The 43,084-nt window shown below is 71.9% G+C and carries 43 protein-coding genes (1 of these 43 running past the window's edge); 22 read left to right on the top strand and 21 right to left on the bottom strand.

Going from position 1 to position 43,084, the window contains the following annotated elements; translation table 11 throughout:
* Window positions 1-357: 357 nt before the first annotated feature.
* On the bottom strand, window positions 358-999 hold the full coding sequence (locus tag ACZ4M5_RS33190; RefSeq protein ID WP_467742526.1) for a DNA-3-methyladenine glycosylase: 642 nt from the start codon (window positions 997-999) through the stop codon (window positions 358-360).
* Window positions 1,000-1,144: 145 nt separating this feature from the next.
* Here ACZ4M5_RS33190 and ACZ4M5_RS33185 point away from each other — a divergent pair, with 145 nt between their 5' ends.
* The 3 genes from ACZ4M5_RS33185 to ACZ4M5_RS33175 all read left to right on the top strand — a co-directional run bounded on the left by ACZ4M5_RS33185 (window position 1,145) and on the right by ACZ4M5_RS33175 (window position 3,239).
* Window positions 1,145-1,927, top strand: a complete 783-nt coding sequence (locus ACZ4M5_RS33185) for a sporulation protein (protein WP_369197653.1) — start codon at window positions 1,145-1,147, stop codon at window positions 1,925-1,927.
* Window positions 1,928-1,980: 53 nt separating this feature from the next.
* Window positions 1,981-2,520 carry a YbhB/YbcL family Raf kinase inhibitor-like protein gene (locus tag ACZ4M5_RS33180; RefSeq protein ID WP_467742523.1) on the top strand — a complete coding sequence of 180 codons (540 nt, stop codon included), beginning with the start codon at window positions 1,981-1,983 and terminating at the stop codon, window positions 2,518-2,520.
* 212 nt (window positions 2,521-2,732) lie between these two features.
* Entirely contained in the window at window positions 2,733-3,239 is a 507-nt protein-coding gene (locus ACZ4M5_RS33175; protein WP_398111721.1) for an HNH endonuclease, read from the top strand.
* A gap of 116 nt (window positions 3,240-3,355) precedes the next feature.
* Here the strand turns inward: ACZ4M5_RS33175 and ACZ4M5_RS33170 are convergent, their stop codons facing one another.
* The 3 genes from ACZ4M5_RS33170 to ACZ4M5_RS33160 form a co-directional block, all read right to left on the bottom strand.
* Window positions 3,356-4,324: an SPFH domain-containing protein gene (locus tag ACZ4M5_RS33170; protein WP_467742521.1), complete on the bottom strand. Its 969-nt coding sequence runs from the start codon at window positions 4,322-4,324 to the stop codon at window positions 3,356-3,358.
* A 125-nt stretch (window positions 4,325-4,449) separates the two neighbouring features.
* Complete coding sequence (locus tag ACZ4M5_RS33165) at window positions 4,450-4,881, bottom strand: NfeD family protein (protein ID WP_467742519.1); 432 nt, start codon at window positions 4,879-4,881, stop codon at window positions 4,450-4,452.
* A gap of 93 nt (window positions 4,882-4,974) precedes the next feature.
* The gene (locus ACZ4M5_RS33160; protein WP_398111718.1) at window positions 4,975-5,772 is read right to left on the bottom strand and encodes an ABC transporter ATP-binding protein; all 798 of its coding nucleotides are present in this window, start codon (window positions 5,770-5,772) and stop codon (window positions 4,975-4,977) included.
* 161 nt (window positions 5,773-5,933) lie between these two features.
* Here ACZ4M5_RS33160 and ACZ4M5_RS33155 point away from each other — a divergent pair, with 161 nt between their 5' ends.
* Window positions 5,934-6,719, top strand: a complete 786-nt coding sequence (locus tag ACZ4M5_RS33155; protein WP_467742516.1) for a hypothetical protein — start codon at window positions 5,934-5,936, stop codon at window positions 6,717-6,719.
* A gap of 123 nt (window positions 6,720-6,842) precedes the next feature.
* Here ACZ4M5_RS33155 and ACZ4M5_RS33150 read toward each other — a convergent pair whose 3' ends face one another.
* The 3 genes from ACZ4M5_RS33150 to ACZ4M5_RS33140 form a co-directional block, all read right to left on the bottom strand.
* Window positions 6,843-7,085, bottom strand: a complete 243-nt coding sequence (locus tag ACZ4M5_RS33150) for a chaplin (RefSeq protein ID WP_030852293.1) — start codon at window positions 7,083-7,085, stop codon at window positions 6,843-6,845.
* Window positions 7,086-7,242: 157 nt separating this feature from the next.
* Window positions 7,243-7,884 carry a response regulator gene (locus ACZ4M5_RS33145; protein WP_376333241.1) on the bottom strand — a complete coding sequence of 214 codons (642 nt, stop codon included), beginning with the start codon at window positions 7,882-7,884 and terminating at the stop codon, window positions 7,243-7,245.
* Window positions 7,877-9,022 (bottom strand): GAF domain-containing sensor histidine kinase, encoded by a 1,146-nt coding sequence (locus ACZ4M5_RS33140; RefSeq protein WP_467742513.1) that lies wholly within the window; start codon window positions 9,020-9,022, stop codon window positions 7,877-7,879. The genes ACZ4M5_RS33145 and ACZ4M5_RS33140 overlap by 8 nt, the downstream gene beginning before the upstream one ends.
* A 337-nt stretch (window positions 9,023-9,359) precedes the next feature.
* On the opposite strand from ACZ4M5_RS33140, the gene ACZ4M5_RS33135 reads away from it, so the two are divergent.
* The 3 genes from ACZ4M5_RS33135 to ACZ4M5_RS33125 all read left to right on the top strand — a co-directional run bounded on the left by ACZ4M5_RS33135 (window position 9,360) and on the right by ACZ4M5_RS33125 (window position 12,237).
* The gene (locus ACZ4M5_RS33135) at window positions 9,360-10,058 is read left to right on the top strand and encodes an SDR family NAD(P)-dependent oxidoreductase (protein ID WP_467742511.1); all 699 of its coding nucleotides are present in this window, start codon (window positions 9,360-9,362) and stop codon (window positions 10,056-10,058) included.
* Complete coding sequence (locus ACZ4M5_RS33130) at window positions 10,055-11,155, top strand: S-adenosylmethionine:tRNA ribosyltransferase-isomerase (RefSeq protein WP_467742509.1); 1,101 nt, start codon at window positions 10,055-10,057, stop codon at window positions 11,153-11,155. Before ACZ4M5_RS33135 ends, ACZ4M5_RS33130 begins: the two co-directional genes overlap by 4 nt.
* Window positions 11,156-11,520: 365 nt before the next feature.
* A complete protein-coding gene (locus ACZ4M5_RS33125) occupies window positions 11,521-12,237 on the top strand; it encodes a transglycosylase SLT domain-containing protein (protein WP_467742508.1) in 717 nt (238 codons plus the stop codon).
* Window positions 12,238-12,331: 94 nt separating this feature from the next.
* Here the strand turns inward: ACZ4M5_RS33125 and ACZ4M5_RS33120 are convergent, their stop codons facing one another.
* Entirely contained in the window at window positions 12,332-14,881 is a 2,550-nt protein-coding gene (locus tag ACZ4M5_RS33120; protein WP_467742506.1) for an ABC transporter ATP-binding protein/permease, read from the bottom strand.
* A 242-nt stretch (window positions 14,882-15,123) separates the two neighbouring features.
* On the opposite strand from ACZ4M5_RS33120, the gene ACZ4M5_RS33115 reads away from it, so the two are divergent.
* Window positions 15,124-17,493, top strand: a complete 2,370-nt coding sequence (locus tag ACZ4M5_RS33115) for a streptophobe family protein (protein WP_467742505.1) — start codon at window positions 15,124-15,126, stop codon at window positions 17,491-17,493.
* Between the two features lie 160 nt (window positions 17,494-17,653).
* Window positions 17,654-18,880, top strand: a complete 1,227-nt coding sequence (gene serB, locus ACZ4M5_RS33110; protein ID WP_467742504.1) for a phosphoserine phosphatase SerB — start codon at window positions 17,654-17,656, stop codon at window positions 18,878-18,880.
* A gap of 212 nt (window positions 18,881-19,092) precedes the next feature.
* Here serB and ACZ4M5_RS33105 read toward each other — a convergent pair whose 3' ends face one another.
* From ACZ4M5_RS33105 to ACZ4M5_RS33090, 4 genes are all read right to left on the bottom strand, one after another.
* Complete coding sequence (locus ACZ4M5_RS33105; RefSeq protein WP_467742502.1) at window positions 19,093-19,611, bottom strand: SixA phosphatase family protein; 519 nt, start codon at window positions 19,609-19,611, stop codon at window positions 19,093-19,095.
* Between the two features lie 65 nt (window positions 19,612-19,676).
* The gene (locus ACZ4M5_RS33100; protein ID WP_467742500.1) at window positions 19,677-19,883 is read right to left on the bottom strand and encodes a hypothetical protein; all 207 of its coding nucleotides are present in this window, start codon (window positions 19,881-19,883) and stop codon (window positions 19,677-19,679) included.
* A 163-nt stretch (window positions 19,884-20,046) separates the two neighbouring features.
* Window positions 20,047-20,163, bottom strand: coding sequence for an SGM_5486 family transporter-associated protein (locus tag ACZ4M5_RS33095; protein ID WP_097215821.1), 117 nt, complete (start codon window positions 20,161-20,163; stop codon window positions 20,047-20,049).
* A 60-nt stretch (window positions 20,164-20,223) separates the two neighbouring features.
* The gene (locus tag ACZ4M5_RS33090) at window positions 20,224-21,657 is read right to left on the bottom strand and encodes a CynX/NimT family MFS transporter (protein WP_467742498.1); all 1,434 of its coding nucleotides are present in this window, start codon (window positions 21,655-21,657) and stop codon (window positions 20,224-20,226) included.
* Window positions 21,658-21,727: 70 nt separating this feature from the next.
* Between ACZ4M5_RS33090 and ACZ4M5_RS33085 the strand changes: the two genes are divergently transcribed.
* Window positions 21,728-22,420: a FadR/GntR family transcriptional regulator gene (locus tag ACZ4M5_RS33085; protein WP_467742496.1), complete on the top strand. Its 693-nt coding sequence runs from the start codon at window positions 21,728-21,730 to the stop codon at window positions 22,418-22,420.
* On the opposite strand, the gene ACZ4M5_RS33080 is transcribed toward ACZ4M5_RS33085, so the two are convergent.
* The 3 genes from ACZ4M5_RS33080 to fabG form a co-directional block, all read right to left on the bottom strand.
* Entirely contained in the window at window positions 22,398-22,766 is a 369-nt protein-coding gene (locus ACZ4M5_RS33080; protein ID WP_467742494.1) for a hypothetical protein, read from the bottom strand. The genes ACZ4M5_RS33085 and ACZ4M5_RS33080 overlap by 23 nt on opposite strands.
* Window positions 22,767-22,926: 160 nt before the next feature.
* On the bottom strand, window positions 22,927-23,694 hold the full coding sequence (gene fabI, locus ACZ4M5_RS33075) for an enoyl-ACP reductase FabI (protein WP_398111705.1): 768 nt from the start codon (window positions 23,692-23,694) through the stop codon (window positions 22,927-22,929).
* A gap of 5 nt (window positions 23,695-23,699) precedes the next feature.
* Window positions 23,700-24,419: a 3-oxoacyl-[acyl-carrier-protein] reductase gene (gene fabG, locus ACZ4M5_RS33070; RefSeq protein WP_467742491.1), complete on the bottom strand. Its 720-nt coding sequence runs from the start codon at window positions 24,417-24,419 to the stop codon at window positions 23,700-23,702.
* Between the two features lie 273 nt (window positions 24,420-24,692).
* Between fabG and ACZ4M5_RS33065 the strand changes: the two genes are divergently transcribed.
* From ACZ4M5_RS33065 to tyrS, 3 genes are read left to right on the top strand one after another with little or no spacing between them, the layout of a single operon-like run.
* Window positions 24,693-26,216, top strand: a complete 1,524-nt coding sequence (locus tag ACZ4M5_RS33065; RefSeq protein WP_467742489.1) for a TldD/PmbA family protein — start codon at window positions 24,693-24,695, stop codon at window positions 26,214-26,216.
* On the top strand, window positions 26,213-27,607 hold the full coding sequence (locus ACZ4M5_RS33060) for a metallopeptidase TldD-related protein (RefSeq protein WP_467742487.1): 1,395 nt from the start codon (window positions 26,213-26,215) through the stop codon (window positions 27,605-27,607). Before ACZ4M5_RS33065 ends, ACZ4M5_RS33060 begins: the two co-directional genes overlap by 4 nt.
* Before the next feature lie 57 nt (window positions 27,608-27,664).
* Window positions 27,665-28,933, top strand: coding sequence for a tyrosine--tRNA ligase (gene tyrS, locus ACZ4M5_RS33055; protein WP_467742485.1), 1,269 nt, complete (start codon window positions 27,665-27,667; stop codon window positions 28,931-28,933).
* A gap of 64 nt (window positions 28,934-28,997) precedes the next feature.
* Here the strand turns inward: tyrS and ACZ4M5_RS33050 are convergent, their stop codons facing one another.
* Window positions 28,998-29,273 carry a GlsB/YeaQ/YmgE family stress response membrane protein gene (locus ACZ4M5_RS33050; protein WP_369197678.1) on the bottom strand — a complete coding sequence of 92 codons (276 nt, stop codon included), beginning with the start codon at window positions 29,271-29,273 and terminating at the stop codon, window positions 28,998-29,000.
* A 244-nt stretch (window positions 29,274-29,517) separates the two neighbouring features.
* Between ACZ4M5_RS33050 and ACZ4M5_RS33045 the strand changes: the two genes are divergently transcribed.
* Both ACZ4M5_RS33045 and ACZ4M5_RS33040 read left to right on the top strand, forming a co-directional pair.
* Complete coding sequence (locus tag ACZ4M5_RS33045; protein ID WP_467742482.1) at window positions 29,518-29,913, top strand: DUF3099 domain-containing protein; 396 nt, start codon at window positions 29,518-29,520, stop codon at window positions 29,911-29,913.
* A gap of 238 nt (window positions 29,914-30,151) precedes the next feature.
* Window positions 30,152-30,376: a hypothetical protein gene (locus tag ACZ4M5_RS33040; protein ID WP_467742480.1), complete on the top strand. Its 225-nt coding sequence runs from the start codon at window positions 30,152-30,154 to the stop codon at window positions 30,374-30,376.
* Here ACZ4M5_RS33040 and moaA read toward each other — a convergent pair.
* The 3 genes from moaA to ACZ4M5_RS33025 all read right to left on the bottom strand — a co-directional run bounded on the left by moaA (window position 30,373) and on the right by ACZ4M5_RS33025 (window position 33,531).
* Window positions 30,373-31,362 (bottom strand): GTP 3',8-cyclase MoaA, encoded by a 990-nt coding sequence (moaA, locus tag ACZ4M5_RS33035; RefSeq protein ID WP_467742478.1) that lies wholly within the window; start codon window positions 31,360-31,362, stop codon window positions 30,373-30,375. The genes ACZ4M5_RS33040 and moaA overlap by 4 nt on opposite strands.
* Before the next feature lie 172 nt (window positions 31,363-31,534).
* Window positions 31,535-33,178, bottom strand: a complete 1,644-nt coding sequence (locus ACZ4M5_RS33030; protein WP_467742476.1) for a solute symporter family protein — start codon at window positions 33,176-33,178, stop codon at window positions 31,535-31,537.
* Entirely contained in the window at window positions 33,175-33,531 is a 357-nt protein-coding gene (locus ACZ4M5_RS33025) for a DUF485 domain-containing protein (protein ID WP_467742474.1), read from the bottom strand. The genes ACZ4M5_RS33030 and ACZ4M5_RS33025 overlap by 4 nt, the downstream gene beginning before the upstream one ends.
* 273 nt (window positions 33,532-33,804) lie before the next feature.
* Between ACZ4M5_RS33025 and ACZ4M5_RS33020 the strand changes: the two genes are divergently transcribed.
* On the top strand, window positions 33,805-35,334 hold the full coding sequence (locus ACZ4M5_RS33020) for a S8 family peptidase (RefSeq protein WP_467742472.1): 1,530 nt from the start codon (window positions 33,805-33,807) through the stop codon (window positions 35,332-35,334).
* Window positions 35,335-35,402: 68 nt separating this feature from the next.
* A complete protein-coding gene (locus tag ACZ4M5_RS33015; protein ID WP_467742470.1) occupies window positions 35,403-36,923 on the top strand; it encodes a S8 family peptidase in 1,521 nt (506 codons plus the stop codon).
* Window positions 36,924-37,014: 91 nt separating this feature from the next.
* Here ACZ4M5_RS33015 and ACZ4M5_RS33010 read toward each other — a convergent pair whose 3' ends face one another.
* Together ACZ4M5_RS33010 and ACZ4M5_RS33005 are read right to left on the bottom strand one after the other, a co-directional pair.
* Window positions 37,015-37,695 (bottom strand): lysoplasmalogenase, encoded by a 681-nt coding sequence (locus ACZ4M5_RS33010; RefSeq protein ID WP_467742468.1) that lies wholly within the window; start codon window positions 37,693-37,695, stop codon window positions 37,015-37,017.
* Entirely contained in the window at window positions 37,692-38,633 is a 942-nt protein-coding gene (locus ACZ4M5_RS33005; RefSeq protein ID WP_467742466.1) for a sterol desaturase family protein, read from the bottom strand. Before ACZ4M5_RS33005 ends, ACZ4M5_RS33010 begins: the two co-directional genes overlap by 4 nt.
* A gap of 293 nt (window positions 38,634-38,926) precedes the next feature.
* On the opposite strand from ACZ4M5_RS33005, the gene ACZ4M5_RS33000 reads away from it, so the two are divergent.
* From ACZ4M5_RS33000 to ACZ4M5_RS32980, 5 genes are all read left to right on the top strand, one after another.
* Window positions 38,927-39,919, top strand: a complete 993-nt coding sequence (locus ACZ4M5_RS33000) for a DEDDh family exonuclease (RefSeq protein ID WP_467742463.1) — start codon at window positions 38,927-38,929, stop codon at window positions 39,917-39,919.
* A gap of 101 nt (window positions 39,920-40,020) precedes the next feature.
* A complete protein-coding gene (locus ACZ4M5_RS32995) occupies window positions 40,021-40,254 on the top strand; it encodes a hypothetical protein (RefSeq protein ID WP_279545926.1) in 234 nt (77 codons plus the stop codon).
* Between the two features lie 49 nt (window positions 40,255-40,303).
* Window positions 40,304-41,098, top strand: coding sequence for an SURF1 family cytochrome oxidase biogenesis protein (locus ACZ4M5_RS32990; protein WP_467742461.1), 795 nt, complete (start codon window positions 40,304-40,306; stop codon window positions 41,096-41,098).
* Between the two features lie 108 nt (window positions 41,099-41,206).
* On the top strand, window positions 41,207-43,003 hold the full coding sequence (locus ACZ4M5_RS32985) for a glycoside hydrolase family 15 protein (RefSeq protein ID WP_467742459.1): 1,797 nt from the start codon (window positions 41,207-41,209) through the stop codon (window positions 43,001-43,003).
* A 5-nt stretch (window positions 43,004-43,008) separates the two neighbouring features.
* Window positions 43,009-43,084 carry the beginning of an SDR family oxidoreductase gene (locus tag ACZ4M5_RS32980; protein WP_467742457.1) on the top strand. 680 nt of this gene lie beyond the right edge of the window, so only the first 76 of its 756 coding nucleotides appear in the window; the start codon lies at window positions 43,009-43,011; its stop codon lies beyond the right edge, outside the window.

The raw sequence follows: 43,084 nt of genomic DNA, 5'->3' as shown, positions 1-43,084 counted from the left end.
TCTCAAGGAACGGTCGCTTCCTTTGTACTCACCCTCTCGGGCTTTCCTCCGGGCGCTTCCCTTCGGTCTTGCGTTTCCGACTCTATCAGACCTTTTCGGGCCCGATTCCCTGTCGGCGGGATTTGCCGTCGGGCTCCGGGCTTTCGCCCGTCGGCCTTTCGACATTCACTACGTTAGCCGATTCCCTGTCCAACTCATAATCGAGTCTTTCGGCGTCGAATTCAGACATGCGGGCACGTCGAATTCGCCTCTGCTGAGGGGAGTCGCTGGGTAGTGGTTTGGCCGCCTCCGGCTGCGGGCGAACGCCCTGTCCGGCTCAAGCGGCTCGGACTACCTTACGCACCCCCGGAGGGCGAGTCAACTTCGGCGGCGCCTCGGGACATGGGCCCGGTACGGGCTCACTGTCGGATCGTCCGCGACCCAGAACCGCCAGGGGTGGACGGCCCCTTCACCGGAGACACCGGTGCGCGGCCCGTTGCGTACCTGGTCGGAGGGGACGGGGGTGCCGGTCAGTATGCGGAGCGGGGTGTCCTCGGCGGTGCAGGCGTCCGTGCCGTCGAGGGAGCGGTCCACGTCCAGGGCCGTCGCGAGGCGGGCGGGGCCTTTGGCCAGTTCCTTGTCGTTTCGGGCCGAGAGTCGACGGGTGCGGGTCAGTTCGGCGCCCTCGATGATCTCCCCGGCGCGCAGCAGGACCGCGCTGGACCTGCCCTCGGGGCCGCACACCAGGTTCATGCAGAACCACATGCCGTAGGTGAAGTAGACGTACACATGACCGGGCGGACCGAACATCACCGCGTTGCGGGCCGTGCGGCCGCGGTAGGCGTGGGAGCCCGGGTCGTTCTCACCGTCGTACGCCTCCACCTCCGTGAGGCGGAGGGCGATCGGGCCGTCCGGGGTGCTGCGGACCAGGATGCGGCCGAGGAGGTCGGGGGCGACCTCGAGGACGGGCCGGTCGAAGAACTCCCTGGGCAGGGGCGTACGGTCGGGGCTCGCGATCATGCCGTCCGAGGGTACTGGAGGCGGGGTGCGGCCACGGGGTGGCCGCCGGCACCGGCTCTTGCCAGGGTGGGGCATGGAACCGGCCGCGGCCGGAGTGCGTTTGTAGGGATCAAGGATCCACCCGTAGTGGGCGAGAGGGAGAGACATGGCGTTCAAGAAGCTGCTCGCGAGCCTGGGGGCCGGCGGGGCTTCGGTCGAGACGGTGCTGCACGAGGTCAACGTCGTCCCGGGCGGTGTCGTCCAGGGTGAGGTGCGTATCCAGGGCGGGTCCGTCAACCAGCAGATCGAGGGGCTCTCGGTCGGGCTGCAGGCCAAGGTCGAGGTGGAGAGCGGCGACCAGGAGTACAAGCAGGACATCGAGTTCACCAAGTCGCGGCTGGGCGGCGCGTTCGAGCTCCAGGCGAACGCGGTGCACGCGGTGCAGTTCGGGCTGGAGATCCCGTGGGAGACGCCGATCACGACGATCGACGGGCAGACGCTGCGGGGCATGAACATCGGTGTCACCACCGAGCTGGAGATCGCGCGGGCCGTGGACTCCGGTGACCTGGACCCGATCAACGTGCACCCGCTGCCGGCGCAGAAGGCGATCCTGGACGCCTTCATCCAGCTCGGCTTCCGCTTCAAGAACGCGGACATGGAGCGCGGTGTCATCCGGGGGACGCGGCAGAAGCTGCCGTTCTACCAGGAGATCGAGTTCTTCCCGCCGCAGCAGTACCGCGGGCTGAACCAGGTCGAGCTGAGCTTCGTGGCCGACCAGCACGCCATGGACGTGGTGCTCGAGATGGACAAGAAGCCGGGGCTGTTCAGTGAGGGCAGCGACACCTTCCGCTCCTTCCAGGTGGGTCTGAACGACTACCAGGGGACCGATTGGACGGCGTACCTCAACCAGTGGCTCTCCGAGGTGGGCAGCAAGCGCAACTGGTTCTAGGGCAGGTTCTAGTCTCGGAAGGGCATGCACCAACCGATCCAGGAGGTACCGAGGTGACCGAGCTCAAGCGGCGGCCGCTCCCCCACGACTTCCATCCGCCCGTGCCGTCGTTCACGGTGACGAGCGAGGACGTCCGTGAGGGCGCCACGCTCCAGGATGCTCAGGTCCAAGCGGCCGGCAACACCTCGCCGCAGCTGCGGTGGGAGGGCTTCCCGCCCGAGACCAAGAGCTTCGCCGTGACCTGTTACGACCCCGACGCCCCGACGGGCAGTGGGTTCTGGCACTGGGTGTTGTTCGACATCCCGGCGTCGGTGACCGAGCTGCCGGCGGGTGCGGGCGGCGGCACGTTCGACGGGCTCCCGGAGGGGGCCGTCCACGCCCGTAACGACTACGGGAGCAAGGACTTCGGCGGGGCCGCGCCGCCGCCCGGGGACGGGCCGCACCGGTACGTGTTCACGGTCTACGCCGTGGACCAGGAGAAGCTGGGTCCGGACGCGGACGCGTCACCGGCCGTGGTCGGCTTCAACCTGCGGTTCCACACGATCGGGCGGGCCCAGCTCGTCGGCGAGTACGAGGTGCCCGCCGAGGGCTGAGCCGCCTTCCGCGCCGTCCCGGCGTTCATACGACGTTTGCCCGCTCCTGGTATTGGAATTGATCAGGAGCGGGCATTTTCTTGTTGCCGGGGGTCGCGGGGGTCACCCCCCATGGGAGCAGCAGATATTGCGTTGTCCATCTCGGCGTGCCCGGCCAGAGTTGATCCCAGCCCGCCAGGGGGTGGGCCGGTGCACACGGGAGGTGGGCTGGTATGCGGGACACGCTGGTACTGAACGCGAGCTTCGAGCCGTTGTCGACGGTGACGCTGAACCGAGCCGTCGTTCTGGTGCTTCAGGACAAGGCCGTCGTCGAGCAGGCCCACCCCGAACTGCGGATGCGGGGAGCCGCGGTCGACATACCGGCGCCGCGGGTGATCCGGCTCTGCCAGTACGTACGGGTGCCGTTCCGAAGACGTGCTCCGTGGTCGCGGCGGGGTGTGCTGGTGCGGGACCGGCACAGGTGCGCGTACTGCGGGCGGCGGGCGACGACCGTGGACCATGTGGTGCCGCGTTCGCAGGGCGGGCAGGACAGCTGGCTGAACACGGTGGCCTCGTGCGCGGTGGACAACCACCGCAAGGCGAACCGGACTCCGGAGGAGGCGGGGATGCCGCTGCTGCGGCAGCCGTTCGAGCCGACGCCGGCGGATGCGATGCTCTTGGCTCTGACACAGGGGGACTTTGCCGCGCTGCCGGATTGGCTGACGCTGGACGCGGCGTGACCGGTCGCCGCGGGGCCTCGGTGGCTCGTCGGCCGTGGGTGGGGCGTGGCGGTTCGCGCAGTTCCCCGCGCCCCTGACAGGAAGGGGTCGCGGGGAACGTCGCGTGGCTGGTGCTGTCAGTCGATGTACGGCTTCTCGCGGCGTTCCTGGGCGGGGACGCCGCCGCCGGACCCGCCGCCGTTGCCGCCGGAGCCGCCCGAGCCGCCGCCGATATTGCCGAAGTTGCCCATGGCGCCGGACAGGCCCTTGAGGGCGTCGCCGATCTCGCTGGGGACGATCCAGAGCTTGTTGGCGTCTCCCTCGGCGATCTTCGGGAGCATCTGCAGGTACTGGTAGGACAGGAGCTTTTGGTCCGGGTCGCCGGCGTGGATGGCCTCGAAGACCGTGCGGACGGCTTGGGCCTCGCCCTCGGCGCGCAGGGCCGCTGCCTTGGCCTCGCCCTCGGCGCGCAGGATCTGGGACTGCTTCTCGCCCTCGGCGCGCAGGATCTCGGACTGGCGGACACCTTCCGCCTGGAGGATCGCGGCGCGCTTGTCGCGGTCGGCGCGCATCTGCTTCTCCATCGAGTCCTGGATGGAGGTGGGCGGTTCGATCGCCTTGAGTTCGACGCGGTTGACGCGGATGCCCCACTTGCCGGTGGCCTCGTCGAGGACGCCGCGCAGGGCGGCGTTGATCTCCTCGCGGGAGGTCAGGGTCCGCTCCAGGTCCATGCCGCCGATGATGTTGCGGAGTGTGGTGACGGTGAGCTGCTCGATCGCCTGGATGTAGCTGGCGACCTCGTAGGTCGCGGCGCGGGCGTCGGTCACCTGGTAGTAGATGACGGTGTCGATGTTGACGACCAGGTTGTCCTGGGTGATCACCGGCTGGGGCGGGAAGGGGACGACCTGTTCGCGCAGGTCGATGCGGTTGCGGATGGTGTCGATGAACGGGACGACGATGTTGAGGCCCGCGTTGAGTGTCCGCGTGTAGCGGCCGAAGCGCTCGACGATGGCCGCGCTGGCCTGCGGGATGACTTGGATCGTCTTGATCAGGGCGATGAAGACCAACACCACCAGAATGATCAGGACGATGATGACCGGTTCCATCGTCGTTCCCCGTGTCCCTTCTCCGCTTCGGCGCCTTCGGAAGATCCTTGGTTGATCTTGCTGGTCGAGTCTGACAGACCGTCGCCTACCTCGCGAGGAGTTCTCACCAGTTGCGTCGTGCGAGGTCACATGACGACGGCGGTGGCTCCCTCGATGTCCACGACGTCCACTTCCTGGCCCACTTCGTAGGCGCGGCCGGTGTCGAGGGCGCGGGCCGACCAGATCTCGCCGGCGAGCTTGATGCGGCCGCCGGAGGCGTCGACGCGTTCCAGGACAACGGCTTGCCGGCCCTTCAACCCGTCCACGCCGGAGGCGAATTGGGGCCGTTGGGCGCGGTGCCGGTTCGCGATGGGGCGTACGACGGCGATGCCCGCGGTCGAGACGACGGCGAAGACGACGACCTGGGCGACGGCTCCGCCGCCGAAGACGCCGGTGGTCACGGCGGCGGCGACGGCGCCCACCGCGAGCATGCCGAGTTCGGGCATCGCGGTGACCACGAGCGCGATCCCGAGCGCCGTCGCGCCGATGAGCCACCACAGCCATGCGTCGATGTCCACATGGTCATGGTAGGTCCGCGGACCCGGTCGCCGACAGGGCGCCCGTGGTGAATTCCCGTTCCCGCCCGGGGATTTGTGCGGTGCGGGGGCGGGTCAGGACAGCGGGAGGCCCTGGGCGGTCCAGCGTTCGCCCGACTGCTCGACGACGAGCGGGAGGCCGAAGCAGAGGGACAGGTTGCGGGAGGTGAGCTCCAGCTCCAGCGGGCCGGCGGCGAGGACCTTGCCCTGGCGGATCATGAGGACGTGCGTGAAGCCCGGGGGGATCTCCTCGACGTGGTGGGTCACCATGAGCATCGAGGGGGCGATCGGGTCGAGGGCGAGGCGGCCGAGGCGGCGGACGAGGTCCTCGCGGCCGCCGAGGTCGAGGCCGGCGGCGGGCTCGTCGAGCAGGAGCAGTTCGGGGTCGGTCATCAGGGCGCGCGCGATGAGGGTGCGCTTGCGCTCGCCCTCGGAGAGGGTGCCGAACCGGCGCTGCAGGTAGTCGCTCATGCCGAGCCGGTCGAGGAAGGCGCGGGCGCGCTGCTCGTCGACCTCCTCGTAGTCCTCGTTCCAGGTGGCGGTCATGCCGTAGGCGGCGGTGAGGACCGTCTGCAGGACCGTCTGGCGCTTGGGGAGCTTCTCGGTCATGGCGATGCCGGCCATGCCGATGCGGGGGCGCAGTTCGAAGACGTCGGTGCCGGGGCGGCCGAGGGTCTCGCCGAGGATGGTGGTGGTGCCCGCACTGGGGTAGAGGTAGGTGGAAGCGAGGTTCAGGAGGGTGGTCTTGCCGGCGCCGTTCGGGCCGAGGATGACCCAGCGCTCGCCCTCCTTGACCGACCAGGAGACCTGGTCCACCAGAGCCCGGCCCTCGCGGACCACGGATACGTCCTGAAGCTCCAGAACATCGCTCATGAGCGCGTTGTCTCCCCTTGCAGTGTGGCCGGTCTCGGCTGTCGCGTACGCCTGTGGCTCGGTCCGCCGCGCCGGTGGGCGCAGCCCTCCATGAAATCTACGCCACCGGCCGACCGGGGCATTCCCTCGGTCCGGTCCTTGGAGGGTCCTAGGGTGGAGGCATGCTTGCTGAACCACGTGCCGGGCGCCTCGCAGCTTGGGGAAACGCCCTTTTGGCCGGACTTGTCTCTCCGGATGACGCGGTGCTCGCCATCGTCGGCGAGGACGCGGTGCACCGGGTGGCCGGGCTGCCGGACGAGTCGGGCCAGGTCGGGCTGACGCTCGCGCTGGGGCGGCTGCGCCGGCTCGGGGCGACCGGGTTGCGGGTGGCGCTGCCGGCGCCGGGGCATCCGCTGGGTCTGAGCGGGCCGCCGGAGTTCAACGCGCGGGCGCTGGAGGCGGAGGAGGCGGTGGTCTGTCACGGGGCCGCGCTCGGGCTGGTGCCGGACGTGTACGAGGCCGGGCCCGAGCACGTGCGGGACGAGGTGGTGTGGCATGTGCTGCCGGTGCGGGAGGCGCCCCCGGCGGACGTGCCCTCGTTGGGCGAGGCGGAACGGGAGCTCGCGGAGGCCCTGCGGGAGGCGACCGAGGTGCTGACGCGGCTGGACGTGGCCGGGTCGGGGCCGGTGGCCGAGGCGGCCGTCGACGCGTACCGGGCCCGGGCCGAGCGCGGGCGGGAGGTGCTGGCGCCGGGTTATCCGCCGCGGGCGGTGCGGGTGCTGGAGCTGGCGCAGCGGGTGGGGGCGCTCATCGCCGTGGCGACCGAGAGCGGGCACGGGGGTGCGATGAGCTCGTCGGAGATCTCGGCGCGGCGGGAGGCGCTGCGGCCGGTGGAACGAACGGCCCGGCGGGCGCAGGTCGCGGCCTACAACTCCGTCGTGGAGGAGCGGGAGCGCGGGGTGCGGTGACGGGGGTTGGCCGGGCACCGGCCCGTGGCTGAGGAGCGCCGGGGCCCGCGGCCGTGCGGGCCGGCCTCCCGGGCGGGGCCGGGAGGCCGGTGTCACCTCCGGCTCGGAGACGGAGGCGGCGCGTCAGTGGTTGACGGCCAGGTTGCCGAAGGCCGGGTTCAGGATGCCCACGACGTTCACGCTGTTGCCGGAGACGTTGACCGGCACGTGCACCGGGGCCTGGACGACGTTGCCCGAGCCGACGCCCGGGGAGCCCACGGCCTGGCCGTCGGCGTGCGCGCTGGTGGCGGAGGCCATGCCCGCGCCGGCGGCCAGCAGGCCACCCGTCACCATCGTCACGGCCGCTGCCTTCTTCAGGTTCTTCACTTCTGAGCCCTCCTAGCGATTGCCGCGGCAGGCGCCGCAGCACGCACTGGAGAACGGTGAAGATCCCCCGAGGATGCGCCATATGGGGGACGTTCCCACGACAGTATGAATCTCAGTCCGGAACGCAACCTTCCGCGATGCCGTGAGAGGGGGTGTGTCAGCCCGCCACACCATGGCGGACGGCCCACAGCGCCGCCTGCGTCCGGTCGGCCAGGTCGAGCTTCATCAGGATGTTCGAGACGTGGGTCTTGACGGTCTTCTCGGACAGGACGAGGGCGCGGGCGATCTCGCGGTTGGAGCGGCCGTCCGCTATCAGCCCGAGCACCTCGCGCTCCCGCTCGGTGAGGGAACCGGCCCGGCCCGGGCCTGAGTTGGCCTCCTCCTGGGAGAGCAGGGCACCGGCCACCTCCGGCTGGAGGAGGATGTGCCCGGCGTGGACGGAGCGGATGGCCCCGGCGAGCGCGTCGGGGTCGACGTCCTTGTAGACGTACCCGGCGGCGCCCGCGCGCAGGGCCGGGACGACCGTGCGCTGCTCGGTGAAACTGGTGACGACGAGCACGCGCGCGGGGTTGTCGAGCTCGCGGAGTCTGCGCAGCGCGTCGACCCCGTCCATGCCCGGCATCTTGACGTCCATGAGGATGACGTCGGGGCGCAACTCCTCGGCGCGGTCCACCCCTTCGGCGCCGTCCGCGGCCTCGCCGACGACCTCGATGTCGTCCTGCACTTCGAGGAAGGTGCGCAGGCCCCGGCGGACCACCTGGTGGTCGTCGACGAGCAGCACCCTGATTGCGTCAGCCACCGGGGACCTCCATCTCGATCGTGGTGCCCTTGCCGGGCGCCGATTCCACGGTGAGCGTGCCGCCGGCGCCGCCGGCCCGGTCCCGCATCGAGACCAGACCGAGGTGACGTCCGGCGCGGCGCACCGCGCTCGGGTCGAATCCGCCGCCGTCGTCGGTGACCCGCAGCACCGCTCCCCCGCCGCGCCGTTCCAGCACGACGTCGACGTGCTCGGCGCCGGAGTGGCGCAGGGCGTTGTGCAGCGCTTCCTGGGCGACCCGGAGCACGGCCTCCTCCTGGGAGGCGGGCAGGGCCTTCACACCGTGGGCGGTGAAGGTGACGCGGGCGGTGTGGGCGCGGTCGAGGACCTGTATCTGGGTGCGCAGGGTGGCGACCAGGCCGTCCTCGTCGAGTGCGGCCGGACGCAACTCGACCACGGCCGCACGCAGTTCGTCCGCCGCCTCGGCGGCCAGCACCGCCACCTGCTGGAGCTCGCCCTTGGCGCGGGAGGGGTCCCGGTCCACCAGACGGGCCGCGGCCTGGGCGGTCAGGCGCAGGGAGAACAGCTTCTGGCTGACCGCGTCGTGCAGTTCGTGGGCGAGGCGGGAGCGCTCCTCGGCGATCGTGAGCTCGCGGCTGCGTTCGTACAGGCGGGCGTTGGTCAGGGCGATCGCGGCGTGCTGGGCGAGGATGCCGAGCAGTTCCTCGTCGTCCTGGGTGAAGCCGCAACCGCCGTCGGGCTTGGCGCAGTTCTTGTTGGCGAGGAACAGGGCGCCGATGACCTCGTCCCCGTCGCGGATCGGCAGGCCCAGGAAGTCGACCAGGTCCGGGTGGGCCTTGGGCCAGCCCTCGAAGCGGGGGTCCTTGCGGACGTCGGCCAGGCGCTCGGACCTCGCCTCGTGCAGCATCGCGGCGAGGATGCCGTGCTGGCGCGGCAGGGGGCCGATGGCCTTCCACTGCTCCTCGCTGACGCCGTCGACGACGAACTGGGCGAAGCCGCCGTGGTCGTCCGGCACGCCGAGTGCGGCGTACTGCGCGTCGAGCAGTTCGCGGGCCGAGGCGACGATCGTCTTGAGGACGTCGCGCACCTCCAGGTGCCTGCTCATGGCCAGGAGCGCGGAGCTCACCGCGGCGAGGCCGGACCGGGGACCGTGACTCATGTCCTCACCGTACCGGCGTGCCGTGGCAGCGCGGATCGGGCCGGTGGCGGCCGGGTCCGGGCCGCTGGGCCTAGGTCGCGGGACCGAGGCCGCGAGGGCGGGGCGTGGATCCGGGGCCCGGGCCCGCGGTGGCGGGGCGTAGGCCCGGGCGGCCGGCCGTGCGCCGAGGGGGAACGGTGCGGCGGCCCGGGTCCGGCGGACCGTGGGCTCGCGGTCTACGGCCAAGGGACCCGGTGGCTTGCGGCTTGCGGCGGAGGCGGTCCGGACGGCTGCGTTCCTACGTTGAGGGCACGTCGATCGGCTTCGGTCGACTGCGATCAGGACGAGGGAGCGGATCATGCCGGTGGCGATCATCACGGGTGCCTCGAAGGGGCTGGGCCGGGCGCTGGCGCGGGCCCTGGCCGGACAGGGCTGGGACCTGGTGCTCGACGCCCGGGGCGCCGAGGCGCTGGCGGAGGCGGCGCGGGCCGTCTCCGTGCACGGCACGCGGGTGACGGCCCTGCCCGGGGATGTGACCGACCCCGGGCACCGGGCCGGGCTGGTGGCGGCGGCGTGGCGGCTGGGCGGGGTCGACCTGCTGGTGCACAACGCCAGCGCGCTGGGCGCGGAGCCTCTGGTGCGGCTGGAGGAGCTGCCGCTGGAGGGGCTGCGGCGGGCCCTGGAGGTGAACCTGGTCGCGGGGCTGGGTCTCGTGCAGGAGGCGCTGCCGCTGCTGCGGGCCTCGGGGGCGGGTGCCGTGGTGGCGGTCACCTCGGACGCGGCGGCCGAGGCGTACGAGACGTGGGGCGGTTACGGGGCGTCCAAGGCGGCGCTGGACCACTTGGCGGCCGTCCTCGCCGTGGAGGAGCCGCAGCTGCGGGTCTGGGCGGTCGATCCCGGTGACATGGCCACCGACCTGTACGCGGCGGCCGTACCGGACGACCCGGATCCGCGGCCGGAGCCGGCCCGGGTGGTGCCGGGGTTCCTGCGGCTGCTGGACGAGCGGCCGGCCAGTGGGCGGTACGCGGCCGCGGCCCTGGCGGAGGGGGTCCGATGACGCTCGCGGTACGGGTGCCGGAGGAGCTGTCGGCCCGGGTGCCGGTGGAGCAGCGGGCGCCCGGGCTGGACCGGGACGGCGTGCGGATGCTGGTGTCCCGGGGGACCGAGGTGGCGCACCACACGTTCCGGGAGCTGCCCGGTCTGCTGCGCGCCGGGGACGTGCTGGTGGTCAACACCTCGCCGACGCTGGCGGCGGCGGTCGACGGGCGGATCGGGCACGCACGCGTGGTGGTGCACTTCTCCACCCGCGGCGACGACGGCCGCTGGGCGGTGGAGCTGCGGGAACCGGACGGGCGCGGCACCACGCGCGCGCGTGCGGGGGCGCCCGCGGGTGGTGAGGTGGGGCTGCCGGGCGGGATGCGGCTGGTGCTGGAGGAACCGCTGAGCGGTCGGAGCGGACGACTGTGGTGGGCGGCGGTGGTGAGCGGGCGAGGGCACGGCGCCGGGGAGGGCGGGAAGCTTCCGGGCGGCGGGGAGGGGCCGGACCCGGTGCCGGGGCTGCTGCGTGCGTACGGGCGGCCCATCCGGTACTCCTACACCGAGCGGGACCAGCCGCTGTCCGTCTACCAGACGGTGTTCGCGCTGCCCCGCCCGGACGGGTCGGGCAGTGCGGAGATGCCGAGTGCGGCGCGGCCCTTCACCGCCCGGGTCGTGGCGGAGCTGGTGAGCCGGGAGGTGCAGTTCGCGCCGATCACCCTGCACACGGGGGTGGCCTCGGCCGAGGTCCACGAACCGCCCTATCCGGAGCGCTTCGCCGTTCCGGGGACCTCGGCACGGCTGATCAACGCGGCCGGGGCCGCGGGGGGCAGGGTCGTGGCGGTCGGGACGACGGCGGTGCGGGCCGTGGAGTCGGCGGTGGGCGCCGACGGGTCCGTACGCGCGCGTGCGGGGTGGACGGATCTCGTCGTCACGCCGGAGCGCGGGGTGCGCGTGGTGGACGGGCTGCTGACCGGGCTGCACGAGCCGGAGGCGTCGCACCTGCTGATGCTGCGGGCGCTCGCGGGCCGCACGGCGGTCGAGCGGGGGTACGCGGCCGCACTACGGGGCCGGTACCTGTGGCACGAGTTCGGCGACGTGCATCTGCTGCTGCCGTGACCGGGCCCGGACGGTCTCCTGACGGTTCCTCACACTGAGCATCGCTCGTGCAACGGGCGGTGAGAACGGGGGGCGCCCCATGTGAGCCCGCGCATAGGGCGCACGTCACGTACGAAAGGGCGTAGGAGACAAAGCCGCCCCTTTTGAGCGGCCCAGACAGTCCTTTCTGACCCGGTTTACCCCTCCCTGATCCACTATCTTCTTTCGTACGTCACACCTTTGCCACGCCATTTTGCGGCCGCTAAGAATTGCAGACGTCGCTCAGCGCCGTGGGTTCTTCCCCCGCGGCGTTCGTGTCGGAAACACACCGAGTCCAACGCCGGACGCCGAGCGACTCCCGCGCTATTCGAAGAGGTCCACTCAGCATGCCCAAGAACATCTTCAGCCGTGTTCAGAGTCGTAGCCTGACCCGTCACCACAAGATCGCCATGGCCGGTGTCGCCACCCTGGGTGCCGCCGCCATCGGGTTCTCCGCGGTGCCGAGCGGTGCCTCGACGAAGACCACGACCGAGGCCGCTCAGCCGGCTGCCGTGGCGTACAGCACCGAGCAGATCAAGGACGTCAAGGCGAGCGTCACCGACCAGATGGCCGGTGCCAGCCTGAAGGCGGAGCAGATAGCGGCCAAGCAGAAGGCCGAGGCCGCCGCCGCGGCCAAGAAGAAGGCGGCCGCCGAGGCCGCCAAGAAGAAGGCCGAGGCCGCGCGCAAGGCCAAGGAGGCCGCGAGCCGCGACGCCAAGCGCGCCCCGGTCAAGAAGAGCTACCCGAACAACCTCGACGGCTGGATCCGCGAGTCGCTCGACATCCTGAAGAAGCACGACATCCCGGCGTCGTACGACGGCATCCACCGCAACATCATGCGTGAGTCCTCGGGTAACCCGAAGGCGATCAACAACTGGGACATCAACGCGATCAACGGCATCCCGTCGAAGGGCCTGCTGCAGGTCATCCCGCCGACCTTCTCGCACTGGCACGTCCCCGGCACCTCCTGGGACATCTACGACCCGGTAGCCAACATCACCGCCGCCTGCCACTACGCGGCCGACAAGTACGGCTCGATGGACAACGTCGACAGCGCGTACTGAGGCCGGCGCGGGACCTCATCGCTTCGCTGACAGTACGCCGAAGGGCGGCACCCTCCTGACGGGGTGCCGCCCTTCGGGCGCCGCGAAGCGGTGACTACTTGCGCATGACCTCGGGTTCGTGGCGGCGCAGGAAGCGGGCCACGAAGAAGCCGCAGATCACGCCGAGCACCAGCAGCGCGCCCATGTCCATGGCCCAGGCCCCGGCCGTGTGCTCCCACAGCGGGTCGGTGTCGCCGGCCGTCTCGGGCGGGCTGATCTTGTTGAAGTCCAGCGTGGCGCCGGAGGCGGCGACCGCCCAACGGGACGGCATCAGGAACGAGAACTGGTTGACGCCGACCGAGCCGTGCAGCGTGAACAGGCACCCCGTGAACACGACCTGGATGATCGCGAACATCACCAGCAGCGGCATGGTCTTCTCGGCGGTCTTCACCAGCGACGAGATGATCAGGCCGAACATCATGGACGTGAAGCCCAGCGCCATGATCGGCACCGACAGCTCCAGCAGCGTGGCACTGCCGAAGATCAGGCCCTCCTCGGGGATCTCCCGGCTGGAGAAGCCGATGACACCGACGAGCAGGCCCTGCAGCACGGTGATCATGCCGAGCACGAACACCTTCGACATCAGGTACGCCGAGCGGGACAGGCCGGTGGCGCGCTCCCGCTCGTAGATGACCCGTTCCTTGATCAGCTCGCGGACCGAGTTCGCCGCGCCCGCGAAGCAGGCACCCACCGCGAGGATCAGCAGGACCGTGGTCGCCGTGCCGTTCGGGATGATCCGTCCGGTCTGCGGGTTGGCGGGATTGGGCAGCAGGCCCTTGTCCGCGTCGATGAGCAGGCTCACGGCGCCGAGCACGGCCGGCAGGATCACCATCAGCGCCAGGAAGCCCTTGTCGGACACGATCACCGACACGTAGCGCCGGACCAGCGTGACGAACTGCGACATCCAGCCCTGCGGCTTCGGCGGCTTCATCGCCTGCATCTGCGGGACCTGTACGGACTGCGGCGCGACGGCGTCGATGTCCGCGGCGTACATCTGGTAGTGCTGCGAGCCCTTCCAGCGGCCCGCCCAGTCGTAGTCACGGTAGTTCTCGAAGGCGGAGAAGACGTCGGCCCAGGTGTCGTAGCCGAAGAAGTTCAGCGCCTCCTCCGGCGGGCCGAAGTAGGCGACCGAGCCGCCCGGCGCCATCACCAGCAGCTTGTCGCAGATCGCCAGCTCGGCCACCGAGTGGGTGACCACGAGGACCGTGCGGCCGTCGTCGGCGAGGCCGCGCAGCAGCTGCATGACATCGCGGTCCATGCCCGGGTCGAGGCCGGAGGTCGGCTCGTCCAGGAAGATCAGCGACGGCTTGGTCAGCAGCTCCAGCGCGACCGAGACCCGCTTGCGCTGGCCGCCGGACAGGGACGTGACCTTCTTGTCCTTGTGGATGTCGAGCTTGAGCTCGCGCAGCACCTCGTCGATGCGGGCCTCGCGCTCGGCCGCCGTGGTGTCGGCGGGGAAGCGCAGCTTGGCCGCGTACTTGAGGGCCTTCTTGACGGTCAGCTCCTTATGCAGGATGTCGTCCTGCGGGACCAGACCGATGCGCTGGCGCAGCTCGGCGAACTGCTTGTAGAGGTTGCGGTTGTCGTACAGCACCTCGCCCTGGTTGGCGGGGCGGTAGCCCGTGAGCGCCTTGAGCAGGGTCGACTTGCCGGAGCCGGACGGGCCGATGACCGCGATCAGCGACTTCTCCGGGACGCCGAACGAGACGTCCTTGAGGATCTGCTTGCCGCCGTCGACCGTGACGGTCAGGTGGCGCGCGGAGAAGGACACCTCACCGGTGTCGACGAACTCCTCGAGCCGGTCGCCGACGATCCGGAACGTCGAGTGGCCGACGCCGACGACGTCGGTCGGGCCGAGCAGCTGCGAGCCGCCCTTGGCGATCGGCAGACCGTTGACGTACGTGCCGTTGTGGGAGCCGAGGTCGCGGATCTCCATGCGGCCGTCGGGCGTGGCGTGGAACTCGGCGTGGTGCCGGGAGACCTGCAGGTCCGAGACGACCAGCTCGTTCTCCAGGGCACGGCCGATGCGCATCACGCGGCCGAGGGAGAACTGGTGGAACGTGGTCGGGCTGCGGTCGCCGTGGACCGGCGGCGCCCCCGCGACACCGCCGGCGCCCTGCTGCTGCGGGATGTGCGCGGCGCCCTGCTGCGGCTGCTGCCAGCCGGCCTGCGGGGCGTTCTGCTGGTGCGGCGCGGCCTGCTGGTGGTGCGGCGGCTGCTGGGCGGGGGCCTGCTGCGCCCAGCCCGGGCCCGCGCCCTGGGCGGCGTACGGCTGCTGGTGGGGCTGGGCCTGCGGCGTGGCGACGGAGGCCGCGGCGCCGGAGAGGTTCAGGCGCGGGCCGTCGGTCGCGTTGCCCAGGTTGACCGCCGAACCGGGGCCCAGCTCCACCTGGTGGATGCGCTGCCCCTGCACGAACGTGCCGTTGGTGCTGCCGTGGTCCTCGATGACCCAACTGCGGCCGTTGAAGCTGACCGTGGCGTGACGCCAGGAGACCCTGGCGTCGTCGAAGACGACGTCCCCCTGCGGATCGCGTCCGAGGGTGTATGCCCTGGACGGATCGAGCGTCCAGGTACGTCCGTTTGATTCCAGTACGAGTTCCGGCACTCCATGCCCCACTGAGTTGTCCCCCGAGTTATCCCCCGACATGGGGAGTCTAGGGATGTCGAACATCGGGGGGAACTATTTCAGGAGCGGCCCCCTGACCGAAAGTCGGGCCTTGGGAAGACCGAAGTGCGGACGCTGCGCCGATTCCGTTGACGGGGTTGAAATCCGGCCGGAGAGTGGTATTTCGACGCGAGGGGGACATGCGCGGTGTTCCCCTCGCGGCGCGGATCGGGGGGTCTGCCATGGCTGCTGCCGCAGGGGCGGGGACGGAGTGGGGCCACGCGCGCGTGCCGTGGGGCGACGTGCTGGTGTCCGCCCTGGCCGCCGTCAGCTGGGCGTTGATCGGGATGGCGGGGACGGCGGCGCTGGGCCTGCGGCTGCTGGAGGCGGACGCGGTGGGGTCGTTGGGACCGATGACCGCCGCGGTGGTGGCGCTGGCGGCGGGCGGATCGGTCACACCGTCCGGTGACGTGTCGGCGTTCGGTCTGTCGGGCGCGGAGGCGGACACGGCCCTCCGGATCACGCCACTGGGGGTGAGCCTGGTCGGGGCGGTGCTGCTGTCGTGGTTCTTCCTACGGTCCTTGCGTGCGGCGGGAGTTGAGATCTCCGTGGGTGAACTCGCCGCCCGGGCGGGCGCGGTGGCCGTGCTGTTCGTGGCGATGCTGGGCGGGCTTGCCTGGGCGGGACACGATGTCGTCACGATCGACGGAGGGTCGCTGGGCCTGGCCGACCTGTCCGGCGGCGACACGGGCCTTTCCGTCCCGGGGCTGGGCGACGTCGGAGGGCTGCTGCCGGACCGGCTCGGCGCCCTGGTCGACGCGCGGGCCTCCGTCGGCTTCACGGTCGACACCGCGCCGACGCTGCTCGGCGGGCTTCTGTGGGTGGTGGGAGTCCTGGCCGTCGCCCTGCTCGCCTCCCGCCGTACGCCGCTGCCGCCGGGCTGGGAGGGCCTGCACCGGGTGGTGCGGCCGGCCGTGTCCGCGCTGGTGACCGCGCTGCTGGTGGCCGTTGCGGCGGGTCTGGCCGCGGCGGCGTACGCGGCGGCCGGCGACGACCGTCCCGGGCGCATCGCGGGAGCGGCGCTGCTCGGGGCGCCGAACGGGGTGTGGCTGGGCGTTCCGGTGGGCCTGTTCGTGCCCTGGGACGGCCGCGCGACGGGCGAGCTGACCCGCTTCCTCCCGCACCCGCTGGACGACCTGCTCGGCTCGGGGCCGGACCGCCCGGTGACGCTGGGGCGCCTGGCCGAACTGGACGGCCGGGTATGGCTGCTGGGCGTGGGGGCGGCGCTGCTGATGCTGCTGGCGGGGGTCCTGACGGGGACACGGACGCCGGTGGCCGTCCGGTCCACTGACGTGGGGTTCTCCGGTAGGGACGTCTCCGGTGCGGGCGCGCGGCGGAACCCGGGGGCTCTCGGGTTCGTGGGCCGGTGCGCGGTGCGACTGGGGGGCGTGACGGCCCTGGGGTTGCCGCTGCTGGTCCGGCTGACGAACGTGTCCGTGACGGCCTCCCTGTCCGTGCTCGGTTTCGACGCCTTCGGGGCCGGTCTGACTCTGCACGGGCACCTCGGCACGGCCGTACTGCTGGGCGCGCTGTGGGGAGCCGGGGCAGGAGCGACCGGGGCCGGGCTCGCGTGGGTGTGCGGGTCGGCAGGCCGCTGGACATCGGGACCGGCCCGGGGGGAAGGGCCGGGCGGGGGTGCGGCGCAGCAGTCGTGGGATGCGGGGACACGGCAGTCACGGCGGGGTGGCGGTGCGCGGGGGTCAGGGCATGCGGACAGCGGAGGCGCGACGGTGCCGGGGCGCAGCGCCGCGCCCCGGCGGACGGGCCCGGGCGGCACACCGGGCGCGCCCGGTCCGGACGAGGAGACACCGCAGGTGAGGCAGCACGGCGGCCCGGGCGGGCCAGCCGGGCCGGAGCGGGGCGCGCCCCTCTGGCCCGGCGGATCCCCCGCCCCGCCTCCCGGCACACCGGGCACACCCTGGCCGGACGGCCCGGGCGTCTCGGGCGGACCCGCCGGACCGGGGCAGGACGCGGCCCCCTGGCCGGGCGGGCCCCCCGCCCCGCCACGCAGCACACCGGGCACACCCCGGCCCAGCGAACCCGGGCCCTACGCGCCCGGTGCGCCGTACCGTCCGCCGAACCCGGCTACCAACCCCTACCTCCGCGTCCCCGGCGAGCTCCACGACCCGGAGGACGCCCGTCCCGGCGATTGGGGACGGCCGGAGGACGCCCGTCCAGGGCAGCCACGCCGGCCGACGTCCGCTGCCCCCGGGCAACCAGCCCCACGGCAGGACCCACCCCCCGGCCAGCCATCCCGACCGGAGGACGCACCGCCCCTCCCACCTCACCCACCGGCAAGCGCGCCCCTCGGGGACGACCGCACCCCTGCCGATCACGACCCTGCCGCACACGGCGACCCCTCCGCGCCGGACGGCGACGGCATCCACGGCGCCCCCACCGTCGTCCGGCCCATGGGTCCGCCGCCCCGCGGCCCCCGCCGATCGCCCGGGTCCCGCAACGGCGAAGGATCACCCACCCGGCCCGACGACGGCCCACCACCCCCACCGCCTCCTCCCCCGCCCCCGCGCGGCCCGCGCGGCGGCGGGAGGTGAGGGCGCCCCGCACCACCGCCACGCCGCCGTCCCTCACCCGCCACCCCACCGGGGCGAGGCCCGCAACGTTCGCGCCACCGGAGCGACACCCACTGTTCGCTGTCCGCCAGACGGACCACAGGGGCGGGGGCCACGGCCCGCCGGATACGGTGGAACCACCATGAGCGCTTCGCAGACCTCGTCTTCCGACGTCCCTGCCGACGTCCCCACTCTCCTCGTGAAGATCTTCGGCAAGGACAGGCCGGGCATCACCGCCGGGCTCTTCGACACCCTGGCCGCCTACTCCCTCGACGTCGTCGACATCGAGCAGGTCGTCACCCGTGGCCGAATGGTGCTGTGCGCACTCGTGACCGAGCCGCCCCCCGGCCTGGAGGGCGACCTGCGGGCGACCGTGCACAGCTGGGCCGAGTCGATGAAGATGCAGGCGGAGATCATCTCCGGCCTCGGCGACAACCGGCCGCGCGGCTCCGGCCGCTCCCTGGTCACCGTGCTCGGGCACCCGCTCACCGCCGAGGCGACGGCGGCGATCACCGCGCGGATCACCCGGACCGGCGCCAACATCGACCGCATCTTCCGCCTCGCCAAGTACCCCGTGACCGCGGTCGAGTTCGCCGTCTCCGGCGTGGAGACCGAGCCGCTGCGCACCGCCCTGGTGACCGACGCCGCCCGGCTCGGCGTCGACGTGGCGGTCGTCGGCGCCGGGTTGTACCGCCGGGCCCAGCGGCTGGTCGTCATGGACGTCGACTCCACCCTCATCCAGGACGAGGTCATCGAGCTGTTCGCCGCCCACGCGGGCTGCGAGGACAAGGTCGCCGAGGTGACGGCCGCGGCGATGCGCGGGGAGCTGGACTTCGAGCAGTCCCTGCACGCACGCGTGGCCCTGCTGGAGGGACTGGACGCCTCCGTGGTCGACAAGGTGCGCAGCGAGGTGCGGCTGACGCCGGGCGCCCGCACCCTGATCCGCACGCTGAAGCGCCTGGGCTACCAGGTCGGTGTGGTCTCGGGAGGCTTCACGCAGGTCACGGACGATCTGAAGGAGCGGCTCGGGCTGGACTTCGCCCAGGCCAACACCCTGGAGATCGTCGACGGGAAGCTCACCGGCAGGGTGACGGGCGAGATCGTCGACCGCGCGGGCAAGGCGCGGCTGCTGCGCCGGTTCGCCGCGGAGGCGGGTGTGCCGCTGTCGCAGACGGTGGCGATCGGTGACGGCGCGAACGACCTCGACATGCTGAACGCGGCCGGGCTCGGCGTCGCCTTCAACGCCAAGCCGGTGGTGCGCGAGGCCGCGCACGCCGCGGTGAACGTCCCGTTCCTCGACACCGTCCTGTACCTGCTCGGCATCACCCGGGAAGAGGTCGAGGCAGCGGACACCCACGAAACGGTCTGACCCCGGACGGCCAGGGGCCCGGCACCACACCGGTGCTGGGCCCCTGGCGTTGCGCGTACGGGCATACGCGCATACGCGTCGCGCGCCCAGCCGGTCGCACGGCGGTCCGTCGGGGCAGGGTCTCTCCCCCGGGTCAGGGTCCCTCCCTCGGGTCAGGTCCCCCGCCCGTACCCCCGCCCACCCGAGCGGAAGCGCTCACGCGCGCGTGGGCGTCACTCCGCCGGCGCCCAGTAGTCGCCCAGCGTGCCGACGCCCGGCTCCAGGCTCTTCCAGGGTCCGCCGAACGACAGGACGGCGAAGGCAGCGGCCGGGAAGCCGCGGCGGGTCATCCGCTCACGGGCGTCCCCCTCGGCCGTGCCCGCCAGCACTTCGGCCAGGCCCTGGATGCCGGGGTTGTGGCCGACCATGAGGAGGGTGCGGATGTCGTCGGGCGTCTCGTTGAGCACGGCGATCAGCTCACCCGGCGAGGCCTCGTAGATCCGCTCCTCGTAGACGGTCTTCGGCCGCTGCGGGAACTCCTGGACGGCGAGCTTCCAGGTCTCCCGGGTCCGGACCGCGGTGGAGCACAGGGCCAGGTCGAAGGAGAGGCCGGTGTCGACGAGCCTGCGCCCGGCCTCCGCCGCGTCCATACGGCCCCGGTCGGCGAGTGGACGCTCGTGATCCGTCACTTGCGGCCAGTCGGCTTTCGCATGGCGGAAGAGGACAATCCTGCGGGGTTCTGCGACGCTCATGAGATCCAGCTTCGCACGAAACACGCCACGGGGCGCAGGGAGTTGACCACGGGCTTCGGCCGTGCTCAGCGGGACATCAGCCGCTCCACGCGCTCGAAGAGCTGGCTCATCGCGGGGTCGCCGGCCGCCGCGTGGGCGTCGGACGGGTTCAGGATGAGGGCGAGCAGGGCGGTGAAGGCCAGCACGGGCAGGGCGAGGGCCCACCAGGGCAGGCGGCTGTCGGCGGCGGCCCGGGACGCCGGGTGGGGCGGGGTGTGTGTGGGGGCCGACATGGGTGCCTCCGCTCTCCGAGTGGTCGGTGACCGTCGCCGGGTCACCTCTCGAAGCTACGGAACGGGCGGCGGCCGGCCCATCCGGTGATCCACCCACTTGACCCTGACCCTTACCCCCTAGGGGACAGGGGGGCTGGCCCCACCACGGGCCGGGCGGGGCCGGTCAGGGCGAGGCGATGGTCGCGATCACGGCGATGACGATGAAGATCGCGAAGAAGGCGCCGAAGACGAGCAGCATCTTCTTCTGACCGTGTTGGGGGTTCGGGTCGAGCACTGGCATGGGGCAAGTCTCGCACCCGCGCAGGACCCCGGACGCCCCGGGGCCTCCCGAGCCGGCGTGTCAGGCGGCGGCCTCGTCCTCCACGGTGCGATTGCGGCCCGCCAGGACGCCGACCGCCATCTGCGGGATCATCAGGGCGCTCATCAGGGCGATGGGCAGCCCCCAGCCGCCGCTGTGCTGGTAGAGGACGCCCACCAGGAGCGGCCCGGGGATGGAGATGAGGTACCCGGTGCTCTGGGCGAAGGCCGACAGCTGGGCGACGCCCTGGCCGGTGCGGGCGCGCATGCCGACCATGGTGAGGGCGAGCGGGAAGGCGCAGTTGGCGATGCCGAGCAGCAGCGCCCAGGCCCAGGCACCGGCGGCGGGCGCGAGGTAGAGGCCGGCGTATCCGGCGAGGCCGCAGATGCCGAGGGCGATCACGATGGGGCCCTGGTGGGGCAGCCGGGTGGCCAGCCGGGGGATGACGAAGGCCAGCGGGACGCCCATCACCATGGTGACCGCCAGGAGGAGTCCCGCGGTGCCCGCGGGAACGCCGGCGTCCCGGAAGATCTGCGCCATCCAGCCCATGGTGATGTAGGCGGCGGTGGCCTGGAGGCCGAAGAAGACGGCGAGGGCCCAGGCGGTACGGCTGCGGGTGATCCGCAGCCGGGGGGCCTCGGGCGCGGGGCCCGTCCCGGCGGCGCCGGGCTCGTGCGCGGCGGCCCGGCCGCCACGGGCGGGCCCGCCCCTCCGGGCCGACCCGCTCCCCTGGGCCACCCCGTCCTGCGCGCCGGGCGGCGTCACGCGCCCCCGGACGAACGGCAGCCACGGCAGCACGGCCGCCACGGCGAGCGACGCCCACAGGGCCAGACCGGACTGCCAGCTGCCGCCGAGCGCGTCGGTCAGGGGGACGGTCACGGCGGCGGCGAGGGCGGTGCCCAGGGCGAGCGCCATCGAGTAGAGGCCGGTCATGGACCCGACGCGGTCGGGGAACCAGTGCTTGACGATGACCGGCATCAGGACGTTGCTGACGGCGATGCCCATGAGGGCGAGGGCGCTGGCGGCGAGGAAGCCGGCCGTGCCGCCCGCGTACGGCCGGACCAGCAGGCCGGTGGCGATGGCCACCATGCCGGCGCAGACCACGGCTCCCGCTCCGAAGCGGCGGGCGAGCCGCGGGGCCATGACGCCGAAGACGGCGAAGCACAGCGGCGGCACGGAGGTCAGCAGCCCGGCCACGCTGCCGCTCATGCCGAGGCCGTCGCGGACCTCCTCCAGGAGGGCTCCGAGGCTGGTGATGGCGGGCCGGAGGTTCAGCGCGGACAGCACGATGCCGAGGACCAGGACGCGCATCGTCCACGCGCGCGGGGAGGCGCCGCCCCGCTCCCGGGCGTCCCGCTCCCGGGCGTCCTGCGCGGCGTGGGCGCCGGGCGGGGCCGGTGTGCCCGCCGGGGCGGAGCCGCTCGCGGTCGGGGGCGTCATCGTCCGGGTTTCCTCGCTAGCCATGACGCCCATCATAGAATCATGGGATGATTGACTGTCCAGTCTCCCCCCACCCTGCGGCGCCCCGGCCGTGGGAAGGTGAGTCATGCCTCTGAGTCATCCCCGCCGTTCGGCGCTGTCCGAGCAGGTCATCGCCGCGCTGCGGGCCCAGATCACCTCGGGCGAGTGGCCGGTGGGCTCCCGCATCCCGACCGAGCCGGAACTGGTCGAGCAGCTGGGGGTCGCCCGCAACACCGTCCGTGAGGCGGTGCGCGCGCTGTCGCACAACGGCCTGCTGGACATCCGCCAGGGCTCCGGCACGTACGTGGTGGCGACGAGCGAGCTGGCCGGCGTGATGCAGCGGCGGTTCGCCGAGGCCGACCCGCGGCACATCGCCGAGCTGCGCTCCACGCTGGAGTCCGCCGCCGCCCGGCTGGCCGCCGGGCGGCGCACGGAGAAGGACCTCAAGCAGCTCGACGCACTGCTGCTGCGGCGCGAGGAGGCGTGGGAGTCGGGTGACGCCGAGGCGTTCGTGACGGCGGACGCGACCTTCCACCTGGCCGTGGTGTCCGCCTCCCACAACGACGTGATGACCGCGATGTACGCGGACCTCGGCGAGGTGCTGCGGGACTGGCTGCGCGAGGACGTCGGCGGGCGGCTGACGCCGGAGACGTACATGGAGCACGCGCGGATGCTCGACGCGATCCGCGCGGGCGACGCGGACAGCGCCGCCGCCGAGGCGGCCCGCTACCCGTTCCTGTGCCGGCTCGGCGGGGTCAGCTCCCCCGCCGGTGACTGACCCACGCGCCGCCGACCTCTTTCCAGCAGCGTCCCTTCAGCCGCACCGTCTGTGCCGGCCCGGCGGCCACCGGGGCGCTGTCGGTGTCGATGTCCCACCAGCGGGCGCACTCGACGTGCAGGCTCACCCGGTCCGTCTCCGGATAGGGGTTGTGGCAGTACGCGGTCACCTCGGAGCCCGTGACGCGAACCCGGCACGCGGCGCCGAAGGGGCCAGCCTCGGGCCGGACCTGCGCCGCGCGCGCGGGGGGCGCGCCGTCGTGCGTCCGGGGCACCGCTTCGTACGCCAGGGTCACCACGAGAGCGACGGCGAGGGACAGGGAGGCCGTTCGGCGGGACAAGCGCACAAGGGGACCTCCTCGGCCGTGCTGGGGAGGGAAGGGCGTGCTGGACGCACCTCCCACAGTGGCCGGTCGGGCACCGTCCCGCCCGGTCTGCTGGGCCGAACGGGCGACGCCCCGCCCCCCGCGCATGGCGGGGAACGGGGCGTTCGGGACGCGCGGAGGATCAGGCGCCGATGGCGTGCAGTCCGCCGTCCACGTGGACGATCTCGCCCGTGGTCTTCGGGAACCAGTCGCTCAGCAGGGCGACGACACCGCGGCCGGCCGGCTCGGGGTCCTTCAGGTCCCACTCCAGCGGGGAGCGCGAGTCCCACACGGACGCCAGCTCGCTGAAGCCCGGGATGGACTTGGCGGCCATGGAGCCGAGCGGGCCCGCCGAGACCAGGTTGCAGCGGATGTTCTGCTTGCCCAGGTCGCGGGCCATGTAGCGGCTGGTGGCCTCCAGGGCGGCCTTGGCCGGGCCCATCCAGTCGTACTGCGGCCAGGCGAACTGCGCGTCGAAGGTCAGGCCGACGACGGAGCCGCCGTTCTGCATCAGCGGCAGGCAGGCCATGGTCAGCGACTTCAGGGAGTACGCCGAGACGTGCATGGCGGTGGCGACGGACTCGAACGGCGTGTTCAGGAAGTTGCCGCCCAGGGCGTCCTGCGGGGCGAAGCCGATGGAGTGCACGACACCGTCGAGCCCGCCGAGCTCCTCGCCGACGACGTCGGCCAGGCGGCCCAGGTGCTCGTCGTTGGTGACGTCCAGCTCGATGACCTTGACGGGCTTCGGGAGCTTCTTGGCGATGCGCTCGGTGAGCGTGGGCCGCGGGAACGCCGTGAGGATGACCTCGGCGCCCTGCTCCTGGGCCAGCTTGGCGGTGTGGAAGGCGATCGAGGCCTCCGTCAGCACGCCGGTGATCAGGACGCGCTTGCCCTCGAGAATTCCGCTCATGGTGATCAGTGACCCATTCCCAGTCCGCCGTCAACGGGGATGACGGCTCCAGTGATGTACGAGGCGTCGTCGGAGGCGAGGAACCGCACCGCTGCGGCGATCTCCTCCGGCTGCGCGTACCGGCCGAGCGGCACCTGCGACACGATGGCCGACCGCTGCTCGTCGGTGAGCACCTTGGTCATGTCGGTGTCGACGAAGCCCGGCGCGACGACGTTGAAGGTGATGTTGCGCGAGCCCAGCTCACGGGCGAGGGAGCGCGCGAAGCCGACGAGGCCGGCCTTGGAGGCGGCGTAGTTGGCCTGCCCCGCGGAGCCGAGCAGCCCGACGACCGAGGAGATCAGGACGACGCGGCCCTTCTTGGCGCGCAGCATGCCGCGGTTGGCGCGCTTGACGACGCGGAAGGTGCCGGTGAGGTTGGTGTCGAGGACGGACGTGAAGTCCTCCTCGGACATCCGCATCAGGAGCTGGTCCTTGGTGACACCGGCGTTGGCGACGAGGACCTCGACGGGCCCGTGGGCCTCCTCGATCTCCTTGTAGGCCTGCTCCACCTGCTCGGCGTCGGTGATGTCGCACCGGACGGCGAGGCAGCCCAAGTCCGTCAGGGCCGCCGGCGGCTCGCCCGAGCGGTACGTGATGGCGACCTTGTCGCCGGCGTCGGCGAACGCGCGGGCGATGGCGAGGCCGATGCCCCGGTTGCCTCCGGTGACGAGAACCGAGCGGCTCAACGGATCACCCTTTCCATAGCGGACCGAAATACCACCGCCGGACCACTGCGCGACAGGCGGCGATGACAGGCGGCTTCCTCGAAAACCTATCGGTCCGGGCACGCGCGCGGACAATCGGGCACCGACAGTGGCGTAGGGGCCGCACTGTCGGGTCCCTACAGATCGCGCGGGTCCGCACTCGCAAAGCCGTGGCCCGGGAGCGGGGCGGGGGGACATGATCGGAGCTGTCACCGAGCACGGCGACCACGGTCACCTCGACAGAAAGAGACGGCGGTGCCTCATACCATCGACGAGGCCTTCACGGCCCTCCCCCTACGCGCCCTCGCCGACGCGGCCCTCGCACGCGCGCGTGCGCTGGGCGCCGAGCACGCGGACTTCCGCCTGGAGCGGGTGCGGGGCGCCTCCTGGCGCTTCCGGGACGCCAAGCCCGCCGGTTCGTCCGACACCACCGACCTCGGGTACGCGGTGCGGGTGGTGCACGGCGGCACCTGGGGCTTCGCCTCCGGCGTGGACCTGACCATGGACGCCGCCGCGAAGGTCGCCTCCCAGGCGGTGGCGATGGCCAAGCTGTCCGCGCAGGTGATCGAGGCGGCCGGTTCCGAGGAGCGCGTGGAGCTCGCCGACGAGCCGGTGCACGCCGAGAAGACGTGGGTCTCGTCGTACGAGATCGACCCGTTCTCGGTGCCGGACGACGAGAAGGCCGCTCTGCTCGCGGAGTGGAGCGCGCGCCTGCTGGCGGGCCGCGGGGTCGACCACGTGGACTCCTCGCTGCTCACCGTGCACGAGAACAAGTTCTACGCCGACACGGCCGGGACGGTGACCACCCAGCAGCGCGTGCGGCTGCACCCGGTGTTCAACGCCGTGTCCGTGGACGAGTCCAGCGGCGAGTTCGACTCGATGCGCACGCTCGCCCCGCCCGTGGGACGCGGCTGGGAGTACCTGCGGGGCACCGGCTGGGACTGGGAGGGCGAACTGGAGCGGATCCCGGAGCTGCTCGCCGAGAAGATGCGCGCGCCGAGCGTGGAACCGGGCCTGTACGACCTGGTCGTCGACCCGTCCAACCTGTGGCTGACCATCCACGAGTCCATCGGTCACGCCACCGAGCTGGACCGGGCGCTCGGTTACGAGGCCGCCTACGCCGGCACCTCCTTCGCGACGTTCGACCAGCTGGGCACGTTGCGCTACGGCTCCGAGCTGATGAACGTCACCGGCGACCGCACCGCCGAGCACGGCCTGGCCACCGTCGGCTACGACGACGAGGGCGTCGAGGCGCAGTCCTGGGACCTGGTGAAGGACGGCACCCTCGTCGGCTACCAGCTGGACCGGCGCATCGCGCGGCTGACGGGCTTCGAGCGGTCCAACGGCTGCGCCTACGCCGACTCCCCCGGCCATGTGCCGGTGCAGCGCATGGCGAACGTCTCCCTGCGGCCGGACCCGGCCGGGATGTCGACCGAGGACCTGATCGGGGGCGTGGAGCGCGGCATCTACGTGGTCGGCGACCGGTCCTGGTCCATCGACATGCAGCGCTACAACTTCCAGTTCACCGGGCAGCGCTTCTACCGCATCGAGAACGGCCGCCTCGCCGGGCAGCTGCGCGACGTGGCCTACCAGGCGACGACCACCGACTTCTGGGGCTCGATGGCCGCGGTCGGCGGACCGCAGACCTATGTGCTGGGCGGTGCGTTCAACTGCGGCAAGGCGCAGCCGGGCCAGGTCGCGGCCGTGTCGCACGGCTGCCCGTCGGCCCTGTTCAAGGGCGTCAACATCCTCAACACGACCCAGGAGGCCGGTCGATGAGCGCGCGCACCACCAAGCCCCACGAGGTAGTCGAGCGGGCTCTGGACCTGTCCCGGGCCGACGGCTGCGTGGTCATCGCCGACGAGCAGTCCACGGCCAACCTGCGCTGGGCGGGCAACGCGCTGACCACGAACGGGGTGACGCGCGGACGCACGCTCACGGTCATCGCCACGGTCGACGGCAAGGACGGCACGGCCTCGGGGGTCGTGTCGCGGTCCGCCGTGACCGCCGAGGACCTGGAACCCTTGGTGCGGGCCGCGGAGGCCGCCGCACGCGGTGCCGGGCCCGCCGAGGACGCGCAGCCGCTGGTCAGCGGCGTCGCCCCGGCGCCGGAGTTCACCGAGGCGCCCGCGGAGACCTCCTCCGCCGTGTTCGCCGACTTCGCGCCGGCGCTCGGCGAGGCCTTCGCACGCGCGCGTGCGGGCGGCCGCGAGCTGTACGGCTTCGCCAACCACGAGCTGGTCTCGACGTACGTCGGCACGTCCACGGGACTGCGGCTGCGGCACGACCAGCCGAACGGGACGCTGGAGGTGAACGCCAAGTCGCCCGACCGGACCCGCTCGGCGTGGGCCGGGCGTTCCACGCGGGACTTCAAGGACGTCGACCCGGCGGCGCTGGACGCGGAGCTGGCGGTGCGGCTCGGCTGGGCCGAGCGGCGCGTGGAGCTGCCCGCCGGGCGTTACGAGACGCTGCTGCCGCCGACGGCCGTGGCGGACCTGCTCATCTACCAGATGTGGTCGGCCTCGGGCCGGGACGCGGCGGAGGGCCGGACCGTGTTCTCCACGCCGGGCGGCGGCACCCGGGTCGGCGAGCGGCTGACCGGCCTTCCGCTGACCCTGCGCAGCGACCCGGACGAGCCGGGCCTGGAGTCGGCGCCGTTCGTCATCGCGCACTCCTCCGGCGGGGACCAGTCGGTGTTCGACAACGGGCTGCCGCTCACGGCCACCGAGTGGATGCGCGAGGGTGAGCTGCGGCACCTGACCACCACCCGGCACAGCGCCGGTCTGACGGGACTGCCGGTGGCTCCGGGCATCGACAACATCGTCCTGGACGGCGGCGAGGACCGCTCCCTGGAGGAGATGGTCGCGAACACCGGGCGCGGGCTGCTGCTGACCTGCCTGTGGTACATCCGCGAGGTCGATCCGGCGAGCCTGCTGCTCACGGGCCTGACCCGGGACGGTGTGTACCTCGTGGAGAACGGGGAGGTGACCGGCGAGGTGAACAACTTCCGGTTCAACGAGTCCCCGGTCGGCGTGCTCGGCCGGGCCACGGAGGCGGGCCGGACCGAGAAGACGCTGCCCCGGGAGTGGAGCGACTGGTTCACCAGGGCGGCGATGCCCGCGCTGCGCGTCCCCGATTTCAACATGAGCTCGGTCAGCCAGGGCGTATAACCTCGTAGGCGGCTGTCACCCGACCGCCCGAAGATCGCTCAAGGAGACACGAGAACCGTGACGGACATCGTCGACGAGCTGAAGTGGCGCGGGCTGTTCGCCCTGTCCACCGACGAGGACGCTTTGCGCAAGGCTCTCGCGGACGGTCCCGTCACGTTCTATTGCGGTTTCGACCCGACGGCGCCGTCGCTGCACGTGGGGCACCTGGTGCAGGTGCTCACCGTGCGCCGGCTCCAGCAGGCCGGGCACCGGCCGCTGGCGCTGGTCGGCGGCGCCACGGGCCTGATCGGCGACCCCCGCCCGACCGCGGAGCGCACGCTGAACGACCCGGAGACCGTCGGCGGCTGGGTCGACAGGCTGCGCGCCCAGATCGAGCCGTTCCTGGACTTCGAGGGCGAGAACGCGGCCGTCATGGTCAACAACCTCGACTGGACGCAGAACCTGTCCGCGATCGAGTTCCTGCGGGACATCGGCAAGCACTTCCGCGTCAACAAGATGCTGACGAAGGACTCCGTGGCCCGCCGCCTGGAGTCCTCCGAGGGCATCAGCTACACGGAGTTCAGCTACCAGCTCCTGCAGGGCATGGACTTCCTCCAGCTCTACCGCCGTTACGGCTGCACCCTCCAGCAGGGCGGCAGCGACCAGTGGGGCAACCTGACGGCGGGCCTGGACCTGATCCACCGCCTGGAGCCGGGCTCGACCGTGCACGCGCTGGCGACGCCGCTGATGACCAAGGCGGACGGCACCAAGTTCGGCAAGACCGAGGGCGGGGCCGTCTGGCTCGACCCGGAGATGACGACGCCGTACGCGTTCTACCAGTTCTGGCTGAACGTGGACGACCGGGACATCTCGACGTACATGCGCATCCTGTCCTTCCGCTCCCGCGAGGAGCTGGAGGAGCTGGAGCGGCAGACCGAGGAGCGGCCGCAGGCGCGGGCCGCGCAGCGGGCCCTGGCCGAGGAGCTGACGACGCTGGTGCACGGCGCCGACCAGACGGCCGCGGTGATCGCCGCGTCCAGGGCGCTGTTCGGGCAGGGCGAGCTGGCCGGGCTCGACGAGCGCACGCTCGCGGCGGCCCTGTCGGAGCTGCCGCACATCCGCGTCGCCGAACCCGCCCCGGTCGTCGACCTGTTCGCCGAGGTCGGCCTGGTGGCGAGCAAGTCGGCCGCGCGCCGCACGGTCAAGGAGGGCGGCGCCTACGTGAACAACGTCAAGGTCGCCTCCGAGGACGCCGTCCCCGCCCGGGAGGACCTGCTGCACGGCCGCTGGCTGGTGCTGCGCCGGGGCAAGAAGAACCTGGCCGCGGTCGAGGTCACGGCCGGCTGAGCAGACACCGGCGAGGGGCGGTCTCCGGTCGGGAGGCCGCCCCTCGGCGTCGGCATACGCCCGGTCAGGCCCTGCGCCGGTCTCCTCTGGCCGCTGCCCATGCGCGGTCGCCGAGGCCGACGAGGATGACCGCCATCACCAGCTGGAACACGTGCCGCCACCAGTCGATGCCGGAAGTGGCGGCGACCCCGGCCGCCCGGGCGATGGCGTTGCCGGCGATACCGCCGATCATGCCCAGGATGACGGTGAGCCACAGGGGAAGGTGCTGCTTGCCCGGAATGATCGCCTTCGCGAGCAGACCGAGCACCAGTCCGACGATGATCGCCCACAACCAGCCCATTGCTTCCTCCTCGTACGGCTCGACGTGAGCTCGTACCGCCAGTGTCGGCCCGGGGGAAACCCGTCGCACTCCGGCGCGGGCCGTACGCGTCACGGCCGGGAGGCGGCCCGGCGGACGAGGGGGCACCCGGTCTCGTGACGGCTCCGCACGCGGCGTACCGTGGGATCTGTCCCGGTCCGGGTCCCGGACACCCGGGACGGCCACACGGCGGGGACGGTCCGATACGGGCGGATGGTGGATTGCGATGCGGAAGCAGCACGGCGGCGGGAACGTCCAGGTGTTCCGGATCACCGGCGCCCGGACGGGGTTGCAGGAGGACGTACGCGGGCGGCAGCGCCGGTACGTGATCTCGATGTCGGTCCGCACGGTGTCCGTGATCCTCGCGGCCACCCTGTGGAACGTCGAACGGCATGTGGCGATCGTGGCGCTGGTACTCGGCCTGATCCTGCCGTACATCGCGGTGGTCGTCGCGAACGCGGGGCGCGAGAACGCGCCGTCTCTCCCGTCGACGTTCGTGGCGCCTCCGGTGCGGCCGATGATCGAGCCGTCGCCGTCACAGGACGGGCGGACGGACTCCGCCGCGGACGGCGCGGCGTCGGCGACGGCTCCCGGGGCGGGGGCGGAATCGCACGAGCGGTGAGCGCTGCCGTACGGCGGCCGCAAACGGAAGTCACCTTCCGGCCAAGCTCAAGAAAAGCTCAGATCAATCGCGTTGTTCCGGTGCCGGGGCCGGGGTTACCCGTGACATACTCCGTACGCGCTCCGCATCCCCCGTCGGAGCGACGGACCGACGCCGGGCAGCTCCCCCCGTGGCTGCTCGGCGTCGCCTTTGTGCCGTGCAGTTCAGTTCCTGTCGAGTGCCGTGGTGAGACGAAGCAGTGAGTGACGAGACGCCCATCTGTTCCGCGAAGGGCTGCCGTGCCGACGCGGTGTGGGTGCTGGCGTGGAACAACCCCAAGGTCCACACCCCGGAGCGGCGCAAGACCTGGCTGGCCTGCGACGAGCACCGCGAGCACCTGTCGCAGTTCCTCGGCGTGCGGGGCTTCCTGAAGGACGTCGTCCCGCTCGTGGAGTGGGAGTCCCGGGAGAACCCGGGTTCCTAGCCGCCGATCGCCGACATGGGACGGTCCGGCTGCACGAACGACGGGTCGTCCAGGCCGGCTCCCGCCTTCTTGCCCCACATCGCCAGGCGCCACAGGCGGGCGATCTCCTCGTCCGGGGCGCCGGAGCGCAGGGCGGCGCGCAGATCGGTCTCCTCCTGGGCGAACAGGCAGGTGCGGACCTGGCCGTCGGCGGTGAGGCGGGTGCGGTCGCAGGCCGCGCAGAAGGGCCGGGTGACGGAGGCGATCACGCCGACCACGTGCGGACCGCCGTCGACCAGCCAGCGCTCCGCCGGGGCCGAGCCGCGCTTGTCCTGCCCCTCGGGCGTCAGCTCGAACCGCGTGCGCAGGGAGGCCAGGATGTCGCCGGCGGTGATCATGCCCTCGCGCTTCCAGCCGTGCTGCGCGTCCAGCGGCATCTGCTCGATGAAACGCAGCTCGTAGTCGTGCTCCACGGCCCAGGCGAGGAGCTCGGGCGCCTCGTCGTCGTTCAGGCCGGGCATCAGGACCGAGTTGACCTTGACGGGGGTGAGGTGCGCGTCGCGGGCGGCGTGCAGTCCCTCCAGGACGTCCTTGTGGCGGTCGCGGCGGGTGAGGGTCTTGAAGACGTCCGGGCGGAGGGTGTCGAGCGAGACGTTCACCCGGTCCAGGCCCGCCGCCTTCAGGGCCGCCGCCGTGCGTTTGAGGCCGATGCCGTTGGTGGTCAGCGACATCTGCGGGCGGGGCTCGAGGGCGGCGACGCGCTCGACGATGCCGACGAGCCCGGGGCGCAGCAGGGGTTCGCCGCCGGTGAAGCGGACCTCCTCGATCCCGAGGGACGTGACCGCGATGCCGATCAGCCGGACGATCTCGTCGTCGGTGAGCAGGTCCGGCTTGGCCAGCCAGTGCAGGCCCTCCTCGGGCATGCAGTACGTGCAGCGCAGGTTGCAGCGGTCGGTCAGCGAGACCCTCAGGTCGGTGGCCACCCGGCCGTAGGTGTCGATGAGCACGTGGGCCCCCTCCCTCGACGCGGAACGTGCCCGGAGCACGGTTCATCCCTCACCTGTGAGCCTACGTGAGACCACCGGCATCACCACAGGCCGCGATCCCACGACGCACGGCGCGGCCGCGCCGCAGGGACCTGGAGGTTCCTACGAGGCGGCCGCGCGGAAGGGGTCGTGCTCAGTGGGCGCCGGTGCCGGTCAGGGACCTGACCTCCAGCTCCGCGTACTTCTTGGCGTCGGGCTCCTCCTTGGACAGGACCGTGCCGAGCCAGCCCATGAGGAAGCCGAACGGGATGGAGATGATGCCCGGGTTCTTCAGCGGGAACCAGGCGAAGTCGACCTCGGGGAACATGGCCTTGGGGTCGCCGGAGACGACGGGCGAGAACAGCACCAGGCCGACGGCGACGATCAGGCCGCCGTAGATCGACCACAGGGCGCCCTGGGTGGTGAAGCGCTTCCAGAACAGGCTGTAGAGGATCGTCGGCAGGTTCGCGGAGGCCGCGACGGCGAAGGCGAGGGCGACCAGGCCGGCCACGTTCAGGTCGCGGGCCAGGGCGCCCAGGCCGATGGAGACGATGCCGATGAACAGGGTCGCCCAGCGGGCCGCGCGGACCTCCTCGGCGCCGGACGCCTTCCCCTTGCGGATGACGTTGGCGTAGATGTCGTGCGCGAAGGACGACGACGAGGCGAGGGTGAGACCGGCGACGACGGCGAGGATCGTCGCGAAGGCGACCGCCGAGATGGTGGCGAGCAGGATCGCGCCCCAGGCCGAGTCGACCCCGCCCAGGTGCAGGGCGAGCAGGGGCGCGGCCGTGTTGCCGGAGGGGTTGGAGGCGATGATCTCGTCCTGGGAGATCAGCGCGGCGGCGCCGAACCCGAGGGCGATGGTCATCAGGTAGAAGGCGCCGATGATGCCGATGGCCCAGTTGACGGACTTCCGGGCGGCCTTGGCGTTGGGCACCGTGTAGAAGCGGATCAGAATGTGCGGCAGGCCGGCGGTGCCGAGCACCAGGGCGATGCCCAGGGAGATGAAGTCCAGCTTGGAGGTGCCGGTCGCGCCGTACTGGAGGCCGGGCTCCAGGAAGGCGGCGCCCTTGCCGCTGTTCTCGGCGGCCTTGCCGAGCAGGTCGGAGATGTTGAAGTCGAACTTCAGCAGCACCAGGAAGGTGATGAGGATCGTGCCGCCGATGAGCAGCACGGCCTTGACCATCTGCACCCAGGTCGTGCCCTTCATGCCGCCGATGGAGACGTAGACGATCATCAGGACGCCGACCAGGGCGACGATGAGGATCTTGCCGGCGTCGGAGGTGATGCCGAGCAGCAGCGAGACGAGGACGCCGGCGCCGGCCATCTGGGCCAGCAGGTAGAAGATCGACACGACGATCGTGGAGGTGCCGGCGGCGGTGCGGACGGGGCGCTGACGCATGCGGTACGCCAGCACGTCGCCCATGGTGTAGCGGCCGGAGTTCCGGAGCGGCTCGGCGACCAGGAGCAGGGCGACGAGCCAGGCGACCAGGAAGCCGATGGAGTACAGGAAGCCGTCGTAGCCGAAGATGGCGATGGCGCCCGCGATGCCGAGGAACGAGGCGGCGGACATGTAGTCGCCGGAGACGGCGAGGCCGTTCTGGAAGGCGCTGAACTGGCGGCCGCCGGCGTAGAAGTCGGCCGCGTCCTTGGTCTGGCGGCCGGCCCAGATGGTGATGCCGAGGGTGGCGAGGACGAACAGCGCGAACAGGGTGATGATCAGCGGGCGGTGCTCGCTGGCCTCGTTCGCCGCCAGGACGTGCTGCTGGGCGAGGAAGGTGTGCTGTGCGGGGCTCATGCGCCGCCCTCCATCCGGGTCTTGATGGCCTCGGCCTTGGGGTCGAGCTTCGCGGCGGCGTGCCGCGAGTACCACCAGGCGATGAGGAACGTGGTGACGAACTGGGCGACGCCGAGGACGAAGGCGACGTTGATGTTGCCGAACAGCTCGGTGCCCATGAAGCCGCCCGCGTAGTTCGACAGCAGGACGTACAGCAGGTACCAGGCGATGAAGGCGATGGTCAGCGGGAAGGCGAAGGAGCGGTAGGAGCGGCGCAGTTCACCGAACTCCGCGCTCTCGTGCACCTCGGCGAACTCCTCGGGTGAGGGGAGCTTGTGTTGCTCTTTCGAGGGGGGCGGTGCGTCGGTGGCCACGGAGTCTCCTCGCAAGGACGGAAGCGTTGGGAACGGGGGCGAAGGCGAGGACACCGAGGGACCTCGCGCTCCTTGTTCAACGTCACGGCGGCACGGGAGAACCGGTTCAACCCGGCGGCGTTCTTTCCGAGAACCTTCCGAGAACCTTCCGACAAAACGTTGCTGGCCAGCGAGAGGCCGGGATAGCTTCACCCTGCACCACCCCGTCATGTACCTGCCCGAGCACCACCTGTGCCTCGGGCCGGTTTCGTTTCCGGAGGATGTGGAGACCCCATGTCTCACTTGCGTTCCAGACGCCGGCTCGCTCTCGCCGTGCCGGTCGTGCTGTCGCTGACGGCCTCGCTGGGCTTCCTGCCCGCCGCCGCGTCCGCGGCCCCGCAGGCGGAGCGAGCCACCCGTACGGCGGACGCGCCGACCCAGGCGTACGTCGTCAACACCAAGGTGGACCGGCACACGATCGCCTCGGTGACGAAGGCGATCGGCAAGGCCGGTGGCTCGGTCGTGGCGGCGTACGAGCGGATCGGCGTGATCGTCGTCCACTCCTCGAACGCCGATTTCGCCGCGACCATGCGCACGGTCCGCGGCGTGCAGTCGGCCGGCGCCACCCGCACCGCCCCCCTGAAGGCCGCGGGGACGACGGACGAGGGCGCGGTCGAGTACCTGAGCGCCGCTCAGGCGGAGCGCACCCGGGCCGCTTCGGCCAAGACGCCCGAGAGCGAGCCCCTCGAGGCGGACCAGTGGGACCTGCGGGCGATGGGCGCCGACAAGGCCGCGAAGATCAACCCGGGCAGCCGCAAGGTGACCGTCGCCGTGATCGACACCGGCGTGGACGACACCCACCCGGACATCGCGCCCAACTTCTCCCCCGGCCAGTCCGCCAACTGCGCGGGCGGCAAGGCCGACACGACCGAGGGCGCCTGGCGGCCCTACACGCCCGAGGACTACCACGGCACGCATGTCGCCGGTGAGATAGCCGCCGCCCGCAACGGGGTCGGCGTCGCGGGCGTCGCGCCCGGCGTGAAGGTGTCCAGCATCAACGTGACCGACCGGGCCAGCGGGCTCTTCTACCCGGAGAACGTCGTCTGCGCGTTCGTGTTCGCCGCCGACCACGGCGTGGAGATCACGAACAACAGCTACTACGTCGACCCTTGGCTGTACAACTGCGAGCAGGACCCGGACCAGCGGGCCATCGTCGACGCGGTCAACCGGGCCCAGCTGTACGCCCAGAAGAAGGGCACGCTGAACGTCGCCTCCGCGGGCAACTCCAACCACGACCTGGACGCCGACGCGATCGTCGACACGACCAGCCCGAACGACACCACGCCCGTCGAGCGGACCATCGACCCGCACGAGTGCTTCGACATCCCGACCCAGCTGCCGGGCGTCGTCACCGTCAGCGCGACGGGCGTCGACAACCTCAAGTCGTACTACTCGACGTACGGCAAGGGCGTCGTGGACGTCGCCGCGCCGGGCGGCGACCGCCGCTACCAGATCCCGGACACGCCCTCGAAGGACGGTCGGATCCTTTCCACGCTGCCGAACGGCGCGTACGGCTTCCTGCAGGGCACCTCGATGGCCTCGCCGCACGTCGCCGGGGTCGCCGCGCTGCTGAAGTCGAAGCACCCGTGGGCCCCGCCGGCCGTGCTGCAGGCGCTGCTGAAGGCACAGGCCGACCGCACCGCCTGCCCCGAGTCCTACGACCAGGACGGCAACGGCACCCAGGACGCGGTGTGCAAGGGCGGCCCGGCCGTCAACGGCTTCTACGGCCACGGCATCGTCAACGCGCTGCGCGCGGTCAAGTGACCCGTCGCCACGCGCACGTCGGAACCATCCGCACCATCAGCTCGTACCGTGAACGAACTGGAGACACCATGACCGCGCCGCACGCGCGCTACCGCCGCGCCGTCGCCATCCCGGCCGGGATGGCCATGGCCACGGCCCTCGCCTTCCTGCCGAACACCGTCGCCACGGCCGCCGAGGACGCCCCCGCGGCCGTCTCGGCCGACGCGACGCCGCTGAGCTACGTCGTCAACGTCAAGCCGGGCCACGGCACGTCGGCCTCCGTGAAGAAGGCCGTCGCCAAGGCCGGCGGCACGATCGTGACGTCGTACGACCAGATAGGCGTCATCGTCGTCCACTCCTCGAACCCGGACTTCGCCAAGACCATCCGCAGTGTGCGCGGCGTGCAGTCGGCCGGGGCCACCCGCACCGCGCCACTGCCCTCGGCGACGACGGGCGACCTGGGCTCGCCGAAGGTGCTGAGCGCGGCCGAGGTCGCGAGCGCCGAGGCGGCGGACGGCCAGGACCCGCTCGAGGGCCTGCAGTGGGACCTGCCCGCCATCAAGGCGGACAAGGCGCACGAGAAGTCGCTGGGCAGCAAGAAGGTCACGGTCGCCGTGATCGACACCGGTGTGGACGACACCCACCCCGACATCGCGCCCAACTTCGACCGCAAGGCGTCGGTCAACTGTGTGTCGGGCAAGCCGGACACGGCCGACGGCGCCTGGCGGCCGGGCGCGGCCGAGAGCCCCCACGGCACGCACGTCGCCGGTGAGATAGCCGCGGCCAAGAACGGCGTCGGCATGACCGGTGTCGCGCCCGGCGTGAAGGTGTCCGGCATCAAGGTGTCCAACCCGGACGGCTTCTTCTACACGGAGGCCGTGGTCTGCGGCTTCGTGTGGGCGGCCGAGCACGGGGTCGACGTGACGAACAACAGCTATTACACCGACCCCTGGTACTTCAACTGCAAGAACGACCCGGACCAGAAGGCGCTCGTGGAGGCCGTCACGCGCGCCTCGCGGTACGCGGAGAAGAAGGGCGCGGTCAACGTCGCGGCGGCCGGCAACGAGAACTACGACCTGGCCTCCGACGAGATCACCGACCCGTCGTCCCCGAACGACACCACCCCGGGCGACCGGGTCGTCGACCCGTCCGAGTGCCTGGACATCCCCACCCAGCTGCCGGGTGTCGTCACGGTCGCCTCGACCGGCGCCAAGGGCCTGAAGTCGTCCTTCTCCAACTACGGCCGGGGCGTCATCGACATCGCCGCGCCCGGCGGTGACTCGACGGCCTACCAGAAGCCGGAGCCGCCGGCCACGAGCGGCCTGATCCTGGGCACGCTGCCGGGTGGCAAGTGGGGGTACATGGCCGGTACGTCGATGGCGTCCCCGCACGTCGCGGGCGTCGCCGCCCTCATCAAGTCGACGCACCCGTACGCCCCGCCGGCGCTGGTGAAGGCCCTGCTGTACGCGGAGGCCGACGCCAAGGCGTGCACGGACCCGTACGACATCGACGCCGACGGCAAGGTCGACGCGGTGTGCGAGGGCCCGAAGAACCGCAACGGCTTCTACGGCTGGGGCGTCGCCGACGCGCTGGACGCGGTGACCAGGTAGGACCACGGGCCGGGGTGGGCCGCACACGGCCCACCCGGGCCCGGCCGGGCCCGCCCCGCCCGCCGGCGGGTGCACCGGGCCGGCACCGCGGTCAGACGGCCCGCATCTCGCCGTACGTCACCGCGGGCGCCCTGCGGGCGTTGAGGGCCGCCACCGTTCCGCAGGCCAGCAGCGACTGCGCCGCGAGGTAGGTGGACATCACCCACAGCCCCGGCGCGGGCGGCTGCGGCCAGCCGGCCAGGTCGGTCGCGATGAGCGTGTCGGACAGCAGGAACAGCGCGCCGCCCACCCCGGCGAACAGGCCGAGGCGGAGGGCGGAGCGGTACGCCATGGCCGTGAGCAGCAGGCTGTACGCGGCGACGGGCAGGCGCAGGCCGGCGGGCAGGTCCGGCCACAGCAGCGCGACACTCGTGCCGAGGACGGTGAGGTAGCCGATCGCCAGGGCCGCCGCACGCGCGTGAGGGACGGCGTAGCGGCTGCCGTGCGCCTGGAACAGCATGAGATAGCAGACGTGCCCGGCCGCGAAGGAGGCCATGCCGGCGAGGAAGGCCGGCTCGGCTCCGGACAGCAGCAGCACGTCCCCGACCCAGCCGAACAGCAGGGCGGCCACCAGCGTCCGGGGCGCGCGGTGTGCCACGGCCCAGCCGGCCAGCAGGGGCATCAGCAAGGGCTTGGCCACGGCGTGCCCGGTGTCGGACCCGGCGGCGAGAGCGGCCAGGTCGACGCCACCGACCAGTGCGAAGGCGACGAGCAACACCCGCGGGCCGCTCACGCCGGGGGCGTCTTCCCGACGGACCCCGCACCGGCGGCGGAAGCGCCGCCGACCGGGGCCGGAGTGGCCGTGGGGTCCGCAACGGCGGCCGGGGGCGCGGCGGTCGGCCGGGCCGGGGCCCAGCCCGGGCCCTTGAGGACGCGTCCCGCCCGCTCGCTCCAACTGCTCGCCCTACGCAGGTCCTTGGCGATGGCCACGTACTTGTGCGTGGCCACCCTCAGCGGGTTGTACGTGTCGATGTTCTTCGTCAGTCCGTACCGGGGCCGCTCGGTCTCCGCGACGAACGTGCCGAACAGCCGGTCCCACACGATGAGGATGCCGCCGAAGTTCCGGTCGAGGTAACCGCCCTGCGAGGCGTGGTGGACGCGGTGGTGCGAGGGCGTGTTGAGGACGAACTCGAACCAGCGGGGCATGCGGTCGATGCGCTCGGTGTGGATCCAGAACTGGTAGACGAGGCTCACGGAGGAGCAGAACGCCACCGCCGCCGGGTGCACACCGGCCAGGACCAGCGGGACGTAGAACGGCCAGGAGGTCAGGGACGTCCAGGGCTGGCGCAGGGCGGTGGTGAGGTTGAACTTCCGGCTGGAGTGGTGGACGACGTGGCAGGCCCACAGGATGCGGACCACGTGGTGGCCGCGGTGGGACCAGTAGTAGAGGAAGTCCTGCGCGAGCAGCATCAGCGGGACGGTCCACCACAGCAGGGGGACGCGTGCCGGGGTCAGTTCGTACAAAGCCGTGTAGAGGGCGACGACCGGGATCTTCCACAGGAAGTCGAAGAAGAGGCTGCCGAGTCCCATGCCGAGGCTCGTCGCGGCGTCCCTGGCCTCGTAGCCCTCGGCGTCCTCGTCGGGGTGGAGCCGGCAGCTCACCACCTCGACCACGGTCAGCAGCAGGAAGGCCGGTATCGACCAGAGCACGACGTCGGGCAGGTTCGGCATGCAAGCACCGTAGGACCGCCGTCCGCCCCGGGCCAGACGTCGTTACCGACAAGTATCGCGGGCGGTACGCGCTTGCTTCTTGGTGATCTCCACCAACTCGCTTCCGGACAAACCCCTCATAGGGTCCCGGACGGTTGTCGACGCCGTAGCGCACGGGTCGCAGCTGACCGTCGCTCAGACGTACGCCTCGCGAACGGACAGACCGGACAAGCCGCCTGAGGGGGCGTCGGAACGGCGAGCCCGGCCCACCTGGCGGACGGCGGTGTCAGTCGGGGCCCGTATCCTCGTGAACCATGCTGGATGACCTGACGACCGCCATGTTCTCCGCCACGGCGTGGCCGGCCGCCTACCCCCGCGGGTACGCGGTCGTCGACGTGGAGACCACGGGCCTGGCCCGGCACGACCGCATCATCTCCGCGGCCGTCTACCGGCTGGACGCCCGCGGCGAGGTCGAGGACCACTGGTACACGACGGTCAATCCCGAGCGCGATCCCGGCCCCGTCTGGATCCACGGCCTGACGAGCGAGGCCCTGGAGGGCGCTCCCCTTTTCGCGGACATCGCCGAGGAGTTCGCGGCCCGGCTGACGGACCGGGTGCTCGTCGCGCACAACGCCGTCTTCGACTGGCAGATGATCGCCCGCGAGTACGCGCGCGCCGAGCGGGAGGCCCCGGTGCGGCAGCGGCTGTGCACCATCGCCCTGTCCAAGGAGCTCGGGTTGCCCCTGCCCAACCACAAGCTGGAGTCCCTCGCCGCGCACTTCGGCGTCGTCCAGCAGCGGGCCCACCACGCGCTGGACGACGCGCGGGTGCTGGCGGAGGCGTTCCGCCCGAGTCTGCGGACGGCCGCGGCGCGGGGCGTCCGGCTGCCGCTGCACGAGTGCCTGCCGCTGACCGAGTGGACGGACCGGCCCGTCACGCCGCGCATCGGGCAGCAGGCGGCCTACGGCGGCCACCGGCAGGGCGGCTGGCGCCCCTCCCGCAAGCGCCCCGCCTGCCCGTACCCCAACCCCGGGCGCTACGAGCCAGGCGGCCGGCTCCGGCAGGGCATGCGGATCGCCTTCTCCGGCGACACCTCCACCGAGCGGGAGCTGCTGGAGGACCGCGCGACCGAGGCCGGGCTGCACGTGGCCACGAGTCTGTCCCGGCTCACCAGCCTGCTCGTCACGAACGACCCGGACTCGGGCACGTCCAAGGTGGTCAAGGCCCGGCAGTTCGGCACACCGGTCGTGGACGAGGCGGCCTTCGGGCAGCTCCTTGCGGACGTGGAGCCGGCAGTGCAGGAGTGAGCGCGCCCGCGCGCCGCACCGACCGTACGGACGGGTGATTGCCGGGCGACTCGCCCGGCCGCCGCTCGCCCGCGCGAGGGCGACGGCCCACCCTGTGGCGCATGGCGACCTGTGAGGTTTGTGGCAATCAGTACGGAATGACCTTCGAGGTGCACGCGCAGGGCGCGGTGCACGTCTTCGACTGCTTCGCCTGCGCGATCCACCGCATGGCCCCCATCTGCGAGCACTGCCGGGTGCAGATCATCGGCCAGGGCGTCGACGTCGACGGCCAGTGGTACTGCGGCGCCCACTGCGCCCGGGCCGAGGGAAAGGTGGGAATCGTCGACAAGGTGTGAACCGGTACCCGCCTGATTGCACCCCACGACCGAGTTGTACGGTCGTGGGGTGTACCGCTTCCTCATGTCCCGGCAGTGGGTGATCCTCGTGCTGGTCGCCCTGCTCCTCATCCCCACGATGATCCGCCTGGGCATATGGCAGATGCACCGCTACGAGGAGCGGACCGCCCGCAACCAGCTGGTCACCGACGCCCTGGCGGCGAAGCCGGTGCCCGTGGAGTCGCTGACCGGACCGGGGCACACCGTCACCAGCGCCGAGCGCTACCGCACGGTGGTCGCGAAGGGCCGCTTCGACGCCGAGGACGAGGTCGTGGTGCGTCGCCGCACCAACTCCGGCGACGAGGTCGGCTACCACGTCCTGACCCCGTTCGTCCTGGACGACGGCAAGGTGCTGCTGGTCAACCGGGGCTGGGTCCCGGGCGACCGCAGGAGCCAGTCCGCCTACCCGAAGGTCCCGGCCCCGCCGAGCGGTGAGCTGACCGTGCGCGGGCGTCTGATGCCGAGCGAGACGACCGAGGCGAGCGGGATCAAGAACCTCCAGGGCCTGCCGGACCGGCAGATCATGCTGATCAACAGCGAGCAGCAGGCGCGGCGCCTGCAGGCCGAGGTACTCGGCGGGTACATCGCCCAGACGGCGCCCGAGCCCGCCGGCGACACCCCCGAGCTGCTGGGCGACCCGGGCAAGGAGGACGCCGCACTGAACTACGCGTACGCCGTCCAGTGGTGGCTGTTCGCCGCCGCCGTCCCGGTCGGCCTGGTCGTACTGGCCCGCCGGGAGGCCCGGGACCGGGAGCAGGCGGCGAAGGAGACCACGTCAGGCGCGGCGGAACCGGCGGCGGTCTGAGGCACGGGCGGCCCACCCCGGCGGGATGGTGTCCACGCCGTCGGGGACATGTCACCCGCAAGGCCTCTGCCCTGATTGCGGCGCCGAGTTGCCGGGAACCCGCACTGCGTGCACCCCCGTATCGAGGACTACGCGCTCATCGGCGACGAACAGACAGCGGCCCTGGTCTCCACGGACGGATCCGTGGACTGGTTGTGCCTGCCCCGTTTCGACTCCGCCGCCTGCTTCGCCAGACTGCTCGGCGACGAGGACAACGGCCACTGGCGCATCGCCCCCGTCGGGGCGGAGCGCTGCACCCGGCGCGCCTACCGCCACGACACCCTCGTCCTGGACACGGAGTGGGAGGTCGAGCAGGGCGCGGTGCGGGTCACCGATCTGATGCCGCAGCGCGACCAGGCCCCGGACCTCGTCCGGATCGTCGAGGGCCTCGACGGTGAGGTGACCCTGCACAGCGTCCTGAAGCTGCGCTTCGACTACGGATCGATCGTCCCGTGGGTGCGCCGGGTCGACGGGCACCGCGTCGCCGTCGCCGGCCCCGACTCGGCCTGGCTGCGCAGCGAGCCGGAGGTCCCCAGCTGGGGCGAGGACTTCGGCACGCACGCCGAGTTCACGGTCAAGAAGGGCGAGAAGGTGGCGTTCGTCCTGACCTGGCACCCCTCGCACGAGCAGCGTCCGGCTCTGGTCGACCCCCACGAGTCCCTGCGCCACAGCGTCGAGGACTGGCGGGCCTGGGTCGCGCGCTGCCGCTACGACGGGCCGTACCGCGACGAGGTGGTGCGCTCCCTGATCACGCTCAAGGCGCTCACCTACGCCCCGACCGGTGGCATCGTCGCCGCCGCCACCACCTCCCTGCCCGAGGAGCCCGGCGGGGTGCGCAACTGGGACTACCGCTACTGCTGGCTGCGTGACGCCACCCTCACCCTCAACGCCCTGCTCGCCGCGGGCTACCAGGAGGAGGCAGAGGCCTGGCGGAACTGGCTGCTGCGCGCGGTCGCGGGCGACCCGGCCGACCTGCAGATCATGTACGGCGTGGCGGGCGAGCGGCGACTGCCCGAGTTCGAGCTGCCCTGGCTGTCCGGCTTCGGCGGCTCCGCGCCCGTGCGGATCGGCAACGACGCCGTGAAGCAGCTGCAGCTGGACGTCTACGGCGAGGTCATGGACTCCCTGTCGCTGGCCCGCGAGTCGGGGCTGTCGCCGCAGCCCGACGTATGGGCGCTGCAACGGGCCCTGATGGACTTCCTGAGCACCCACTGGCGGCAGCCGGACGAGGGGCTGTGGGAGGTGCGCGGCGGCAGACGCCAGTTCGTGCACTCGAAGGTGATGGTGTGGGTGGCCGCCGACCGGGCCGTGCGCACCCTTCAGGCCCATCCGGAGCTGGACGGCGACCTGGACGGCTGGCGGGCGCTGCGCAAGGAGGTGCACCGCGAGGTCTGCGAGAAGGGCTACGACGCCGAGCGCAACACCTTCACGCAGTCCTACGGCTCGCGGGAGCTGGACGCCGCCCTGCTGCTCATCCCGCGCGTCGGGTTCCTGCCGCCGGACGACCCGCGGGTGATCGGCACCATCGACGCGGTCCGTGAGGAGCTGGAGCACGGCGGCCTGCTGCGCCGCTACAGCACCACCAGGTCAGCGCGGCCCACGGACGTCGACGGCCTGCCCGGCAGCGAGGGCACCTTCCTGGTGTGCTCGTTCTGGCTGGCGGACGCGCTGCACATGACGGGCCGGACGAAGGAGGCCCGGGAGCTGTTCGAGCGGCTGGCGGGACTGGCCAACGACGTCGGTCTGCTGTCCGAGGAGTACGACCCGGCGGCCGGCCGCCAGCTCGGCAACGTCCCGCAGGCGTTCAGCCACATCGGCCTGGTGCACACCGCCCTCGCCCTGTTCGGTGAGAACGGGGCAGGATAGGGGCCATGGATCTTGGACTGAAGGACCGGGTGTACGTCGTCACCGGGGCCACGCGCGGCCTCGGTCACGCCTCCGCGCGCG

The organism is Streptomyces sp. NPDC026246 (assembly GCF_055567995.1).
The sequence above is the reverse complement of the archived record's forward strand: the minus strand, read 5'-3'. Positions and strand labels throughout refer to the sequence as shown.

Excerpts from the sequence above, each read along its gene's own strand:
- ACZ4M5_RS33130 (WP_467742509.1), top strand. The coding sequence starts at position 10,055 with ATGACGCTCGCGGTACGGGTGCCGGAGGAGCTGTCGGCCCGGGTGCCG.
- fabI (WP_398111705.1), bottom strand. The coding sequence starts at position 23,694 with ATGAGCGGAATTCTCGAGGGCAAGCGCGTCCTGATCACCGGCGTGCTG.
- ACZ4M5_RS33185 (WP_369197653.1), top strand. The coding sequence starts at position 1,145 with ATGGCGTTCAAGAAGCTGCTCGCGAGCCTGGGGGCCGGCGGGGCTTCG.
- serB (WP_467742504.1), top strand. The coding sequence starts at position 17,654 with ATGAGCGCTTCGCAGACCTCGTCTTCCGACGTCCCTGCCGACGTCCCC.
- ACZ4M5_RS33160 (WP_398111718.1), bottom strand. The coding sequence starts at position 5,772 with ATGAGCGATGTTCTGGAGCTTCAGGACGTATCCGTGGTCCGCGAGGGC.
- ACZ4M5_RS33170 (WP_467742521.1), bottom strand. The coding sequence starts at position 4,324 with ATGGAACCGGTCATCATCGTCCTGATCATTCTGGTGGTGTTGGTCTTC.
- ACZ4M5_RS33115 (WP_467742505.1), top strand. The coding sequence starts at position 15,124 with ATGGCTGCTGCCGCAGGGGCGGGGACGGAGTGGGGCCACGCGCGCGTG.
- ACZ4M5_RS33105 (WP_467742502.1), bottom strand. The coding sequence starts at position 19,611 with ATGAGCGTCGCAGAACCCCGCAGGATTGTCCTCTTCCGCCATGCGAAA.
- ACZ4M5_RS33125 (WP_467742508.1), top strand. The coding sequence starts at position 11,521 with ATGCCCAAGAACATCTTCAGCCGTGTTCAGAGTCGTAGCCTGACCCGT.
- ACZ4M5_RS33090 (WP_467742498.1), bottom strand. The coding sequence starts at position 21,657 with ATGATGGGCGTCATGGCTAGCGAGGAAACCCGGACGATGACGCCCCCG.
- ACZ4M5_RS33175 (WP_398111721.1), top strand. The coding sequence starts at position 2,733 with ATGCGGGACACGCTGGTACTGAACGCGAGCTTCGAGCCGTTGTCGACG.
- ACZ4M5_RS33085 (WP_467742496.1), top strand. The coding sequence starts at position 21,728 with ATGCCTCTGAGTCATCCCCGCCGTTCGGCGCTGTCCGAGCAGGTCATC.
- ACZ4M5_RS33050 (WP_369197678.1), bottom strand. The coding sequence starts at position 29,273 with ATGGGCTGGTTGTGGGCGATCATCGTCGGACTGGTGCTCGGTCTGCTC.
- ACZ4M5_RS33100 (WP_467742500.1), bottom strand. The coding sequence starts at position 19,883 with ATGTCGGCCCCCACACACACCCCGCCCCACCCGGCGTCCCGGGCCGCC.
- ACZ4M5_RS33095 (WP_097215821.1), bottom strand. The coding sequence starts at position 20,163 with ATGCCAGTGCTCGACCCGAACCCCCAACACGGTCAGAAGAAGATGCTG.
- ACZ4M5_RS33015 (WP_467742470.1), top strand. The coding sequence starts at position 35,403 with ATGACCGCGCCGCACGCGCGCTACCGCCGCGCCGTCGCCATCCCGGCC.
- ACZ4M5_RS33190 (WP_467742526.1), bottom strand. The coding sequence starts at position 999 with ATGATCGCGAGCCCCGACCGTACGCCCCTGCCCAGGGAGTTCTTCGAC.
- ACZ4M5_RS33155 (WP_467742516.1), top strand. The coding sequence starts at position 5,934 with ATGCTTGCTGAACCACGTGCCGGGCGCCTCGCAGCTTGGGGAAACGCC.
- ACZ4M5_RS33060 (WP_467742487.1), top strand. The coding sequence starts at position 26,213 with ATGAGCGCGCGCACCACCAAGCCCCACGAGGTAGTCGAGCGGGCTCTG.
- ACZ4M5_RS33020 (WP_467742472.1), top strand. The coding sequence starts at position 33,805 with ATGTCTCACTTGCGTTCCAGACGCCGGCTCGCTCTCGCCGTGCCGGTC.
- ACZ4M5_RS32995 (WP_279545926.1), top strand. The coding sequence starts at position 40,021 with ATGGCGACCTGTGAGGTTTGTGGCAATCAGTACGGAATGACCTTCGAG.
- ACZ4M5_RS33135 (WP_467742511.1), top strand. The coding sequence starts at position 9,360 with ATGCCGGTGGCGATCATCACGGGTGCCTCGAAGGGGCTGGGCCGGGCG.
- ACZ4M5_RS33030 (WP_467742476.1), bottom strand. The coding sequence starts at position 33,178 with ATGAGCCCCGCACAGCACACCTTCCTCGCCCAGCAGCACGTCCTGGCG.
- ACZ4M5_RS33140 (WP_467742513.1), bottom strand. The coding sequence starts at position 9,022 with ATGAGTCACGGTCCCCGGTCCGGCCTCGCCGCGGTGAGCTCCGCGCTC.
- ACZ4M5_RS33045 (WP_467742482.1), top strand. The coding sequence starts at position 29,518 with ATGCGGAAGCAGCACGGCGGCGGGAACGTCCAGGTGTTCCGGATCACC.
- ACZ4M5_RS33000 (WP_467742463.1), top strand. The coding sequence starts at position 38,927 with ATGCTGGATGACCTGACGACCGCCATGTTCTCCGCCACGGCGTGGCCG.
- ACZ4M5_RS33005 (WP_467742466.1), bottom strand. The coding sequence starts at position 38,633 with ATGCCGAACCTGCCCGACGTCGTGCTCTGGTCGATACCGGCCTTCCTG.